Here is a 46,994-nt window from a genome sequence, read left to right as displayed (position 1 = left end):
TAAGAGTATTGATTGCTCAATAGTTTTTGTTACTTTAGAATTAAACGTTGACGCTTGTATTATGTTTAGTTTTCAAAGAACTAATTTGGAGCGGGTGATGAGAATCGAACTCACGACATCAGCTTGGAAGGCTGAGGTTTTACCATTAAACTACACCCGCATATATTAAATTTCGTCTGGTCGGGAAGACAGGATTCGAACCTGCGACCCCTTGGTCCCAAACCAAGTGCTCTACCAAGCTGAGCTACTTCCCGATATGAAATGGCGCGCCCGAAAGGAGTCGAACCCATAGCCTTCTGATCCGTAGTCAGACGCTCTATCCAATTGAGCTACGGGCGCATATTAATCAGTGATTTGAAATCAGCGACTTTTCTATAATAGCATCTTACAAACCTAATTGCAAGTACTTTTTTAAAAAACTTTTTTTGGTGCGGTCGAGAAGACTCGAACTTCCACGGGATCAACTCCCACTAGGCCCTCAACCTAGCGCGTCTGCCATTCCGCCACGACCGCGAATAGATTATACACAGTGCGGGTGAAGGGACTCGAACCCCCACGTCAAAGACACTAGATCCTAAGTCTAGCGCGTCTGCCAATTCCGCCACACCCGCATTTATTGATATAAATGGTGAGCCATGAAGGACTCGAACCTTCGACCCTCTGATTAAAAGTCAGATGCTCTACCAACTGAGCTAATGGCTCATGCAATGTTTTTTAATAATTGCTAGTAATGAAAATGGCTGGGCTAGCAGGATTCGAACCTACGAATGACGGAGTCAAAGTCCGTTGCCTTACCGCTTGGCTATAGCCCATTGAATAGACTTCATGAATTCTCTTCTTCGAATAAACTTCATGAACTTTCACCGCAAGAGGATATTTTGGGTTATTTCAGTAGGAAATAACACGAAATATCGTCGACATTACTAAGTAATAATCGCAACATAAAATGGTGGAGGATGACGGGATCGAACCGCCGACCCCCTGCTTGTAAGGCAGGTGCTCTCCCAGCTGAGCTAATCCTCCATGTTTAAGAGATAGAAATGGGAGGTAAGATTTCATCAATCCTACATCCCATCATTGTATGACCCGTACGGGATTCGAACCCGTGTTACCGCCGTGAAAGGGCGGTGTCTTAACCGCTTGACCAACGGGCCATTTTAAATCTGGCGGAGAAGGAGGGATTTGAACCCTCGCGCCGCTTACGCGACCTACACCCTTAGCAGGGGCGCCTCTTCAGCCACTTGAGTACTTCCCCATTGGCTCCGCAGGTAGGACTCGAACCTACGACCGATCGGTTAACAGCCGATAGCTCTACCACTGAGCTACTGCGGAATAATGTGACGACATTTCTTATTATAAAAACAGACTCCCTTGTTGTCAAGAGTATCTATTTTTTTATTATTCACCGTTTTTGCGGCGACTTTTATAATTTATCACATGATTAAACCTGAGTCAAACTTTTTTTACTTCCATTAATTTCCCTGAGCATTTTCCACAAACGTACCGTTTTGTATCGATCCTTCTTTTCCTTACATATCCTAGCCCACAGCTTGTACATGTATACAAGTATTGCTTTGACATTTTTCTTCTTGTGACAGATTCTAATGGTTTACAGAATCGGGGAGCGTCCACAGCATTTAAGAGATTCCGAAAGTCCCGATCGCGATGCTGATATCCTTTTCCCTCTATATGCAAATGATAATGGCACAGTTCATGCTTAATAATCCCGACTAATTCTTCGATTCCACGTTCTTGATAATATTTTGGATTCAGTTCAATATTGTGAGATTTTAGAAGATACCTGCCACCTGTCGTTTGTAATCGATTGTTAAAAGTGGCTTTGTGAAGAAATGGTTTACCGAACAATTCTAAAGAAACCTCTTCCACTATTTTTTGTAGTTCAAACTGTTCCATGTTTTTTTCTCCTTTCTATCCTTTTCGAACAGGACATACTGTATCTGCATACACTATATATACTCAAACCTATAGTTTGGTAACTTCATCACTATAGTATCATTTTTTTAATTTTTTGGAGGGTAAAAGTTTATTAACGAGGAGGTTTAGCCTATGCCTACTTGGCTTCAAAATCAAATGAAACGCGCCTACTATGAGAAAAATCGATACCAAATTAAATTATTGAATCAATGCTGGTATTTTTATAGAAAAAAACACTGCTCGTGAGCAGTGTTTTTAGATTTATTAGTTTTGTGGCGGCAGCATTGTTAATGCCACTCTTCCTTTTTTAACATCGACGTCATCTATCCAGACCGTTACAACATCTCCGACTGATACTACATCAAGTGGATGTTTTACGAAGTTATTGCTTAGTTTTGAGATATGGACTAAGCCATCCTGCTTAACTCCAATGTCAACAAACGCTCCAAAATCTACAACATTTCGAACGGTTCCTTCAAGCTCCATTCCTTTCGCAATGTCTTCAAGCCTAAGGATGTCTTTTTTAAGTAATGGTTTTGCCAGTTCATCACGTGGATCGCGTTCGGGGCTTACTAACGCTTCCGTAATATCGTGAATGGTGATTTCACCAATTCCCATTTCAGCAGCCACTTCCTCTGCCACGATAGATGAGATGGCTTCTTTTAAATTATCTGTACCAAGGTCATTACTCGTTAAACCATATTTCGCAAGAAGTTTTTTAACTTCCTTATAGTTTTCCGGGTGAATTCCTGTACGGTCTAATGGTTCATTACCATCAACAATACGAAGGAATCCGATACATTGCTCATATGTTTTTGCACCTAGGCGTGGAATGTTCTTTAATTCGCTTCTGTTCGTGAACTTCCCTTGTTCTTCACGTTTTTTGACGATGTTGTTTGCGACAGCTTTGGATAGGCCAGCTACATATTGTAATAAGGATGGGGATGCTGTATTTACATTCACTCCAACCTTGTTAACTACCGTTTCAACGACGAAGGTTAGCTGGTCATTTAATTTTTTCTGTGAAACATCATGCTGGTATTGACCTACTCCCACTGACTTCGGATCAATTTTCACTAGTTCTGCCAATGGATCTTGAAGTCTTCTTGCAATGGAAACCGCACTTCTTTCTTCAACTTGGAAATCAGGAAATTCTTCTCGCGCGATATCGGATGCTGAGTACACACTTGCACCCGCTTCATTCACGATAATATAGAAGATATCTTGATTTACTTCTTTTAAAACATCAGTGACAAACTGCTCTGTTTCTCTTGAGGCTGTACCATTTCCGATTGCCACCATTTCAACCTTAAATTCCTGGAGAATGGATTTGATTTTCTTAACCGCTTCTTCTTTTTTATTCACTGGCGGATGTGGGTAAATGACATCTATTTTTAAAACCTTCCCTGTTTCATCAACAGCAGCTAGTTTACATCCTGTACGATAAGCAGGGTCAACCCCTAGAACAACCTTACCTTTTAGTGGTGGCTGTAAGAGTAGATTACGAAGGTTTTCTGAGAAAATGTGAATGGCTCTGTCTTCTGCCTTCTCCGTCAACTCTTTTCGGATTTCTCTTTCAATTGAAGGCTGAATCAAGCGTTTATAGCTATCTTCAATTGTTTCTACGATATATGGAGTTACCGGTGAATTTTCCTTCTTTACGATTTTCCGATGTAAGAAGGTTACAATTCGGTCAAGAGGTGGTTCAATTGATACACGTAAGATCTCCTCTTTTTCTCCGCGATTCATCGCTAGTACACGGTGTGGAACTACCTTATGAATAGGCTCTTTGTATTCATAGTACATTTCGTAGACATTTTTTTCGTCTTTTTCTTGATCCTTTACCACTGTTTCAATTGTGCCTTGTTTGAAGGTTTCGTTGCGGATCCATTGACGGAAACTCGCGTCATCCGAAATCCACTCAGCGATAATATCTTTAGCCCCCTGGATAGCATCTTCAGCACTGAGTACTTCTTTTTCCTCTGAAATGAACCCGGTAGCATATTGTAAGACATCTACATTCATTGGGAAGGTATATAACCATTCTGCAAGTGGCTCGAGTCCCTTTTCTTTTGCCACGGTCGCTTTTGTACGACGCTTTTGCTTATATGGTCTGTATAAATCCTCAACCTGCTGTAGCTTTGTCGATTTCATGATTTCTGCTTGAAGCTCATCAGTTAGCTTTCCTTGTTCAGAAATAAGTCGAATAACCTCTTCTTTTCGTGTCTCAAGGTTCTGTAAATACGTCCATTTTTCTTGTACATCTTTAATTTGTACCTCATCTAAAGAACCTGTCAGTTCTTTACGATAACGCGCGATAAAAGGTACGGTATTGCCTTCATCTAAGAGGTTAATCACACTATGCACTTGCTTTGTTGTAATTCCAATGTCTTTGGCGATGGTTTTTACCATCATTTCATTTGATTGCAATGTTTGTGTCAAAACTGTTTTCCTCCTACTTTCACTTCTAACCCTTATCTATTCTACCAAAATTAGCTCATCCAAGTACTGCTTCTCGAAGCTTTTTAATGGCATTTCGTTGGATGCGGGACACATGCATTTGTGAAACCCCAACTATTTTTCCTGTCTCTCTTTGACTCTTCTCTTGAATGTATGTGTAGTAAAGAATTTTCTTTTCACGATTAGAAAGCACATGGAGAGCCTTCTTTACATCCAATCTTTTCAATACTTTCTCGTAAGCTCTATCCTTCTTACCTACTGTTTCTATTATCGCTTTGCCTTCAGACTCTTGGTCAATCGGCATTTCAATTGATTTTGAATAATAAGCTTGTCCAAGTTCCATTGCTTCTAGGACTTCCTTTTTATCTACATGAAGATAATTTGCGATTTCATGTACCTCTGGTGTCCTTTGCAAGGCTACTGTAAGTTCTTCTTTTGCCTTTTTTATTTTTATTCCGAGTTCCTTAGCCCCTCTTGGCACATGTACATTCCATGTTTTATCTCGTAAATAATGTTTAATTTCACCAATAATTGTTGGTACAGCAAAGCTATTAAAGCTCTTTCCAACCGTTTGATCGAATCTTCTGATTGCACCTAAAAGTCCAATTCTCCCTACTTGGACAATATCTTCGTGAAACGCTCTGCCTTTAGAGTATTTCCAAGCAATTGAATGAATCAGATTCTCATACTTCTCAACGATTTCCCTTTCTATTGCTTTTGAGCCAGTTTTTCGGAAGTCCTGTACCAGCCTTTCTACTTCGTCTCTTTTCGGATTTGTAGATTGCCTTTTCATTCTTTTCCACCGCTCTCTCTTTATTTTTTTCGAAAGGTATTTAAGGATAATCCCTTAATATGTGCTTCGATAGAAAAGATGTGATATCCTTCACATTTCAGGATTTGTTACATAAGTAAAATGTTTTTGTAATATATTATGTAGCCGGTATTTATAGGATCAAAGACGAAGAATGCCACATCCTGTGGGACTAATAAATAAAATAAAAGAAGTTACCACGGGGTAACTTCTCATAGACGTATCACATATAAATAAATGAATTAAAAATCGATGAGTCCTAAACTAATTTGTAAGGCATCATCCACTCTGTCCATCATCTCTTCATCGAGATGTGTTATCTTATCGGTTAGACGCTGCTTATCGATTGTACGAATTTGTTCTAACAGAATAACTGAATCGCGCTCAAATCCATAACGCTCCGCATCGATCTCAACATGGGTTGGGAGCTTCGCTTTTTGAATTTGTGCAGTTATGGCTGCGACAATGACTGTGGGACTAAACCGATTCCCGATATCGTTTTGGATGACAAGAACAGGACGAACGCCTCCTTGCTCTGAGCCAACAACTGGGGAGAGGTCTGCAAAATAAACGTCGCCACGTTTTACAATCAAATGATTACCCCCCGCTAACTAAGCGTTCTACGGTGTGGTCAGCCTCAGATTCAGCTAAAAAAGCCTCCGATGCAATAGTAAGGTTGATTTTTGCCATTTCCATGTAACCGCGTCTCATAGATTCTGTAATTTGACGCTTCTTTCTCTCACGTAGATACATTTTTGTAGCTTGATAAATCAGTTCATTACGGTTACCGTTTTCTTGTTTCACTAGGCCATCCAACTCACTAATTAGGTTTTGTGGTAATCGTACTAGAATTTCTGTTGTTGCGCTGGATTCAGACACAAACATACACCTCCACCAACTTGCCACCAATATTCTACTCCAATCTTAATAATACCATTATTATGATTAGATGCAAAGCTTAATCCATTAATTCTTAATTATTATCGACATATACAATTGGTTTTTATGCATAGGATTTACAAGGTTTCCAAAACCTGCATTTATTTATGTGCATAAAAAAAGAAAGTGATCCAACGTGTACAACCATTGTACTATTTTCTCTACTAGTAATGTCTTAATAACGGATTTCTCACTTCAATTATTCTCTTATTTCTTAAAAAAATACGTGGAACTCGAAAACTTATCGTACATGTAACCTCGTAGTTGATTGTTTCAAGAGCGCTTGCCACATCGTCTACACTAATAAATTGGTCATTTTGCTCCCCGATTAAAGTGACTTTTGTGCCTACCGGTAGTTTATTTGGAAGTTGAACCATAAATTGGTCCATGCAGACACGGCCAATGATTTGACAGAATTCACCGCCAATTATAACGTTCGTATTTTGTAGTTTCCGAATCCAACCATCGGCGTAGCCGACTGGAACTGTCCCGACCCACATATCTTCATCTGCTGTAAAAGTTGCCCCATAGCTTACTTTTTCGCCTTTTGAGATTCGTTTTACATGGACGAGTTTGCTATGGAAAGAAAAGGCTTGCTCAAGCTCGTAAGGTAGCTGATCTTTTATTTCCGGTGATGGGGTCATTCCATACATCCCAATTCCCAGTCTCACCACATTGAATACTTTATCGGGAAAACGATAGCCAGTTGCACTATTTCCACAATGAATTATCTTCGGTTTGTTTGGAATCCACCCAAGCATTTCCAGGAAGTTCTGATATTGTTGTTCAAAATAAGATGTATCAATTTCGTCTGCTGTTGCAAAATGAGTAAAAACACCATCGAGTTGAAGTTGAGGATTTTGCTCAACTTTCTTAAGAATCGTTTGTAATTCCCCTTTTTCTTTAACTCCAAGGCGTCCCATTCCTGTATCAAGTTTTAAGTGAAGGGTAAGTGGAGTACTGCCTTGATAGTTTTCTAATACCTCATCAAGCCACTCCCCGCTGTAAATGGTGAGCGAAATATTGTGTTCTGCTGCAATAGCTACGTCAGTTGGACGTGATGCTCCAAGTACAAGAATTGGTGCATCTATTCCTCCATGGCGTAGAGAGATCGCTTCATCGATAAAAGCAACTGCAAGATAGGTAGCCCCCGCTTCAAGCGCAGTTTTTGCAACCTCCACGTCTCCGTGTCCATACGCATTTGCCTTAACGACCGCCATTACGTCCACTTGTTCTGGTAAAAACCCTTTCATGTTTTTTACGTTCTCAAAAATGCAATCTAAATCCACTTCAACCCAAGTATCACGATAAAAATGGGTAGAGTCCATGAATAAACACCTTCTTAGATTATTAACTACTATATGAATTCGATTATTAAACTTAGTTGTGTCCATGTCAATGGTAGTTTTTCATCATACCCATCTTAACATATGACGAAAAAAAGAAAATATGTTGAAGAAAAACTAAAATGCAGGCCAAAGACCCCTTTGGGTGGTCAAAGGGGTCTTAAAATATTTTTATTTAAAAATTAACACCTTACCTACTGTGCCATCAGCACTTTGGCCAACAACACGGAATTTTAGGCCATATTCAGGAATGTTACGTCCTGCATCGACTAAGCCTGGGTTACTATAGTCAGCACTATCATCAAATAAAGGTGTGCGTTGTGTGAAGTTGTCCTTCATTGTAAATTGACCTGGGTAATCTAAGAACATTTTCTCCGATTTATCTAAGCTGAATGCCGCATCATGAAGTTGATAACGTGTTGAACCTACAGCTTTGTCACTCCAACTTACGGCGTGCTGATCCGCATCGACTACTCCTAAGAAACCATCACCAGGATGTGCCCCAGTCCAGTTATTATCATAGCTTTCATCAACATACCAAACAACTAAACCTGGGTCATATGACATTAGGCTCGCTCCACGGCGGATATTCTTTAATCCTTTATCGACACCATTATGAGATCTCCATTCTAGTAAATAGTAATGGTTTGTTTCATATTTCCCATCATGTTTTTCAAAACCATCTAGTGTAAACAGAGGTTTTCCTTCTGCTCCATCAAAAAATACTTCATTCCCGTCTGCCGTCACCTTCACATTATCCGCAAAGAAACCATCTAGGTTTGTTGCCCAATCTGTCATTGAGCGGAATTGTAGTTGGATTTCTTCACCAGCATAATCGCTTAAATCAATCGTTTCATGGACCCAACCATTACTAGACCCAGTATAACCTGGTAGGTTTTCACTAATTGCTGAATAACCATTAGGATCAAGAGTTGTTGATGTTCGGTCGCTTGAAAGCGATGTCCAAGTGTCTCCTCCATCAGTTGAAACTTGAACCATAGCATAATCCCAATCTTGTTCGATATTATACCAAGCATCAAAGTCTAGGGTTGCACTTGAAGCCCCTGTCAAGTCAACCTTTGTCACCATTTTATGGTCTACTTCGTCTCCTTTACCACCGTAATACTCATATGATCCATCAGCAGGTGAATTTAGCACATTCAACTTTCCTGGCAAATCAATACGTACGGCATCATAATTGGTACCTTTTGTTACACCCTCATCTAGAAGGACAGTCGTACCATCACCAGTGATATCATTGGCATGAAGTGTTGTCCCACTCAACCAGTTCCCACCATGCCATGCTTGGAGTTTTTCTTTTGCATATGCACTCATACCCGGTGGTTCTGTTCCTGGAATATCTCCAGCCCAGCTTCCACTAGCCATTACTGACCAGTAGGCAACAGCCTCACCAGCTCCACTATATACAGTGTCATATTCATCCGGTAGACCTAGATCATGACCAAATTCATGGATGAACACGCCTGCAGCACCGTCTTCAGGTTCAATTGTGTAATCATAAGCACCTAATAGTCCGCCAAAACGATCACTATTTGAAGTTCCTCCTGGCACAGCACGTAAAGCCCCTAGGTTCCAACGGTGTGACCAAATTGCGTCCCCACCAAGGGAACCACCACCTGCCTCTTCACCTACACCTGCATGGATAACCATAAGATGGTCAATAATTCCATCCGGCTCATTATATACACCGTCTCCATCATAATCATCACGATCCCATACATCATATTCACTTAGGTCCACATTAGGGTCAGCCCCTGCTTTTTTTAGGGCTTCCATCACTAATTCGCGTGGTCGAGCGTCACTACCATCTGGGTCTGGATAATTCCCACCATAATATGCCGCTGGGTGATCTGCAGTATACCAGCCCGCTACAGTTCCATCAACTGTATAACTACCACCTGATTGTTGTTCATAATATTGCTTCATGGATATTAAATCTTCACCGTTTGGTCCTTTATATCCATCCTTACCGAAAATCATATTTTGGAAATGATCATGGGTATAGTCCTCATACCACATGTCTGTTTCTTCTTTTGTTATGGAGCTTTTCTCATAGTCTGGGAAATCAATAGCAAGGACTAGAACCTTATCCTGACGCACCTCGCCGTTATAACCATCTTCCTGTACAGGATCCACTTTATTTTTCTTTGCCTGTCCAAACTTGTTCCCCTTTCCGTTTTTCAAACCATTGTCAATTGATTTTTTTGCAGACTTAAGATTAGCATCAAGCCCCTTTGGTAGCTTGTCCTTTGTTTGACCAGAGTTCGCGGCTTTTGCCTTTAGGAACTTTTTCAATACCTTCTCCGCTTCTGCTGGGGAAGCGTCTTTTGCGATTTTGCCATTTTTCTTGAGCATTTCAATGAGTTTTTCATCGTTTGCGATCCCTAAGTCGATTGGTGAGCCTTGTGAAGCTAGTTTTGAGGATACATCTGATGCGCTAGCGTTTGGTGATATGGCTGGACCTGCTAATAGTCCAACGCTTAATGATAATGCAAGTGCTGTGGAAAAAATCTTTGTTTTCTTCAATTTCATACCCCTCCAAATATCTGTTATGAGTTCCGTACACTTTGTCCTAAGTTTCTTACAATCCCAGCTCCCTTCTATACTTGGACATGTCTCGCTTAAATAATGTAACAGAGTCTTTTAAAAAAATTTGTAGAAATTCAATATATAGAACTTTTTTCGTTCGTTAAATTCTACGTTCTATCAACTTCATCCGACAGCATCCTTCGGTTTCTGAAATAAATTCCAAAGGATGCTGTCGATATTTAGAGACAAAAAAACAGACCCGATTATTCGGGCCTGGGTTCGGAGTTTATTTTACAGCCTTGCCTTGTACTGTACGTGCAACTGAGATTAACTCATCTTGAGTTAGATCGTCTGATGCAATCATAAATTCTGCACCATTGTGTGTCCATGAAATCGCCTTATCTGTAAGAGTCCCCACCGTGAATCCAAGGTCAACAGGCTCACCGCTTAATGAAATTGTTGTAGCAACCTCAGCAACTCGGGCTGTTTCTTGGATTAATGTGAAGGTTTTCTCTCCACCGAAAGTCATAATGACACGTGTTCCATTTTCCGTTTCTATTTTCTTTTCTTCTTTTAATTCAACACCAGCAAGTGCATCCTCTGAAGGATATAGAACTTCAAGTGGTTGCTTATCAACCTCACCCATTACTGGGATTTCACCTATATTGGCAGAAGACATATTCTTCTCAACATCAAATGCTGATTTATCGAAGCTTGCGTCAAATTCAACCTTAGTGAATTCAACTAACAATAATACTTTACGATCAGGGTCCATTACCTTCACAGATACTGGAGCTAAGTCCTTTTTGCTAAATGTAATTTCTTGTTTTGGCAGCATATTATTATTTTTGTAATTTGTTTTTGTTTCAAAAATGTATTGATCCTTTGTAGCTGTAAATTTCGCTTCTGGATCTTCCTGCACATCATGTACTAAAGATTCAAAAAGATAAGCTTGGCTGCTGTTTTCTGGCCAGTCGCTTTGGAATCGGAAGCTTTTGTTAAGAGCAGGTGTCAGAACAAATACCCCTTCTTCATTACGTAAAATCATCTGGCTTTGGTCTTTTTCTGCATTCTTAAGGTTTACACGATAGAATGTCGGCTCCTTATGCCAAATTTCCACTTCATATACTTGTGGATCATTGCCTGTTTGAAGCGTCATCTTCGCATCTGCCTTATAGCCAGTCATTTTTTGGACCTTTGCATCTAATGCACTAACCACATCTTCCTGTGATTTTTCCCCACATGCTGCGAGTACAAGGGCAATGAGTAGCCCTAATAACAACAAAAATACTTTTTTCTTCATTTCCTCTTCAACCCCTTTGCCTCTTATCGCCTATTGGTTGAGACAAAGTGTATTATGTGACGAACAGGTAAGGAATCATTTCCGTGCGTATTAGGACCCCATCATCTTCCTAGTGTTCTTTCCAACTCAACTTTGCAGCTTACTTACTAAAGCATCTAAACTAAGTGAAAATCACACCGTTCATCATATTCATACACCTTGTCTCACCTACCGCACTAAAAATATATGAGGCAAAGTTGTGTAATATGCAGACTAGCTTGACAAGCTTTCAAGAATTACTTGCGCAACGGCATAATCTTTACTGTGTGTAATGGATAAATGGGCCTTTTGATTCATTGGTTTTGTAAGGACTGGCTTACCCTTTTCATCTGATAAAACCTCAATATCCAAAAAACTCAAATTCTCACCAATTCCAGTTCCAACAGCCTTTGAATATGCTTCCTTTACAGCAAACCGACCTGCAAGAAACTCAACCTGACGGGACTCAGAAAGACGAAAAAATTTTTCTTTCTCGGCATTTGTTAATATCCGATCTACGAACTTTTTCTGTCTATGTAAAATTTTTTTGATTCTCTCAAGCTCCACAATATCAATACCTGTTCCAATGATCATTTCAAAATCCTTTCTTCTATATAAAAGCTTTCAATCATAAGATGGTACAAACCGTTAAAGGATGTTCGCCATCCTTTGAAGAATATAGTACGATAAGATGACTACAAAAAGGAGTAATAAGATGTTTATAAGAACTGAAAGCTTTCGTCAATTTTTACGATTATATCCTATTATATCAATATTAATCGGGATTCATATTTTTCTTTGGTTGTTGATTTTTTTATCTCTTCCATTTGGAACAACTCTTATGCAGCACATGATTGGATTTAATTTCTTAATTTCTGAAGGCGAGTATTGGAGATTAGTCACCCCCATTTTTGTCCATAGTGGGTTTGGCCATATGTTGTTTAATTCATTTTCACTTGTCTTATTTGGGCCTGCGTTAGAAAGCATGTTAGGTAAATTCAAATTTATCGTAGCCTATCTCTTAACGGGAGTAGCTGCAAACCTAGCAACCTTTTACATAGAACCACTCGAGTTTGCCCATGTTGGTTCTTCAGGGGCTATCTTTGGATTATTTGGTATTTACTTATATATGGTCTTGTTCCGTAAAGACTTGATTAATCAAATGAATTCGCAGCTCATCATGACGATTTTAATTATTGGTTTGGTCATGACATTTATAAATTCAAATGTCAATATTATCGCCCATATCTTTGGATTCCTTGCTGGCGCTATTATTGCACCACTCGTTTTACCGAGAACCGCAGGTCAGCCACAGGTCATCATGGCAGGAAATTCATCTTACAGACCACGAATGAGGATTCCTAGACAATTTTCTACCAAACATATTATTTGGTTGATTATTATTATCTTAGTGATTCTCGGAATTTTCCTCTAAAAAATTCAAGAGCTAAAGCGGAATGGCTTTAGCTCTTTTTAATCATTCATCGATATATCTTCTGTTATTGTCTTGTTTCGCTTTCTGTACCATTCCCAAATGATCCAGCAATCGGAAATCTGCAGATCCTTTACTTCAAACCCTTTGCCTGCGACAGCTGATTTAATAAAGGTTTTAACTGAACCAATGTCTTTTTTCCTTTGGAAGTGGGATTGTTTCTTGTCCAAGGATTGGATTCGTTTTTTATGATGAAGAACGGTTACCTTGCTAAAAAAGCGAAACTGTAAGGTCAACTGGTCCTCTTCAATCTTCCATCCGGCCACTTTATAGCGGCTATAGCCAAGCATTGCCCCAATTGGTAAAAGAAACAGACCTAGATAGCCCCATGAACTAAAGACATAGGACAACATGACAATTGCGGGGACAAGTGCTAGAAAAGGCAACATCCCTCTAAACATATATCTCCACTTTGCATTGGAAGGTGCGTAATTTTCAATTTCTTGCATCTGATAGTCAGGAACAAAATGCTGTAACAAATGATTGATGGCATTTTTCTTTACTAAAGGAAATAGCACGGTTGAGAAATCTTCTCCTTTATTAATCGAGCCACCAGCACTTTCAATATACACCGTTGCATAGCCTAAAGGCTGCCTTATCAAATTCTCACCAATACGTATCGCCTGTATCCGTGTTAACGGAATGGTTGTCTGCTTTTTTTCAATCAATCCTCTCGTTATAAAAAGCTCATCTTCTCGTTTTACGACTGTAAAATTGGCGTAGCGGAGGGTCATAATTAAAATCCCAACTATCCACGCGATCAATAAGAACAAAGCAATTAGTGCGATAATATAGATTAAAATCGATAGACTGACATATTTTTCAATCGTATTATATAGTTTTTCAAATGGTAAGTATTCTGCAAACTGACTCAGAAATGCAAGTACACCGGAAATAACAATCCCGATTCCCCCTGAGGTGGATGCAAGGACAAGCAGTTCCTTTGGTGTAATTTGATATGTAAATCTTGTTTTCTGTGTTTCGGTTTCTTCTTCCTGTTGCTTTTTCGAACGAGATAAGATTTCACGTAATTGATTGGCTTCTTCTTCTTTAATAGCCGTTAGAACAGCCTCAGCCTGCATGCCCCCACCGGCTGTCTCCACCTGTAGTTTTACCAACCCAAAAATTCGTTGAATAATACCAGCGGATACATCTATCGTTTGAATTCGCTCTATAGGTATATAGCGTTTTTTTCGGATAATCACACCATATTCAATTCGTAACTCTCCATTTTCAATCCGATAGGTATAACGATACCAATGCAAGATTCCATAGATCAACATCAATAAAATAAAAGCAAAAGCACCTAAAAAATAATATTTTTCAAAATCATCCCCCGGTCCTACAAAAAAGAGGAATATTAAAGGGAGTATCATTTCCTTAAGTTGCTTTAAGAAACTTAAAATGCCAGCAACCGGGTGCATTCGGCGTGATTCAAACATCATCTTCATCCACCCTTGCTAAGCTTGAGATTGAGTCACGCAACTGGTCTGCTTCCTCCAAATCAAGTGCTGGTATTTCATGAACTGTTGCCGCTGTTGAAATGGTAACAGTAGCTAAATGATGTTTACGCAACAACGGTCCTTGCTGGGTATCAACGTGTTGGACGCGGTTCATTGGAATAATTGTTCTTTTCACAATGAAAACGCCACGTTGGAGGTCAATTTCATGTTCATGAACCTCATATCTCCAACGCTTCCACTTTAGCTTCGGTAAAATGAAAATCGTTAATATTGATTCAATCATGCAAAGGATGAGTAGGCCTGTTAAAACCCAGTACGTCCAATCAAAAATAATCGTAAGGACTAAGACAGTTATGGCTAAAGTCCAACCAATCATAGACGAAATGAGTGCAGATGTTTTCCATACTGTTAAGGCACGTGTACTAATCCGATTTTTTGGGATGTCCCTCATAATCCAACAAACCCTTCTCAATTGGAATATTATTCTTACCAACCTTTTCAGTATAAATGATTTTGAGAAAATTTGACATAAGAAAAAACAGTGCACAAGCTGTGCACTGTTTGGTTATTAATTATTCTTCGTTTTTACGGAAGTTGCCGCGACGATTGCTACTTGAAGAGTAACGATTTCCGCCTGATCCTTGACGACCACCTGAACCTTGTCGTCCACCATTTCCACGACCGCGGTCACGACTACCTTTATAACGCCCACGGTCACGTCCACCACCGCGGTTATTATCTCGATTGTCTCTCTTAACGCGAAGAGGTGCTTCCTCAGTTAGTTTAATTGGAGTTGCATCTGGCTCTTTAGTCATTAACTTAATTGCAGCTGCAACAACAGAAACTGAATCATGCTCTTCTAAAAGCTCTTCAGCGATACGAGTATAATATGATAAATTATTGGCCTCAATCGTAGATACGATTTTTTCCATCGTGATCTTTTGTTGCCCTTCTAAAGCCTCATCCAATGTAGGTGGCTTCATTTTGTCCATTTTACGTTTTGTTGTATTTTCCACGTTTTTAAGTTGGCCGATTTCTCGAGGTGTTACGAAAGTCATCGCCATACCATGTTTTCCTGCTCTACCTGTACGTCCAATTCGGTGTACATAGCTTTCAGGATCTTGTGGAATATCAAAATTATATACATGTGTAACACCGGAAATATCTAGTCCACGTGCTGCAACATCTGTCGCAACTAGTACTTCGATAGATCCTTCTTTGAATTTGCGCAAAACAGATATACGTTTTGCCTGACTTAGGTCACCATGGATCCCCTCTGCCGCATAACCTCTTAAAGTTAATGCTTCTGAAAGTTCATCAACACGACGCTTCGTACGTCCAAAGATAATCGCTAATTCTGGCGATTGGATATCTAATAAACGAGTTAGGACATCGAACTTTTTCTTTTCCTGAACTTCTAGATAGTATTGTTGAATATTTGGCACTGTTACTTCTTTTGCTTTTACTTTCACAATTTGTGGGTCTTTCATGAAACGTTCAGCAATGCGTTGGATTGGACCTGGCATCGTTGCAGAGAAAAGCAAAGTTTGACGTTCGTCAGGAACTCCTTTTAAGATCGCTTCAATATCCTCGATAAAGCCCATGTTTAACATTTCATCAGCTTCGTCTAGAACGACTGTTTTTACATTTTGAAGCTTAAGGGTTTTACGATTAATATGGTCTATTACACGTCCTGGCGTACCAACAATGATATGAGGGTGTTTCTTAAGTGAACGAATCTGGCGAGAGATATCCTGACCACCATAGATTGGTAAAATTCGAACGCGGTTGAAGTGCCCGATTTTATGAAGTTCTTCTGATACCTGAATCGCAAGTTCACGAGTTGGTGCAATGACAATTCCTTGGATGTTGTCGTCTTTTACATCGACGTTCTCGATAAGAGGAATTCCAAATGCTGCTGTTTTTCCTGTTCCTGTTTGAGCTTGACCAATTACGTCATGCCCTTTTAATGCTAATGGAATCGTTTGTGCTTGAATCGGAGTTGCCTCTTCAAACCCCATTTTACTGATTGATTTCATTAAGTCTTGACTAATCCCTAGTTCGTTAAATACTGCCAATTTTTTCATACTCCTTTTTACTAATCTATTTGTACAATGACAAAATTGACTATTTAGACGGGAAATCTGTATAGACACTGGGCTTTTCGCCTCGAATAATACGATTTTAAGCTGGATACAACAATAGGCTGCATCATGATCGCAAAACCTACACATGAAGATAAGTACGCGGTAGGTAGGCAACTGCCTAGTATTTATAGTAGATCAGAATCTAATTCTGCTTAAAAAAAGGACATTTTCCGTGAAATAACGGAAGTAATGCCCTCAGGGTTCACGTCCAAAAAGTTAATAAAAGGGCGTTTCCAATGAGTTAACAACATATGCCCTTTTTAACACTGTAGATGTAATCTTACCACTACCCCTTTAGAAATGCAATAAAGCTGAATTTTCAATGATTAGTATATACACTCTTTTGTTGTTTCATGTAAGAATGAATCTACCTCTTTAAATAGTGTTTCCTGGTCCCCACCATAACAAACATGATGCTTTGCACATGGTAAAAAAAGGAGTCTTTTTTGCGTAGATGAGATAACTTGATTCAAGTAATGCGCACTTTTAACTGGGACAATCCCGTCACATTCGCCTTGTACAATTAAGGTAGGCACATTGATTTGGTTAAGCAATGGTCTAATCTTTCGTACAAGCTTTCGAAATTCAATTGTTGCGGATAGAGGAGTGTCCACTATTTTCTTTTTATACCGTAAATAGAGTTTGTTTTTATGAAGATTTTTGTTTAGACCATCACGAAGCATGAGTTTTATATCGGATACAAGTTGCTTTGGGTTGATATAGTAAGCAGCAGCACTTAGTAAGACGAGTTTTTGAATTGGAAAACGCGTTGCTAAGTAACCAGCTATGATTCCACCCATCGAAAAACCGATGACAAAAACCTGGTCACAAGTATGAAGGAGTTCAACTAGCTCCTTTTCTGCATATTCAATCCATTCTGAGTAATGGGTTCCCTTTAAATTCAAGCTCTCGCCATGACCGGGCAAGGTTGGTGTTCGGACGACCCAATCTGTTGAATGGCGGATATGCTCTGCAAGTGGCTCAACTTCATAAGGAGCCCCAGTAAAACCGTGTATGAACAAACAGCCAATCACCAAAATTACTCCTCTCTAAAATGTTTTTGAAATAATTGTAATGTTTTTGTAACATTTATCGTTTTCAAACGTACTAATAAGTAAGAAACATATTTGGGAGGGTTTTAAATGGACAAGCTATTCAATGAAAACTCAGATTTTATGAAAGAATTATTATCCTACTCCTTGGGAATCTTACTGACTATTCTAATTATACTACCATTTATAAACTAGAAAAGCTCGGCAGGTGCACGCCGAGCTTTTTCTTATTTTTTGAAGGCAAAAATGACTTCTTCGAGCTTCATCCCTCTTGAACCTTTTACTAAAAGGATATCCTCTTCTGATAATAGGTTTCGCAATGCTTCTATTAGGTTTTCCTTGTCTTGGAATGCTGAAACACGTTCTTCAGGAAAATGTTCTTTTGCCCCATTAGCGATATGCTCGCCTAATGTACCGTATGTGAATACATAATCAACCTTGTCAGGCTGAATGAAGCGCCCCACTTCTTCGTGGTATTCATTTTCTTTATCTCCAAGCTCTAGCATGTCACCCAATACGACTATTTTTTTACCAGAAGTCTTTAAATCATGAACTAGGCTGATTGCAGCTTTCATGGATAGTGGGCTTGCATTGTAAGCATCATTAATTAGTTTTGTCCCGTTGACACCTTCAATTAGCTCGAGCCTCATATTCGTAATCTTTATTTGTTGCAAGCCGCTTTCGATTTGGTCCCAGGATAAACCGAAATGTCGAGCAACTTCAATAGCAGCCATTGCATTATTAACATTATGTTTACCTAAAACGGGCACATAAAACTCCTTATTTTCCTGCTCATTAATGGAAAAATAGGTACCCTCACTTTCTTGTTTAATGCTTAATGGAAACAGATCATTTTTCGTTGACTCACCAAAGGTTGTCGTATGGATATCCATTGCTTTAACCCGCTCTGTTAAAAGTGGTTCGTCCCCATGATAAATAAGCAAGCCATCTTTAGCTAACCCATCAACAATTTCAAGCTTCGCCTTGGCAATTCCTTCACGAGAACCGAGATCCATCATATGGGATTCACCAATATTGGTTATAACTGCCACATTAGGTCGTGCTAATAAAGTAAGGAATTCAATTTCTCCAAAAGCGCTCATTCCCATTTCAAGTACAGCAACTTCCGTATCCTCTTTTAATCGTAAAAGAGTTAAAGGCAAGCCGATATGATTATTGAAGTTTCCTTCTGTTTTTTGAACACGCAGATTCGTTGATAAAACAGCTGTCACCATATCTTTTGTTGTTGTTTTTCCATTGCTTCCTGTAATCCCGACGACTTTTATCGAAAGCTCATCACGATAGTTTTTTGCTAGTGTTTGAAGAGCTTCTAATGTGTCCTTTACAAAAATAACAGGTATTTGCTGTGGTGGATTTGGCTGGTCACTACCCCATAAGACCGCTGCTGCACCATTATCAATCGCCGAGTCCACAAATTGATGACCATTAAAGGTTTCGCCAATGATTGGTATGTACAGATTTCCAGGTGAGATCGTTCTTGTGTCAATGGATACACCTTCTATTACGACATTTTGAAATTGTGGATCAAGCTTTTCACCGTTTGCCATCTGTGCGATTTGTGCCAACGTCTTTTTTATCATGAAAATCTCTCCTTTCATAAAGAAACACTATTCAGAAGGAAGAATAGTGTTTCTGTTGATTTTTAGATGGTGTATTTAATCGTTTGTTTTTCGTTATGGCGCTCGATTGCAAGCTCAACTAATTTTTCAATAAGTTCTGGATAGCTCACACCAGCCTCTTGCCAAAGTAACGGGAACATACTGAATGGTGTAAATCCAGGCATTGTGTTTACTTCATTAATGATGACTTTTCCTTCTTTCGTTAGGAAGAAGTCCGCTCTTACTAATCCAGAGCAATCAAGTGCTTTGAACGCTTTAACTGCCTCTGTTTTGACATTTTCATATTGCTCATCTGTAATAACAGCAGGAATGATGAGAGCTGTATCGCCATCTTCATATTTTGCTTTATAGTCATAAAAATCTTTCTTCGGTACGATTTCTCCAACAACTGAACAGCTAGGATTATCGTTTCCAAGGACACCGATTTCAATTTCACGGCCAATGATTGCCTCTTCAATAATAACTTTACGATCAAACATGAAAGCTTCTTCGAACGCTTTTTCAAGACTTTCACGGTCTGTTGCTTTGCTAATACCAACGCTTGAACCAAGGTTTGCTGGTTTAACAAAGCAAGGATAGCCAAGTTCTTCTTCAACTTTAGCGTACGCTTCTTCTGGATTTTGCTTCCACTCGCTACGAATATATGAAGCATATTTTGCTTGAAGCAGCCCAGCTTGGCCAAAGATGTTTTTCATAATGACTTTATCCATACCTGCTGACGAAGCAAGTACGCCATTGCCAACGTATGGGATGTTCATAAGCTCAAGCAGTCCCTGAACCGTTCCGTCCTCACCATTTGGTCCATGTAACAACGGAAATACGACGTCAATTGATTCATTCTGAATTGATTGCTGCGCAGGAAAAAGTTCTGCGTTTAACGAAACAGGTGAAATTGGTGTTCCAGCCTCTTTTAATACTAATTTCTTTACGTCATCAACTGGACCTGTCAATTGATTCCCACGAATCCATTCGCCTTGTTCTGATATATAAATGGGATGAATATCATATTTTGAGTGATCTAATGCTTTGATTACAGCTAATGCGGTTTGTAAGGAAACCTTATGTTCAGCTGATTTCCCTCCATATAGCAAGCCTAGTTTTACCTTCATTAAGCTTCCTCCTAAAAATTCGTATACCCTTTATTTTAACATTAACGCTTTTATATTATATAACAATTACATAACATTTCTATAATTTATTACATGTGTCTAGAAATGTGTCTGTCTAGGCTTGAACCTAATTTTAAGAATGATGACGTGTGCCTACATAAAAAGCCTTGACGAAAAAATCGTCAAGGCTTTTGCATCTATTCTAATGCACTGGCGCTTTGGCCAATGGTGTAGACATGTTCTTGTTGGATTATTTTTTTGATTTCGAGTGATTTGATATGGTGACCATCCATTTCGATAATTCTAAATTCATAATCCCCAAATGGAATTTTGTCACCAGGGTGGATATCAATTTGCTCTGTTAAGATCCAACCACTAATCGTATCTACATCTGTATCATCAATTTGTAATCCAAACAAATCGTTAACTTCCCCGATTAAGACCTTACCATCTAAGATGGTTGTCGTATCGTTAATTTTTTGAACGGCTGGTTTTTCATCTGTATCGAATTCATCGCGAATTTCCCCAACGATTTCTTCGATTATATCCTCAACCGTAACCAAACCTGAAGTTCCACCATATTCATCTATTAAAATCGCCATGTGTACGCGTTCTCTTTGCATTTTCGCTAATAGTTCCTGAATTGGAATTGATTCGATCACATGGATAATCGGTCTCGTATAATCCTCAATTGTTTTCCCATCTGCACCTGTACCTGTCACAACATCGGTTAGTAGTTCCTTTAGGTTAACTAACCCAATGATATGATCCTTATCCCCGTCAACGACCGGATAACGTGTATACTTTTCACTCGTCATAATCGTTAAAATATCTTGGACCGATTTGTCGTTTTCAAGCGCGATGATTTCGGTACGAGGTACCATGATTTCTTTGGCTACACGATCATCAAATTCAAAGATATTATTTACATATTTATATTCAGATTGGTTAATCTCACCATTTTTATAACTTTCAGACAAAATAAGTCTCAATTCCTCTTCGGTATGGGCAATGTCGTGTTCTGAAATTCGTTTAAAGCCGAATAATCCAGTTAACAAACGAGCAGAGCCGTTTAATACCCAAATAAACGGAAACATCAATTTATAGAAAAAGATTAATGGTCTAGCAAAAAACAAGGTAATTCTTTCTGCTTTTTGTATCGCAATTGTTTTAGGTGCGAGCTCCCCGACAACTACATGTAAAAACGTAATGGTCAAGAAGGCCAATGCGATTGATAAAACAGATGAAAACGAATCCGGTATATTTAAGATACCGAATAATGGATGAAGTAAAGCCTCCACAGTTGATTCTCCAAGAAAACCAAGTCCTAGAGCTGTTACTGTTATACCTAATTGACATGCAGACAGGTATTCATCCAGGTTTGAGATTACAGTCTTAGCAGCAGTTGCGCTTTTCCTCCCTTCTGCTACGAGCTGGTCGATGCGAGTGCTTCTTACTTTTACAATCGCAAACTCCGACGCTACGAAAAAGGCAGTTAACGCAATTAAAATTGCAACCATGACCAAATTAAATATCTCCAAATAGTTTCCTTACACGCGAGAGGCGAGTAAGGATTACACCTCCTAAATAGGTAAGTTTTTAGATTTTTAGTTTCTTTACTATTTTTTTAATTAAATTACAAAGAATGTTGTTTATATAAAGTATTTATGACAATGATTTTTTATTCTCTTAGAATGAATTTTTATTCTGTAAGTTTCATAACTATATGATTCTTTAACTCAAGTAAACAGAACCATAATTAGTTTTGCAAGTGCCATGCTTTGTGAAGACATCTTATTCAATACTGATTTTTGTTGCTCTGCGGATAATCCCTCGAGCATCGGCTTTATTTCTTTAAGTTCAGTTTCTAGGTATTCCATTCGCTTTGATAAATCCTGTGTGTATTTCAAGACTTTCTCTTGCTCTACACGATTTGTTTTAAATAGCTCTACCTTTTCCTTAATTTCAAGTAAAGGGATGTTTAACTCCTTATACTGTGCTACAAGATGAAGGGTTTCCACAGCTTCATCACCATAGAATCGATAGTTAGAGTCTGAGCGTTCAGGCGTTAAAATACCAAGTTGTGTGTAATAATCAATCGTACGCTTTGATACATTTGCTTCTTTTGCTAATTCTCCAATACGGTATAACTTCCCAACGGCTTCACCCCTTCTATCAGTCTTCTACTCTTCTATTATATGTAAAATAAACCGTACAGTCAAACGTGATGGTTTTTCGGTACGGTTTGACTCCAATGTTACTTTTTCCTCTCGCTGGGTGTTGCTTTTGTTTTCAAGCTATAGAGGCCACCTTTGATATGTGCAAGAGGCAGGTCCTTATGTCTTCTTCTTAGGACTTTGGCTGCTTGTTTACTGCGTATACCTGTTTGACAGTATAAAATAATGTCTTTATCGGTTGGAATCTCAACTTTCTTTCGTTTAATTTTATTTAATGGGAGATTAATTGCACCTTTAATATGATTTGTTTGATATTCATAAGGGTTTCTCACATCAATGATTGCAATATCCTTTGACTTTTTCATTTTTTCTTTAAAATCAGCTTCTGATAAATGTTTGAGGTCCTTTACCGGTCTAAAGGTATCGTAAACTAAAATAATGAAGATAATTCCTAAACCTATTTGAATCATTGTAATCGTATCCATTTTCCAACATCCTTTTCATAAGTTAATCCTATTATAAGCGAAAAAGAATAGAAACGAAAAACCTGTGTGACATCGTCCTCTTTTTGCGTTATTGTAGATGAGGTAATAGTTTTAAGGATTGGAGTTTTATTCAATTGGGGCACGCAACGAAACGTTTTTTGGCTGGTACAGTGTTTATCACTTATTCATTATTTCTTCTATATTGGATGTTTTTTGCATTTTCTCGGACAGAAGGAGGAGAATTCAGGTATAATCTCACACCCTTTTCAACCATTAAAAATTACTTTACGTATTATGATCATTTTCCTATTCACATTTGGATCATTAATATTGCCGGAAATATAGGTGTTTTTATACCATTTGGAATCGTGTTGCCGATTCTTTTTCCAAAGCTTTCAAATTTCCTTTTATTTATCTTCGCTTTTGTCATTGGGATCACATCTCTGGAGGTTCTACAGCTTTTTAGTATGCTCGGTAGTTTCGATATAGATGATATTATTTTGAATACAGTTGGGGCTGTGATTGGTTATATTTTATTGCAAATTATGAGAGTTCGTAAAAGAAGACGCAAAAAAAGGAGATGAGGTCAAATACGGTCATTGTATTTGGAACCTCATCTCCTTTTAACGATTAACGGAAGCTGCCATTCTTATATATGTATGACGTTTTCCGCGAATAGCGATTGAATAGGTCATAATGTTTTCTGGGACAGCTATGCCATGATACCCGGCATCTCCAATATGGTAAATATCCGCACCGGCCATTTTACTAGTTAGTGCAATTTGACGTATAGTTGCTTCGTCTGCACCCTCTTGGCTCGTACCGATTGTCAGCATAACCATCGCTCCCTTTGCATGAACAAAACGGACATTTTTCTCGGTTGCTTCAAGAGTAATTCCCGGAACCGTCCCAGGTGCTGGCATTAAGATGACGTCTGCTCCTGCTTCAATAAAACTCTCTAAAGCTGTCTCTGAAATGATTCCGCTTCCTGATTCATTGGCAACGCCTGCACCATGCATTTTGCCAGCGATGATAAGGCCCTCACTTCCAAATACCTCACGAGCCTTCTTTATGGCAACGACAATTTCATTATTTGTAACACCTGTTTTCGGATTACCCGTCAAACAAACAAAATCGAAACCAAGCTTTTTTGCTTCTCTTAAGGATTCTTCTGTCGCCAAACGCCCTTTCGGAAGCTGGCTTATCGTTTCAAGTTGCATCGCATTTGGGTCAACTGGCTCTAAATTCAATCCGATGGGTCTGCCTGTTAACTCCTTTAATTTTTCGACAATTGATTCACCCTCTTGCGCATGAAAACCTTCTACAAATGGAGAAAATACATCAAAATAATTAAAGATTAACAAATCGGCACCAAACGCTGAAGCCATTTCTGCGTTCGTCACTGCCGGATACATTGGTTGGAAGGAACCAATCACTTCGGATAAAATGGTTCTTCCCTCTGAAGCTTTTATGGCTTGCTTTAAGTCCTGGCCGTTCATTTTTTTGAAGTCTGAGGCTGTGCAATCTAATAAACGTTTCATGATGTTACCTCCTAATTTATGTTCGAACCATTTCGACTTTATATTTATATCGGTCAGCTCTATAATAGGATTTTACAAATTCGAGCGGCTGTTGACCTTCTAGGTATGTAATTTGCTGAATGTAAAGAACAGGTGCCCCTACCTTTATGCCTAAAGCAGACGCCTCTCGTTTTTGGGCAGTTGTTGCCTCTAGCTCCTGGACCCCAGAAGTAAGATGTAAACCAATTTCACTCTCTACATACCGATAGATAGAGTGCCCTGCCACTTCCCTTGTTAAGCCAGGTACTAGACCTTCTGACATGTAAAAAACCTCAAACGCAATTGGCTGCTGGTCGGCTAGTCGCAAACGTTCTATTTGGTAAACCTTAGCCCCATCTTCTATCTGTAGTTTAGAGGCAATTAGTGAATCTGCTTCAATTATTATAAAATCTAACACTTGTGTCCCTGGCTCGAGCCCTCTAGAGCGCATATCCTCAGAAAAGCTCGTTAATCCTCGTACATTCTTTTCAAATTTCTTCACTGCCACAAAGGTCCCTTTTCCTCGTTCCCTTTGTAGGTAACCTTCATTCACAAGATTTGTAATGGCTTGTCGTACAGTCATTCGACTAATTTGGTATTTCTCCGCAAATTCTCTTTCAGATGGAATCATTTCACCAGGCTTAAGCTCTTTTTTATCGATTTTTTCACGAATATGTTGCTCAATCTGAAAGTAAATAGGTACGGGTGAATTCTTCTTTATCATGAGCAAAGCCCCTCTTCACTTCATCATCCACTAATGAAAGCGCGTCTTCATCCGCAATAATCGTTACGTCAGGGTGATTCTTTAGAACAGTTGCAGGAATCGTTTCAGTAATTCCTTCATTGATTACCTTTTCAAGGATTTCTGCCTTCGCTTTCCCTGACACGAGTAAAAGGATTTTATTGCTTTTCATTATCGTGGAAATTCCCATTGTAATTGCATGCGTTGGTACTTCATCGATGCTATTGAAGAATCGCAAATTTGCTTGGCGTGTTGATTCTTCAAGCTCAACAACATGTGTTACTGAATTGAATGGTGTTCCTGGTTCATTAAATCCAATATGACCATTAACCCCGATCCCAAGCAATTGAAGATCGACCCCACCTAAATCTGAAATCACCTTCTCATACGCCTTACTTTCTTGTTCATAATCCTTTGCCAAACCGTTAGGAATATGAATATTGTCTTGATTAATATTTATTTGTGAAAAAAGGTTCTCCATCATAAAATGGTGATAACTATTAGGATGATTCTTTTCAATCCCTAAATATTCATCGAGGTTGACAGTATGAATATTCTCATAGGATGTCTTATTTTGCCCATGGTCCTTAATTAACTCTTTATACGTTCCAACTACGGTCCCTCCAGTCGCAAGACCTAATACCGAGTTTGGTTTCTCTTTTACTTGATGTGAAATTATAGCCGCAGCATATTGGCTCATTTCATCAAAATTCTTAACTGCTACAACTTTCATCTATTTTCCCTCCCTATTTGTATACGCAAGTTTACCACGACAAAAAGTCATGATTACCTCTAATTGTTCATTCACGACCACAACATCTGCATCCTTACTAGCCTTAATACTTCCTTTGCGATCAAACACATTAATTTGCTTCGCTGGGTTAACCGCAGTCATTTGTGTAATGTCTTGTAGAGAGCAATCTGCGAAATTCATCATGTTTCGAACTGCATCATTCAATTTTAAGATACTTCCCGCTAAGGTTCCATCTTTTAATACGGCACGTTCGCCATTTACGATTACCTCTTGACCACCTAGGTCATACGTGCCTGCACCAAGGCATTTTGCACGCATAGCGTCGGTTACAAGAATGGAGCCTTCACTCCCTTTCACTTTATAGGCAAACTTCACCATTTTGGGCGCTATATGAATCCCGTCAACGATCATTTCACATTTTACTTCATCATGTAAAAGAACAGCACCTGCTACACCTGGCTCACGGTGATGGATTCCACGCATACCGTTGAATAAATGCGTAGCATGAGAAACTCCAGCTTCTATCGCAGCCTCAACCTCATCGTATACAGCATCAGAATGACCAATGGAAGCAACAACACCTGTGTTTTTCAAATGTGCTGTTAACTCTAGTCCACCTGGTTCTTCTGGAGCCAATGTAACAAGCCTTATATTGTTGCCTGATAAGGTTTGCCATTGTTTGAACAGTTCCACATCGGGGTTAATAATATTATCTGGGTGCTGTGCCCCCGCTCTTTTTGGAGATAAAAATGGTCCCTCTAGATGTGCTCCTAAAATTTCTGCATGACCCGTGTTTTGTTTCGGTATAAAATCAGCAATATTGCCGATTGCATGTTCAATATCTTGCTTCGACTTCGTCATCGTTGTTGCAAGGAAGCTTGTTGTACCTTCCTTAGGTAATGTTGTTACCATTGTTTCTAATGCATCAGGGGTTGCGTCCATAACATCTGCCCCGCTTGCCCCGTGAATATGTAAATCAATCATACCTGGAATTAATGAGTAAGATTCATCAAAGGTGATTACTTCGTCTTTATCACACGCTTGAAAGTCCGCCATTGGCGCTACTCTCTTAATCTTCTCCCCATCGATTTCAATAAACCCTTTTTCGATGATTCCGTCTTCTGCGTATATAGTTAGGTTTGTAATAAACATGTCAAGGACTCCTTTTATGTTTCATCTCATTCATTATATCTCGAGTGAAAGCTAGTTGTCTATACCACTTAATGCTTTGTTATTTTTACCTTACTTTTCCCCTCTTATCATAATATTATTGTGTTTTTCTATAAATAAAAGAGCGGTCCTACTTGGACAGCCCTCTTTATCGTTCTTATTTCTCTTTACGAATCTTATTGACTTCATCTGCAACGAATTGAACGTTTGTTCCGACAATAACTTGAATGCTGTTTTTACCAACAATATTAATTCCAGGAACCCCTGTTGCTTTAATTTTTTGCTGATCGACTTTGTCCATGTCTTTAACTTCTAAACGTAAACGAGTTACGCAGTTATCAACTGATGTTACGTTCTCATCTCCACCTAAACCTTCATAGATTTGAGCGGCCATAGTTGCGAATTTTGTTTTTCCATCCGCTTGAGTAGCTTGACCTTCCTCAACGTCTTCTTCTCTACCAGGAGTTTTGATGTCAAACTTCTTGATTAAGAAGCGGAAGATTAAATAATATAGTACGAAGAACACAAGACCTTGTAACAATAGCATATAAGGCATATTTGCAAGTGGTAATCTAGAACTTAATACAAAGTCAACTAAACCTGCACTGAATCCGAAACCTGCAGTCCACTGGAATGTTGATGCGATAAATAATGAAATACCCGTTAATGCTGCGTGAACAACATATAATGCTGGTGCCACGAACATGAATGCAAATTCAAGTGGCTCTGTTACACCTGTGAAGAATGATGCGAAACCTGCTGCCATCATTAAAGAGGCAACTTGTTTTTTTCGAGCTGTTTTTGCAGTGTGATACATTGCAAGTGCAGCTGCTGGTAAACCAAACATCATCACTGGGAAGTAACCAGCTTGATACATACCAGTAACTCCTTTTTCCCCTTTTCCTGACCAGAAATTACCGATATCATTGATTCCTGCAACATCAAACCAGAATACGGAGTTTAGAGCATGGTGTAATCCAGTTGGGATTAATAATCTGTTAAAGAATCCGTATAGCCCAGCACCAATTGAGCCTAAATCACTGATTCCTTTACCGAATGATACCAATCCTGTATAAACTACTGGCCATACAAAGAAAAGAATAGCCGAAGCAACAATCATTGCTACAGACGTCATAATTGGTACTAGACGTTTACCACTAAAGAATGCTAAAGCATCCGGTAATTGTACCTCGCTGAAACGATTATACATAGCTGCTGCAACAAGACCAGAAATGATACCAATAAATTGGTTACCAATTTTTCCAAATGCCGCGTTTACATCAGCTGGGTCAACCCCCTGAAGCATTGCAACTGTGTTCGTACCAAGTAGTGTAGTAATAACAAGATATGCAACTAGACCACTCAAAGCAGCAGAGCCGTCTTTATCCTTCGACATACCTAATGCAACACCGACAGCAAATAGAATTGACATATTGTCAATAATTGAAGATCCTGCTTTGATTAGAAATGCAGCTACTGCACTGTCAGCTCCCCAACCAGTAGGGTCAATCCAGTAACCGATACCCATCAAGATGGCTGCTGCTGGTAACACTGCAACCGGTAACATCAAAGAACGACCAATTTTTTGTAGATATTTCATCATGATGAATTCCTCCTATTTTTTTGTATTTCCTTCTATTCTCTGGTTTTATCTAGGTCAATATTTCAAGTATAATTTCAAAATCGTTAACGCTTACACGTTAGTGTAACCAAAGGATAGTCAGATTACGTACCGCAACTCATTTTAGCACCTGGCTGTGTAGTTGTCTATACCACTTTTAAAGTTGTTTTACATCAAATATTTCGATTATTCATATGAAAATCGGCATTTTTATCTACTTGAATATAACTAAAGGTGTATAGAAGTTGGAATTTTTATATATTACACTTGGGATAAGCATTAAATTAGGAGGTAGTATTCCATGAAATTGGGTGATAAAGTCGTGTATAAAAACGATTTGTATGAAGTTCTGTACGTTTATGAAAATGGAATGTATGAGATCAAACAAATGGAATTACTATTTAAGGTAGAGCTTGTTAATCGAAATGACCTCATACTTGCTGCTTGTTAAAACTGATTGTTTTCCCTCCATTAAGAGGTTTTAAAAAATCCATTGTTCTTATGACAATGGATTTTTCTTCGTTTCTTATAACTTCTTCAAAACGGCACGAACAGGACTTCCATCAGCGCCCTCGATCGGAAGTGGCAACGCGATTAATTCATAATCCCCAGGGTCAACATTTTCTAAGACAATCCCCTCAAGAATATTGATTCCATGCTTATGTAATTGATGATGGGCCTGTAAATCTTTACTATCCAATTGATCGACAGACGGAGTGTCCACTCCAATTAATTGAATTCCCTTTTCAGCCAAATATAATGCAATATCTGGATTTAAACTCGTAATGGCGGTCGGGAATCGATTCCGATTTTGCCACGAATTTGTACGGATTAAGAGCCGTTTAACACCAGATAAGTCAAACTTTTTTAAATCCTCAATCTCAATTTCCTTTTTTCTTGTTACCTCAATAACTCTTGCTTTTCCTACATATAAGTCAAGGTCTAGTTCATGCACCTTTTTTCCTTCCTTGTCAAAGTGAAAGGGTGCGTCAATATGAGTTCCAATATGAGTACTTGTTGTGATTTGTCCTACATTAACAGATGAAGCTTCCTCTATGGACCATGTGAGAACGTAGTTAAAAGGGGTATCATTTGGCCACTCTTGAGTTGTATGACTTAAAGGCTGAGAAATATCAATGATTTTCATTGCTTTCACCTCATGCGTTTTGTATTTGCTTCTTCCTTTATTTTAACGGAAGTTGATACTTTCGTTAAGGTATACTATGGGTTTTTTGCCTATTCGATTCTCTTTAATTACCACCAATACTTTCGATACCGCAGAAGCAAAATATAAAAGTAAATCGAATTATGCTAAGGAGGAATTTACATTGCAAAGATTTACTAAAACAGGTATCGCGATTCTTGGTTCTGCAATGCTTTTATTGTCCGCATGTAACAATAATAACGACAATGCTGCAGATGACAATAACCGTTCAGCAAACGTTGAAAGTGTGAATAATGGTTATATCCTTAAACAAGACCGCCCCTATCGTACAACAACGTCGAGTGATAAATATCCGCATACAACAAGTGTGCAAAATGCAAAAGGAGAACAACAGTATTATCGATTTATCAACAAAAAAATTGTTGTTCGTACGCCAGACGGTACAAACGCAATTCCAAATGATTTAAATCGTTTTATAGGTGGTAACGGTAATAATGCAGCACCGGCACCAAATAATGTGACTCCTGCACCTAATTATCCAACAGGAGACACAGCGCCAGTTGAACAAAATCGTGAGCCCGCTACACAACAACCTGAACCTGCCCCAGCTCCTGCCGCTGGAATTAGTAATTTTGAAAAACAGGTCATTGACCTTACGAATGCACAACGTAAGAAAAATGGCTTACCTGCCCTAAAGGCAGATACAGCATTGAGCAAAGTAGCAAAGACAAAATCGAATGACATGCAGCAAAAGAATTATTTCTCCCATACTAGCCCAACTTATGGATCTCCATTTGATATGATGAGGGATTTCGGTGTATCCTACAAGACAGCTGGTGAGAACATTGCAAAAGGTCAAGCATCTCCTGAAGCTGTAGTAAATTCATGGATGAACAGTGAAGGACATCGTAAAAATATCTTGAGTCCAAACTTCACTCATATTGGAGTGGGCCACCAAGCAAGCGGCAACTACTGGACACAAATGTTTATTGGAAAATAAAAAGAGAAGCGCCCTGACTTAACTTGGCGCTCTTGAAAAAAACGGGGCTGACAATGGATTGTCGCCCCGTGTTTATTACTTTTTAATTTTTACAAACTTACGTTTTCCAACTTGAACGATCATGTCGTTTGTTACTTCAAGCTCTATATGAATATCTTCAACTTTTTCGCCATTTAGTTTGACGCCACCATTTTGGATCATTTTCCGGGCTTCTCCCTTGGACTTTTGTAAGTCCAATTGAACAAGTAAATCAATAATTGAGATGTTGTTTTCTCCTGACCAAGTTACTTCTGGAATGTCTTCTGGTATGACACCCTTTTGGAAGACTGTTTTAAAATGTTCTTCCGCCTGCTGAGCAGCCTCCTCACCATGATACATTCTCACGATTGTTCTTCCAAGAAGCATTTTTGCATCACGTGGGTGTAACGTGCCGTTTTCGATTTTAACCTTGATTTCATTCTTTTCTTCTAAAGAAAGGTCTGTCACTAAATCAAAGTATTTGGCCATCATTTCATCCTGAATAGACATTGTTTTGCCATACATATCATTAGGTGCCTCATCCACACCAATGTAATTTCCTTTTGACTTAGACATTTTTTCAACGCCATCAAGTCCTTCCAATAGTGGAAGAAGGATCACGACCTGCTTCTCTTTACCAAAATGCTCTTGTAAATGTCTTCCCATTAACACATTGAAATGCTGGTCATTTCCACCTAGTTCTATGTCACTCTCAAGCTCAACTGAGTCATAGCCCTGCATAAGTGGGTAGAAAAATTCATGAAGAGAAATCGGCTTTCCAGTCTCTAAACGCTCAGAGAAATCATTTCTTTCAAGCAAACGAGCAACCGTGATACTAGCCGCTAAGTTGATAATATCCTCAAAATTTAATGTAGATAGCCATTTGGAATTATAATGAAGCTCAACCTTCTCCGTGTCTAATACTTTTCCAAATTGCTCAAAGTATGTTTTCGCATTATGTTTAACTTCTTCATCGGTCAACTGCTTTCGGGCAACCGATTTTCCAGTTGGGTCCCCAATCTTTCCTGTAAAGTCTCCAATTAATAGCTGGACCACATGACCATTTTCCTGAAATTGTTTTAATTTATTTAACACCACTGTGTGTCCTAAGTGAACATCTGGCGCAGATGGATCAAGCCCGAGCTTCACTTTTAATGGTTGGTTGGTCACAATGGACTTTGCAATTTTTTGTTTTAATTCATGTGCCGGGACAACCTCTTGTACCCCATTTGTGTAAATAGCAAATTGTCTTTCCAGTTCTATTTTTTGTTCGTCTGTTAACTGTTCGATAAAGTTTTCCATTTGGTTTGCCTCCTGTTTGTTATAGTAGAAAACACAAAAAACCACGCCCCTAAAAAAGGGACGTGGTTGCACGTGGTACCACCCTTGATTGAAGATATATATCTTCCGCTTCATTCGAATAACGGCTCGTCCGTTCTTTGCTAATTTTCACTAAAAGTGAGTTCACAAAGAAAGCTCAAGGAGGTAATTCACATTTATCTTTGTTCCGGTTTTCACCAACCACCGGCTCTCTGCTACAGGGAGATAAGCTGCTACTGATTCCTATCATCACTTTTCTATTCAATATAAAGGCTATTTTAACGAATTATTCACGATTTAACAAGCAAAAATCCACTTCCTTTTATACGTACATTAAAAGAAGTGGATTGTAAGCGCTTAATTAAATTCTCAGCACTATTACTGCAAAATTAAGTTTCCTGCAAATGCGATATCTTGAATCTTGACAGGAAGGCCTCCCGCTGGTGTACTCAGCAATACTTTGTCGCTTACTTTACACAATAACAATTGTCTTCCAACCGGCGATAAAAATGAGATACATCCGGCATCCGGGTCAGATTGTTTCGGTAAACATATATAATAATCCTCTGTATCGTCTTCCCCATCAAACATAACCGTTACCTTTGTTCCAATAAAAACCTTAGGTATGGGTTCAACTGCACCATTTTCTACATAGCTTTTAAGTTCACTGACATATGAACTAAAGAAAGTCCGATTCCTTTCCCTAAGTGGTGTGGAGGAAGAATAGAGATTGTTTAATTCCTGCAAATGTTGATCGATATACTGGAGCTGATCGTTAAAATAATCCTTATGGCTCATAGTAGATATCCTCCTTGCTAGGATCAAATACTCTGCAAAATTTCATTTCCACCTTCAATTTTATTTCCCCTTCCTTTTTTGCATATAAAAATAGAGGCCTTCCTTAAACACAGAAAGGCCTACCATACATTTCCAATTATATCATATTCATTCCTACAAAACTAGCAACCTAGTAGTTGTTTAGGTGTAACTTATTCCTACTAATAAAAAAGCAGCTACCCGAAGATAGCTACTTTATCCATTGTCACCTATGCCACAACAAGTTTTATTTTATTGTCAGAAGGGTCTTTTGTTATCATGACTCCATCTTCTTCTTGAACATATGCGCCAATTTTCTTTAGGTTTTCAATGGTTGTTTGTAATGCACTTTCAGTTGGTAATACTAGCGTAAACCTCTTAATCCCAGCACTATTTTCAGATGGTGCAGGTGCCCCAACACCATTCCATGTATTGAGACCAATATGGTGATGATATCCGCCTGTTGAGATAAATAATGCCATGCCTCCATAACGAGTTACAACATCAAAACCAAGGCCTTTGGTATAGTATTCCTCTGTTCTTGCTAGTTCAGATACATGCATATGAATATGGCCCATGACCGTTCCTTCTGGTAGTCCAGTCCATTTTTCTCCATTAGCAGCAGCAAGCACACCTTGCCCGTCAAGAGGTTCTGTCACCATTTTCACTTCACCATTTGACCATTCCCATTCTGTGTCGGGACGGTCTGCATAAATTTCAATTCCATTTCCATCTGGATCATCTAAGTAGAGGGCTTCGCTTACTGCGTGATCAGACGCACCAATTGGTATATTATTTTGAACTAAATGATAAAGTACTTTTCCAAGCTCTGCACGGGATGGTAAAAGCAATGCAAAATGGTAAAGTCCTGTACGGCGTGGCTCCTTAGGCGTTATGTTTTCAGGCTGTTCAATTGATAACAATGCTGTTTTACCGTCTGCAGTTAAAAGCGCTTTTCTCTCAGATTGCTCTAATACCTTGAATCCAATTATATTTTGATAAAACGTTAAAGAACGCTGTAAGTCGGTTACCTTTAATTCTACAAGTTCTACAAATGTATATGGTGGGCGTTGATATTTCATATTTTTATGCCTCCTAAGTTTCGTGTTTATTAACTTACTTTATGTAAGTAATTATATTTTCGTAATTAGATTATGTCAAGTAAGTTTATAATTTCTTACAATGCGCTATAATAGAGGTATAGGGGTGAAGGAAATATGGATTCAAATGTAATTTGTCCTAAATTTGAAAAAGCTATGAGTTTACTTGGCCAACGCTGGACAGGACTCGTTATTTATCAACTTCTTTCAGGTCCACAGCGTTTCTGTACAATTGAATCATCGATTGGAATTAGTGGAAGAGTTCTTTCAGAAAGACTCAAAGATCTGGAGAATCAAGGTATTGTAAAAAGGCATGTGTACCCAGAAACCCCTGTACGCATTGAATATTCGTTAACCGAAAAAGGGCTGGCCTTAAAACCTTTGATGGATGAAATTCAAAAATGGTCGCAGGACTGGGTTAAAATAGAATCGTAAATCACCAACGTAGAGCAGATTGTATGAAAGCAATCTGCTTTTTTCTTTTAATACGCCTCAGGTCCTATTTGGAAATATATCGGTGGTGCGTTACTTAATTTTTATTCCTCTTTTATGATAAGGATAGAATAAATGATAAAGGCAGGTTAGAAAAATGAAGAAAATCTTAATTATATTTTTCATTCTTATTGGGGTTTATCTCGTAATGACAAACCTCTACCGAATCCCGGGGCTTCCTTTTGGGAATTCTGGAGACTCAGCTAATGTTACGGAAAGAATTGATGAAATCAAAATCGATATAACATCAATTAGCACGACCGTTATCCCTGAAAATCGTGATGACGTAAAAGCCGAGTTAAAAGGGAAAGGTGAAGTTCATGTTTCAAAAAGCGGTGACTCAATAGAAGTCACATATGAACGTGGGTTCTTCAACTGGAGCGGGTTCCCTTTCTTTGACAATACGAAACTTACCGTCTATATCCCGGAAGATTTCGACAAAGAACTTTCGCTTAGGGTCGGCTCTGGCCATTTAGAATTTGATGGGAAACCTATGAAAATGAATGAACTCTCAGCCGATGTTCATTCTGGAAATTTACGTTTGGAAAACCTTTCTGTTGAACATTTTACACACAATGTAGCTTCGGGAAATTCTAGAATTGAGAAGCTTACTACAAAAAGTGGTGAAATTGATGTTCGTTCTGGGAATGTAACCATTGATGAGTATGAGGGAAAACTTGAAGCTGAAGTGCGCTCTGGACGATTAAAAGCAACCATTTCGAAACTAACTGATTCCATTGAGGCAGATGTTCGCTCTGGCTTACTTGACCTTGACTTACCTAATGATGCTGATTTTACATTATACGGTAAAGCAAATAGCGGATATATTACGAATGATTTTTCCCTTGATGACTCCACAAGAAATAAAGGCAGCATTGAAGGTAAACATGGTGCAGGTACCTATGATGTGAATATTGAAGTGAATAGCGGAAAAGTAGACATCAGATAATAAAATAAAAAGAATCGTAGGTTTCATTTATAATGATGCCTACGATTCTTTTTTTTATTGATAGGCTGGTAGGCCAAGCAATGCTTCGAGGTCCACTATTTCATAGCCCTGCTCTTGTAATTCTTCAATGATACTTGGCAAGACCTCATATGTATCGTACTCATCGGCGTCTGTGTGCATGAGTATGATGTCACCGTTACGAATATTAGAAAGTACATTGGAGGAAATGACATCCGTACTTCGTTGAGCCCAATCAAGTGAATCAATTGACCAAAGAATGATTGAGACATTATTTTCTTTTGCTACCTCTGCCACTAATTCATTAGTTGAGCCGTACGGCGTTCTTAGCAATGCGGGCTCTTGACCAATAATCTCTTCAATCGCAGTTCCTGCCCGCTCCATCTCATTACGAATTTCAGGTTCGGACAACTGATCTAATTGAACATGATGGTAGCTATGGCTTAAAACAAGATGTCCATTTTCATAGGCTTCTTTCACTACCTCTGGATGCTTCTCGGCTTCACTTCCCAAAAAGAAGAAATTCCCTTTAACCCCATATTGATCCAAAACCCCAATCACAGCTGATGTCACCGTACTATCTGGCCCATCATCAAACGTTAAAGCTACTTGTTTTTTATTAGGACCATTGATATACACATTTTCTTGAGTTTTTGAGAATTCAATAATCTCCTCCCGCCATTTTTGCATGGACGTTACGGTCTTTTTTTCTAAGTAAGGAGATTCCCCTTTTATTTCAAGAAAGTATTCATTTTTCCAGGATCGATCAACAGAAAATCTTGCGTTTGGAATCGTTTCTTCTTTCTGTTCAATATTGTGATTCCCGTATGCAACTCCCCCAACTTCCTTCATTTCTTTAGATGAACAAGAAGCTAACAAAAAAGTCGAACATATAATACTAAATAAAATCACCCTTTGAACCATAACAGCGCTCTCCCCCTTTTCTTCATTCTAAACACACGAAACATAGATGGAAAGAATATTTAGCAATTTTAGCTAATTTAATAATGACAAAATTTTCAATCTATTTTATTATTAGATTACTATAACTAAAACCAAGGGGGCTTTAGCATGAGCATTGCGCTCATTTCCGATATACACGGAAATATGACAGCACTTGAAGCTGTCTTGGAACATATAAAAGTTCGTGAAATCAAGACCATCATTTGTCTTGGAGACCTTGTAGGAAAAGGGCCAAATTCAGCCGCCGCGGTTGACCGGATTCAAGAAGTGTGTGAGGTCGTGCTTTTAGGGAATTGGGATGACTTTATTCAAAATGAACATCCTGATGACGGAATCACATGGCACCGAAATCAACTTGGTAAAGAACGCCTTTCATACTTAGGAACCCTTCCCTTCCATTATGATTTTTATATGAGCGGGAAATACATCCGATTGTACCATGCCTCTGCTAAAAGCGTCCACCACCGTGTTGTCCCCATGATTCATTCCGACGAGGAGAAAAGGGCAATGTTTGATCACTCTGAATGGATTACTCCATTAGAGGAAAAGACGCCAGACATTATTGGTTTCGGAGATATTCATGCAGCCTTGATAGAACCAATGAATACAGAGCAAACCCTTTTAAATGTAGGAAGTGTTGGTAACCCGCTTGATACGGTACATGCAACCTTTGCAATACTACACGGGAACTATCAATCAAGGGAAGTCGCACCTTTTTCAATCGAAATTGTTCGTGTTCCATATGACATTGAAAAAGAATTACGTATTGCTACCGAAATGGGGGTGCCGTACTTTGATAAGTATGCAGTAGAGCTTCGAGAAGCAGTTTACCGAGGGTCGCCAAAAAAGAAAGAATAACCAATTCGTCAAACTTGCACAAGACAAAATTTTCAAGGTAAAATAAGATAAAATATTAATTTTACACGTATAGTTTTCATAATTATGGGATATAATGTTTTTATTTTAAAGCCTCTAAATATAAAAACCTGAGAGGGGAATTGCCATGACCACCAATAATGAATCCAAAAAAGAGATCGCGGTTAATTCGACTGTCCAGCTAAAAGGGATAGTAAAAGCAATATTTAATGATTCCATCCATGTACAAATCGGAGGAAAAATCATCACGCTTCCCGCTTCAAACCTATTAAAGCAAAATAAGCCTTTAACATAATACGTAAAAAAACACCGTTCATTATCTGAACGGTGTTTTAGTTTGTTTTCCGGATTTTAATTATCCATTCTGCACCAGTACCAATTGAAAATTTTTCAGCAAAGGACTCCTGATTAAGAGCCACTCCGATTTTGTCTAAAGAATTTATATAGAGTAGTGGATCCCCAAGTTCACTGTCAGCGAAGGAACGCCCATATTTCATCGTACTTTTATATACATTACTTCCTTCACGATTAATGATAACTTCGAAGGTATCACCATACCTATTACCAAGTTGATTAAAAAGGGTTCTGTCAATATTTGTCCAAAGGTTACCGAAGCGGACATCTAGGATATCAATATTCCCAATAATTGCGTCATTATCAACTTTCACTTCCAAAACAGGCAATTCCACTAAGGACTCTACCGGAACTGTTGGCCCGACCTCTTCATAAGTGATAACTCTAGAAGCAAGCCTAGCCCCTGTATAGGCATAAACATCTCTTCCATGAAAGGTGTATGATTCACCTGAAAAAGGTAAACGGTTTTTACTTTCATCAATCATTCTCGCTTCCTTAATTCCAAACACCCGCTTGATATGAGTAATCGTTCCGTTATCAGGCGTCACAATATATTGGTTCGTCTCTGTCTGCACCACGATGCTTAAACGATCAGAACCAACGCCTGGATCCACGACAGAAACAAATACAGTCCCCTCCGGCCAATACTTTATAGTCTGAAAAAGCCGGTAAGAGCCTTCCCAAATATTAAACGGCGAGATGTCATGGGTTAGGTCAAATATCGGAAGCTCTGGATGAACCGATAGTGCAACACCATACATTGCGCTTACAGCCCCATCACTCGTTCCAAAATCGGTCTGCAATACTAAATGATTATTCATACCTATTCCTCCATATTTTATTGTTCTATCCTAGGAGGGCATGTTTTCAAAAAACAAAAAACCACGTCATTATCAAAATACGATAAGGACGTGGTCCCCTCTTACATCGCCGTTCTCTTAGACGAAAAAATTTACTTTCTATATTTCCCCTAATGCTTGTAAAATATCCGCATTTACTCTATCGAAAACATCTGTAAAAACAACGGATATTACTCATTTTTCAGAAATCTTTTTCGTTTGTGATTGAAAACTCAAGCTGCTCTTTTCGATTTCGTAATTTGATCTTTGATACTGTCACGAATAAGAGATACGCCGAAAGCATGGCTAGAATGGCAGCTACGATAATATCGCCTGGATAATGTACCCCCACCCAAATTCGTGAAAAACCTACTAAGCATGCAAGTGCCATCCAAAGATATCTACCCTGTTTCTTAAACAAGAAAAAAGTAAAACTAACCGCAAAAAAGATCATCGTATGGTCACTTGGAAATGAATTATTAACTGCTTTTTCAATCAATTGATGGACATTTGGCAGTTCAGCGAAAGGCTGATTATTGGAATGAAACATTCCAGCCACTCTCCCTAGTAGTACCGCTACCCCTACCGAAATCAAAGCACTGACCGACATGATACGGTTTTGTGAGCCTCTAATTAGGTAATAAATCACTGCTAGAATAAGGAAATACAAGGTGTAACTCGCTATATAAATCATTGGCTGATTTAAAAATGATAACTCTTCGCTTAACCCATTAATTTTGTAAAACACTTCTGTATTCATATCCATTAAACTCAAAGAAACTCCCCCCAAAATAAATCCTACCTTAATTTTAGACAATTTCAAATATAAAAAACCGATGCAGCTTACACTTTTTTCAAGATAAGCCACACCATCGTTTTGTAAACTATAGGATTGGGGACAAAAGTCTTGAGATGGATTCTTTGAACTTTATATTAACGCCTCTTTTTCCATACTCATCAAATGTCAGTAATTTAGAAAGCTTTATGTCTTCTTTGAAAATAGCTGTTAATTCTTTAGAAATATTTTCATCATATAAAAACGCATTTACCTCAAAATTTAGCCTAAAACTTCTTACGTCGATATTCGCTGTACCAACTGAAGAAATTTCTTCGTCAACAACAAGTGTTTTTGAATGAATAAAGCCATTGCTGTAAATATATACATTTGCTCCAACTGGTAGCAGCTCTCCGATATGCGAGATGGTCGCCCAATAAACGAAAGGGTGGTCTGGTTTATCAGGAATCATGATATTCACTTCAACCCCTGAAAGGCACGCCACTCTTAGTGCATCGAGTAAGCTTTTATCTGGAATAAAATAAGGCGTCTGCATATATATCGATTTTTTCGCTGAATAGATCATTTTAATATAGGCATTCTTAATCTGCTCAAACTCCGAATCCGGCCCACTTGTAACAATTTGAATCCCGACATTGCCTAACCGGACATTTTCGATTGGAAATAGTTCAGGATCATACATAATATCATAATCACGGGATGCTTGATTCCAGTCTAAAATGAAGCGAGCCTGCATGGTGTCAACAGCATTTCCCCTTATGCGTAAATGTGTATCTCGCCAATATCCGAACCTAGTGTTCAAACCCAAATACTCGTCACCGACGTTGAATCCGCCTACGTAACCAACCTTCCCGTCAATAATGACCAATTTCCGATGGTTTCGAAAGTTCATCCGCAAATTGATAAACCGTAGTTTCGAAGGGAAAAAGACCTCAACTAGACCTCCTGCTTCACGAAACTCTTTAAAAAAACGTTTCGTCAATGTTCTAGAACCTAGCTCATCATAAAGAACGCGGACCATAACACCTTCTTTAACCTTCTTAGTTAAATGCGCCATTAGTTTTCGACCAAGATTATCATTCTTAATAATATAATATTGCAAATGAATCGATTCCTTTGCTTCCTCAATATCCTGAAATAGGCGTCTGAATTTTTGTTGTCCATCCGTAAAAACTTCCACGGCATTGTTTTTTGTGAACAATGCCTGGTCATTTTTAAGGTTCATATAAATGAGATCTTGATTATCTTTTGTAACATGATTATTAAAGAGGAATTTTTGTGTACGAATCAGTTCTTTTTGTTTTTCTAGAACTTCTTCAATCCCACTCTTCTTTAAATCATCCCATGAAAAGAGATGATCGCGTGTTAAATTTCGACCTAATAGCAAATACAAAATGAAGCCGGCTACTGGTATAAAGAAAAGTACTAATAACCATGCCCAAGTCGAACTGGCATCTCTTCTTTCACGAAAGATAACAACTACGGCGAAAACAATGTTTAAGACCATAACCAACCCTAATAACAACGAAGAGATATTCACCATATTCCCCTCTCTCACCAAATCATTCTACTTTAAAATATACTATATAAAAGATTCTTTATGAAACATTTAACTTACTCCGGGACAGAGGGACAGGTTCCTTGTCCCACCATTTTTTACTTAGGGTTGGGACAGTGGACCTGTCCCCGTGTCCCATTTAAGTGTAAGAAACCTGGCTTTTTAAGACAGCCAGGTTTCCTTTCTAATGAATATTTTCATCTACATATCGGCCATAGTCTGGAATTGCAATTTGGTCAAAATCTCTAACTAATCTTGTTAGGGATTCTTCTAACAGTTCACCGGTCATCGGCAAACCATGTCCGGTAATGGCAACAGTTGGTTTTAACTTAGCTAATGTTTCAACGGATCTCTTTGCTGCCTGCCAATCCGTTGTTAAATATCTTGGCGGACCGCTGATTTCCAGTTCTTGCGTGAACACCTTATACAAGGACTCTTGCTTCACTGTCACAAATGCATCACCCACGATAAGTGCGCGATCCTTTTCCCGGAAAAATGATACATGCCCTGGCGCATGCCCTGGCGTATGAATCCAACGAAATTCCGGCAAATGAGGAACAGTTCCGTCCGATGGCAGCTTTTCCACATGACTTCCCAATTGGATTGGCTCGTTCGGAAATAACGGTGACATTTTCGCCACCATCCCCCCTTCAACCGACGAGTCTGGTTCAGGATAGCTTTCTTGCCCTGTTAAAAATGGCGTTTCCAATTCATGAGCGTAAACAGGTACATTCCAGTGCTCGACTAATTCAATGATTGCACCTACATGATCAAAATGGCCATGTGTTAAAAGAATCGCCTTCGGTCGACTATCCTTGCCAAAGCGTTCCTCACATACGGCAATCATTTCCTCCGCAGAACCTGGCATTCCCGCGTCCACAATCACATAATCCGATGTACCTGGCTCGCCAACCAATATAAAGTTCACGATTTGGATGGTATGCGAATAAATATCCGGTACTACCTGTATTCCGACTCCACTCCCTATAGAGGTTGCCGGGATAAATTTATAATCACTTCCGTATTGCATGTCCTTTTCCATTAAGATCCTCCTTACACATTCACCTAGTGATAGTGTTTCACAGGATTGGTAATTTATTTATCGAAGGACCTTTCCGCTATTCACCTAAGTTTGATAACCATTGCTTTAATTTACTCTTTGGGTAATACACCGTTCCGTTTAATACGATATGAGGAATATCAGGATGTTCCTTTATCAATTGCTTTGCATCTTCCTTTGAGACCCCAATATGATAAGCGATATCCTTTTCTTTAATCAGTTCGTATAAATCATCTTCCTCAAGCTTTTCCATTACACCCTTCGCTTCAGGATTTTTAAAATTTTTTAAGCCATCGCCGATGAAATAACCTGCAGCCGCGATTCCTATGGCCAAAAATAAAAGACCCATTTTCACACCCCACTTTGTGGTATTTTACTTAGGAACGAATCCACTTCCAAATTTCCTTTGGAGTTGCATTTTTACCATACATAAGTATACCTGTTTTGAATATTTTTCCTGCAAGTTTCATAAATAGCCATATACTCACAATTAAAATGACTAAAGATATAACAATTTCAATCCATGGCCATTCTTCTAAAAACGTGAGACGCAATAATAACACTCCCGGAGCTGTAAACGGGATGTAGGTTCCGATTTGTGCAATTAGACCGCTTGGATCTCCAATTACTGGTCCAATAAATACAAAAGGCAAAAATGGTAGCATCATAACCATACCTTGAAAATTACCCGCTGATGACATATCAGCCATCGTTGCACCGACACCTACAAACAGTGCCGCAAATAAGAGATACCCTAAAATTGCTATTAAAACAAATAATAAAATTTCTGGACCCATTAAGTAGTCTAAAATAGGAATATCCAGCTTCCAAAGTGCAATCGGTATTCCAAAGCCAAGAAATACAACTGCTTGAATCATACCTAATATGAAATACCCGATAATCTTTCCTTGCATCAACTCAGCTGCAGTAAGGGACGATAATACAATTTCCGCAACCTTATCTTTCTTCTCTTGAGATGCACTTTGAAAAATGTACATTCCTGAGAAAATAATCGAAAGTAGAATAATTCCTGCAAAAGCGCCTGGTATAATTCGTTCAAGAGGATCCTTTCCCACCAAGTCGGACTCCTCTTCAACAGCTTCCTCTTTCTCATCAACGAATGTTTCCTCAAACGTTAGCTGTTTAGAGAATGCAGCTAATTGTTCCTCTGAGAGCCCAAGTTTTTTCATTTGTATGGTTTTTAATGGAACTTCTAATACTTGAACCTGATTCATAAAATATGGATTTATTTCTTCACTTGTATGAACTGGAATCACACCATTATCAAAACCTGTCTGCTCGAACATGATAAACGCTGTATTTTCCGCCTCTTTCAGTTCTTCTAAGATTTCTTCAAAGCCTTTTTCCGTTGTTTCGAGCTCCCAATTCAGTTCATGTGCAGCGACTGTTTCTTCAATGACTTCAGTAACTCCAAGCTCATCACTAATTAAAACACGTGTTGAAATTTCTTCCTCGGGCTCTGATTCTCCAAAAATACTTCCTAAGAACATAAAAGCTAAGAATAAAACGGGTGTTAGGAATAAGCCAATCAAAAAGGACTTATTTTTCATATTTCTTCTTACTTCCCATTTGGCTACTTTCATGGCATTACGCATCTATAACAACCTCCTCTCGCAGCATGTTCTTATCCGTTGCAATATCAATAAATATCTCATGTAGGGAGATTCGGTCGATGGATAACTCATTGATTTCCAGTTGATCCGGTAAATGCTTTAACCAACTTGCAACTTTAACATCCTTTGTCAGGTACAAGATTGATGTTTCCTCCTGTTGTTCTACCCGTTGAACCTCAGGAAGGCCTTGCAGAACTTCCAAATTGTTTTTACCGCGAATGGTACATTTAAAATTGGCATATTCTTTCTTTACATTATCCATCGATCCATAGATAACCTTTTGTCCACGATGGATCAGAAATAACCGATCACACATTTCCTCAACTAGGTTCATTTGATGAGAGGATAATAGAATTGCAGTGCCGCCTTTAGCCAGATTCCTAATTTCTTCTTTAAATAATTCTTGGCTTACTGGATCGAGTCCTGAAAATGGTTCGTCCAGAATGAGAAACTCAGGTTCGTGTAAGATGGATGCAATAAATTGTACTTTTTGTCCCATACCTTTGGATAGTTCCTCAACAGATGAATTTTCTTTCCCTTCTAGCCCGAATTTTTTCAAGTAGGTAAGAGCACGTTCCTCGGCCTTCTTTACGGGATAATCCTTTAATTCAGCCAAATATAGAAGAATGTCCATTACCTTGACGTTTTTATAAAGTCCACGTTCCTCTGGTAAATATCCGATTTTATTTCGAGGTATTTCCATATGTCCTTGGAAAGTAATAGAGCCTTCATCCGGATACATAATCCCCATGATATTCCTGATCGTGGTTGATTTCCCAGCACCGTTTGGACCAAGAATCGCCATAATTTCTCCTTTATAGACTTCAAAGGAAATACCCTTTAGCACCTCTACATTTTTAAAAGACTTCTTTAAATGATCTACTTTCAAAAAAGCATCCATAATGATCTTCCTCCTCCTTTATCAATTCCCTAGGAGACCGGCAAACAAATTGAAACCAAATCTCTTAATCTAATCCATTATGTATGTACGATATTTCACACAAAAAGTTTCAAATATTTTCCTGCAATAAAAAAAACCGGCTCACCGGTTCTTTTTACGTATGTTTTCTCACTCGACTCGGATAATGAAAAATCATCCGTAGAATCGTATAAAATAACAAAATAAATATAATGGTATTCACAATCCAATGGGTACCAATCAGGATATTGGCAACCGCAAAAATAATTATTGGTTTTGTTAACGCAAACGCACACATCTTCCACAGAAATTGAAATTTCAAATGGCGATGTGTAACCTTACTGACTCCTAAACCCGCTCCCGCTAAAGCAGAAATACCTGCCATTCCTAAAAATAGCATTAAAAATGGGTAAAAAAGGAGGACTTGAATGATATAAATATTTTGAGGAATACCGCTGTCCTTATAGGAGTCATCCAAAAGTAAGTTGATTTCAATTGGAAGTGCGACTATAAACAATAATAGCAGGAGGAAAAGGATTGTATTTCTCATTTCCAACCTATTCAGTCGCTTCATTGCTGCCTTATTCGGTAATCGCAAACTATCCATAAATGTTGACATGAGTTTCACATAAAGCCACTCGCTTCATTTAAGAGTTATTTTAACTTAAAGATACCTTTCCAAATAAGGAAAGGTACCCAAATGATTATTTATAAAATTCACCAGGAATATTGCCGAATTTACGGTTGTGATAAAGAAGTGGTGCTTTACTATAATTTTCAATCTCTACCACTTCACCGATTAGGATTGTATGGTCACCCGCTTCAATCGTCTTATGAGTTTTACAATGTAATACTCCCGCAGTGCCCTTAAGGATTGGAAGATTGTTATCGGACATTTCCCATTCACAATTACCAAATCGATCTGTCCCCTTGCTTGCAAAAAGGGCACAAATATCCCCTTGGTCCCCAGCTAATACATGAACCGCAAATTTATCCGCATTTGTAAAAATATCGTAAGTGGACACTCGCTTATCAATTGACCATAAAATCAATGTTGGATCTAATGAAACAGAGGCAAATGAGTTTACTGTGAGACCAAGTGGTACCCCATTTTCATCAGTCGTCGTTACAACCGTTACACCTGTCGGATAATTCCCCATGACGTCTTTAAAAGTTTGTACTTTATCCATAGTTCACACACCTTTCTATGCACTGACACACTTCATTTTCGTATTTTCAAAATCTATAATTTTAGCTTACTTTAATTTATTAGTTTAACTATATCATGATTACAATGACAATTCTAATTGAATGCATTTCGTTTAGTGCCTATATATATTCTCCTGGCGAATCCATTTGGTTGCAACCCATTTTTCACCTTCAGACACAGGAATACTCGAATGAAGGGACATCCGGTCTACCTCACCCTTACTATTTCCGTACTGAAAATAGACAGCAGACCCTTTCTTCGGAACAATCGAAACGCCTGCTTTAGGAAAAACAGTCTCTCCCCCTGCAGATACATCATTTAAATAGATGAGGAACGTCCCCACCCGCTGACCACCTTTATCGGGGTCTACCTTACTCGACGGAAAATAGTCAAAATGGCTTTTGTATTCCTCACCAATTCCATAATTCAATACCTGGAGCCCTTCTCCATTTTCAATCGGAAACTCCGTTAATTCCGCAATTCTATTTTCTACTTTCTTAATAAACTCATTTTCTCGCAGATAAAAAGACATACCTTTACTGGTTCGACCAGTAGCTGCTTTTTCTTCACCAGTCTTTGGATCAATGACAGTTGAAGGCTTAAGGCGACTTCGTGACATTTCAATCAACTGGTCACACTCCTCATAACTTAGGAAGTTATCCAAATGTAAAATAAATGGCTTTTCTACTTTTGAGAGGACCTTAATTTCACGGTCACTTGTATGTAAAACACTTCCCTTTTTCGCGATTTCGGGCTGTTCATATTCATATGGAGCATGCACACCTGGTGTGTTTATCGGTTTATTTCCAACGATTCGAAACAGAGTGGTATATGATAATTTAGGATCATAGCCTTTTCGAATCATTGCATCCACAATCGCTTCAGGGTTAACGCCACTGTTTAACGTTTTAATAATCCAATCCATGAGTGCACCTGGAATTTTATTCACTTTCTCCATTTCTACATCTCCTTATAGCCCTTAATTGAGCGAAAGAGACAAGGAGTCCTATCCCTTTTGCTCTGTGTAATCCCTTACATTCTATTGTAATATATATAAGTCAAATTGTGGTAGCAATTACTTAATTTCCAAAGTTTTGTCGCAATCAGGACTACATTCCGACTCACCTCTTCTGA

47 protein-coding genes, 11 tRNA genes and 1 other annotated feature are annotated in these 46,994 nt (G+C 38.6%); of the genes, 9 read left to right on the top strand and 49 right to left on the bottom strand.

The features are described 5' to 3' along the window. Positions 1–86: 86 nt before the first annotated feature. The 12 genes from CKJ95_RS22955 to CKJ95_RS22900 form a co-directional block, all read right to left on the bottom strand. Positions 87–160 (bottom strand) — tRNA-Gly (locus CKJ95_RS22955). 17 nt (positions 161–177) lie between these two features. Then, positions 178–254, bottom strand: a tRNA-Pro gene (locus tag CKJ95_RS22950). An 8-nt stretch (positions 255–262) separates the two neighbouring features. Continuing rightward, positions 263–339, bottom strand: a tRNA-Arg gene (locus CKJ95_RS22945). A gap of 87 nt (positions 340–426) precedes the next feature. After that, positions 427–513: transfer RNA gene (locus CKJ95_RS22940), tRNA-Leu, on the bottom strand. A 17-nt stretch (positions 514–530) separates the two neighbouring features. Then, positions 531–611: transfer RNA gene (locus tag CKJ95_RS22935), tRNA-Leu, on the bottom strand. 15 nt (positions 612–626) lie between these two features. Then, a tRNA-Lys gene (locus CKJ95_RS22930) sits at positions 627–702 on the bottom strand. 35 nt (positions 703–737) lie between these two features. Next, positions 738–812: transfer RNA gene (locus CKJ95_RS22925), tRNA-Gln, on the bottom strand. A gap of 135 nt (positions 813–947) precedes the next feature. Next, a tRNA-Val gene (locus tag CKJ95_RS22920) sits at positions 948–1,023 on the bottom strand. Between the two features lie 59 nt (positions 1,024–1,082). Next, positions 1,083–1,154, bottom strand: a tRNA-Glu gene (locus CKJ95_RS22915). A 10-nt stretch (positions 1,155–1,164) separates the two neighbouring features. After that, positions 1,165–1,255: transfer RNA gene (locus CKJ95_RS22910), tRNA-Ser, on the bottom strand. A 2-nt stretch (positions 1,256–1,257) separates the two neighbouring features. Then, positions 1,258–1,332 (bottom strand) — tRNA-Asn (locus CKJ95_RS22905). Positions 1,333–1,452: 120 nt separating this feature from the next. Beyond that, a complete protein-coding gene (locus CKJ95_RS22900) occupies positions 1,453–1,914 on the bottom strand; it encodes a SprT family protein (RefSeq protein ID WP_099355763.1) in 462 nt (153 codons plus the stop codon). A 153-nt stretch (positions 1,915–2,067) separates the two neighbouring features. On the opposite strand from CKJ95_RS22900, the gene cmpA reads away from it, so the two are divergent. Then, positions 2,068–2,181 carry a cortex morphogenetic protein CmpA gene (cmpA, locus tag CKJ95_RS22895; protein ID WP_087947091.1) on the top strand — a complete coding sequence of 38 codons (114 nt, stop codon included), beginning with the start codon at positions 2,068–2,070 and terminating at the stop codon, positions 2,179–2,181. A gap of 18 nt (positions 2,182–2,199) precedes the next feature. Here the strand turns inward: cmpA and CKJ95_RS22890 are convergent, their stop codons facing one another. The 8 genes from CKJ95_RS22890 to acpS form a co-directional block, all read right to left on the bottom strand. Beyond that, positions 2,200–4,377, bottom strand: coding sequence for a Tex family protein (locus CKJ95_RS22890; RefSeq protein WP_373604868.1), 2,178 nt, complete (start codon positions 4,375–4,377; stop codon positions 2,200–2,202). Between the two features lie 55 nt (positions 4,378–4,432). Next, positions 4,433–5,188 carry an RNA polymerase sigma factor SigB gene (sigB, locus tag CKJ95_RS22885; protein ID WP_099355762.1) on the bottom strand — a complete coding sequence of 252 codons (756 nt, stop codon included), beginning with the start codon at positions 5,186–5,188 and terminating at the stop codon, positions 4,433–4,435. Between the two features lie 260 nt (positions 5,189–5,448). Next, the gene (ndoA, locus tag CKJ95_RS22880; RefSeq protein WP_010284636.1) at positions 5,449–5,799 is read right to left on the bottom strand and encodes a type II toxin-antitoxin system endoribonuclease NdoA; all 351 of its coding nucleotides are present in this window, start codon (positions 5,797–5,799) and stop codon (positions 5,449–5,451) included. A gap of 4 nt (positions 5,800–5,803) precedes the next feature. Next, on the bottom strand, positions 5,804–6,085 hold the full coding sequence (locus CKJ95_RS22875; protein WP_010284645.1) for a CopG family ribbon-helix-helix protein: 282 nt from the start codon (positions 6,083–6,085) through the stop codon (positions 5,804–5,806). A 224-nt stretch (positions 6,086–6,309) separates the two neighbouring features. Then, positions 6,310–7,473, bottom strand: a complete 1,164-nt coding sequence (gene alr / locus CKJ95_RS22870; protein ID WP_099355761.1) for an alanine racemase — start codon at positions 7,471–7,473, stop codon at positions 6,310–6,312. Between the two features lie 189 nt (positions 7,474–7,662). Continuing rightward, the gene (locus tag CKJ95_RS22865) at positions 7,663–10,038 is read right to left on the bottom strand and encodes an immune inhibitor A domain-containing protein (protein WP_445079852.1); all 2,376 of its coding nucleotides are present in this window, start codon (positions 10,036–10,038) and stop codon (positions 7,663–7,665) included. 289 nt (positions 10,039–10,327) lie between these two features. Beyond that, on the bottom strand, positions 10,328–11,344 hold the full coding sequence (locus CKJ95_RS22860; protein ID WP_099355759.1) for a LolA family protein: 1,017 nt from the start codon (positions 11,342–11,344) through the stop codon (positions 10,328–10,330). 252 nt (positions 11,345–11,596) lie between these two features. Continuing rightward, positions 11,597–11,956: a holo-ACP synthase gene (gene acpS / locus CKJ95_RS22855; protein WP_099355758.1), complete on the bottom strand. Its 360-nt coding sequence runs from the start codon at positions 11,954–11,956 to the stop codon at positions 11,597–11,599. A gap of 121 nt (positions 11,957–12,077) precedes the next feature. Here acpS and CKJ95_RS22850 point away from each other — a divergent pair, with 121 nt between their 5' ends. After that, positions 12,078–12,797, top strand: coding sequence for a rhomboid family intramembrane serine protease (locus CKJ95_RS22850; protein ID WP_099355757.1), 720 nt, complete (start codon positions 12,078–12,080; stop codon positions 12,795–12,797). Positions 12,798–12,835: 38 nt separating this feature from the next. Here CKJ95_RS22850 and CKJ95_RS22845 read toward each other — a convergent pair whose 3' ends face one another. The 9 genes from CKJ95_RS22845 to CKJ95_RS22805 form a co-directional block, all read right to left on the bottom strand. Continuing rightward, positions 12,836–14,299 carry a PH domain-containing protein gene (locus tag CKJ95_RS22845; protein WP_257215906.1) on the bottom strand — a complete coding sequence of 488 codons (1,464 nt, stop codon included), beginning with the start codon at positions 14,297–14,299 and terminating at the stop codon, positions 12,836–12,838. Further along, on the bottom strand, positions 14,289–14,768 hold the full coding sequence (locus tag CKJ95_RS22840) for a PH domain-containing protein (RefSeq protein WP_099355756.1): 480 nt from the start codon (positions 14,766–14,768) through the stop codon (positions 14,289–14,291). Before CKJ95_RS22840 ends, CKJ95_RS22845 begins: the two co-directional genes overlap by 11 nt. A gap of 121 nt (positions 14,769–14,889) precedes the next feature. Next, entirely contained in the window at positions 14,890–16,404 is a 1,515-nt protein-coding gene (locus CKJ95_RS22835; RefSeq protein WP_388041506.1) for a DEAD/DEAH box helicase, read from the bottom strand. 386 nt (positions 16,405–16,790) lie between these two features. Beyond that, entirely contained in the window at positions 16,791–17,498 is a 708-nt protein-coding gene (locus CKJ95_RS22830) for an alpha/beta hydrolase (RefSeq protein WP_099355754.1), read from the bottom strand. Positions 17,499–17,743: 245 nt separating this feature from the next. After that, complete coding sequence (locus CKJ95_RS22825; protein WP_099355753.1) at positions 17,744–19,117, bottom strand: UDP-N-acetylmuramoyl-tripeptide--D-alanyl-D-alanine ligase; 1,374 nt, start codon at positions 19,115–19,117, stop codon at positions 17,744–17,746. A 62-nt stretch (positions 19,118–19,179) separates the two neighbouring features. Next, positions 19,180–20,265, bottom strand: coding sequence for a D-alanine--D-alanine ligase (locus CKJ95_RS22820; protein ID WP_099355752.1), 1,086 nt, complete (start codon positions 20,263–20,265; stop codon positions 19,180–19,182). Between the two features lie 197 nt (positions 20,266–20,462). Beyond that, complete coding sequence (locus tag CKJ95_RS22815) at positions 20,463–21,785, bottom strand: hemolysin family protein (RefSeq protein ID WP_257215909.1); 1,323 nt, start codon at positions 21,783–21,785, stop codon at positions 20,463–20,465. A gap of 219 nt (positions 21,786–22,004) precedes the next feature. Then, entirely contained in the window at positions 22,005–22,406 is a 402-nt protein-coding gene (locus CKJ95_RS22810; protein WP_099355750.1) for a MerR family transcriptional regulator, read from the bottom strand. Positions 22,407–22,522: 116 nt separating this feature from the next. Further along, positions 22,523–22,927, bottom strand: coding sequence for a rhodanese-like domain-containing protein (locus CKJ95_RS22805; protein WP_099355749.1), 405 nt, complete (start codon positions 22,925–22,927; stop codon positions 22,523–22,525). A 134-nt stretch (positions 22,928–23,061) separates the two neighbouring features. On the opposite strand from CKJ95_RS22805, the gene CKJ95_RS22800 reads away from it, so the two are divergent. Then, complete coding sequence (locus tag CKJ95_RS22800) at positions 23,062–23,511, top strand: VanZ family protein (RefSeq protein ID WP_257215905.1); 450 nt, start codon at positions 23,062–23,064, stop codon at positions 23,509–23,511. Between the two features lie 39 nt (positions 23,512–23,550). On the opposite strand, the gene CKJ95_RS22795 is transcribed toward CKJ95_RS22800, so the two are convergent. The 5 genes from CKJ95_RS22795 to nagE all read right to left on the bottom strand — a co-directional run bounded on the left by CKJ95_RS22795 (position 23,551) and on the right by nagE (position 28,755). Then, complete coding sequence (locus CKJ95_RS22795; protein ID WP_099355748.1) at positions 23,551–24,468, bottom strand: DUF7916 family protein; 918 nt, start codon at positions 24,466–24,468, stop codon at positions 23,551–23,553. Positions 24,469–24,484: 16 nt separating this feature from the next. Further along, entirely contained in the window at positions 24,485–25,210 is a 726-nt protein-coding gene (locus CKJ95_RS22790; protein ID WP_099355747.1) for a GntR family transcriptional regulator, read from the bottom strand. Continuing rightward, positions 25,167–25,961, bottom strand: a complete 795-nt coding sequence (nagB, locus tag CKJ95_RS22785; protein ID WP_099355746.1) for a glucosamine-6-phosphate deaminase — start codon at positions 25,959–25,961, stop codon at positions 25,167–25,169. Before nagB ends, CKJ95_RS22790 begins: the two co-directional genes overlap by 44 nt. Further along, positions 25,962–27,134, bottom strand: a complete 1,173-nt coding sequence (gene nagA, locus CKJ95_RS22780; RefSeq protein ID WP_099355745.1) for an N-acetylglucosamine-6-phosphate deacetylase — start codon at positions 27,132–27,134, stop codon at positions 25,962–25,964. Between the two features lie 175 nt (positions 27,135–27,309). Then, positions 27,310–28,755, bottom strand: coding sequence for an N-acetylglucosamine-specific PTS transporter subunit IIBC (nagE, locus tag CKJ95_RS22775; RefSeq protein WP_099355744.1), 1,446 nt, complete (start codon positions 28,753–28,755; stop codon positions 27,310–27,312). A 319-nt stretch (positions 28,756–29,074) separates the two neighbouring features. Here nagE and CKJ95_RS23635 point away from each other — a divergent pair, with 319 nt between their 5' ends. Continuing rightward, positions 29,075–29,224: a hypothetical protein gene (locus CKJ95_RS23635; protein WP_180271669.1), complete on the top strand. Its 150-nt coding sequence runs from the start codon at positions 29,075–29,077 to the stop codon at positions 29,222–29,224. 75 nt (positions 29,225–29,299) lie between these two features. On the opposite strand, the gene kynB is transcribed toward CKJ95_RS23635, so the two are convergent. Further along, positions 29,300–29,929: an arylformamidase gene (kynB, locus tag CKJ95_RS22770; protein WP_142353972.1), complete on the bottom strand. Its 630-nt coding sequence runs from the start codon at positions 29,927–29,929 to the stop codon at positions 29,300–29,302. 172 nt (positions 29,930–30,101) lie between these two features. On the opposite strand from kynB, the gene CKJ95_RS22765 reads away from it, so the two are divergent. After that, positions 30,102–30,938, top strand: a complete 837-nt coding sequence (locus CKJ95_RS22765) for a CAP domain-containing protein (RefSeq protein ID WP_099355742.1) — start codon at positions 30,102–30,104, stop codon at positions 30,936–30,938. Positions 30,939–31,013: 75 nt separating this feature from the next. On the opposite strand, the gene tyrS is transcribed toward CKJ95_RS22765, so the two are convergent. The 3 genes from tyrS to CKJ95_RS22750 form a co-directional block, all read right to left on the bottom strand. Then, on the bottom strand, positions 31,014–32,258 hold the full coding sequence (gene tyrS, locus CKJ95_RS22760; RefSeq protein WP_099355741.1) for a tyrosine--tRNA ligase: 1,245 nt from the start codon (positions 32,256–32,258) through the stop codon (positions 31,014–31,016). Positions 32,259–32,311: 53 nt separating this feature from the next. Continuing rightward, positions 32,312–32,535 (bottom strand) — a binding site (T-box leader). A 119-nt stretch (positions 32,536–32,654) separates the two neighbouring features. Further along, positions 32,655–33,074 carry a GreA/GreB family elongation factor gene (locus CKJ95_RS22755; protein ID WP_099355740.1) on the bottom strand — a complete coding sequence of 140 codons (420 nt, stop codon included), beginning with the start codon at positions 33,072–33,074 and terminating at the stop codon, positions 32,655–32,657. A gap of 248 nt (positions 33,075–33,322) precedes the next feature. Next, positions 33,323–34,174: a VOC family protein gene (locus CKJ95_RS22750; protein WP_099355739.1), complete on the bottom strand. Its 852-nt coding sequence runs from the start codon at positions 34,172–34,174 to the stop codon at positions 33,323–33,325. 135 nt (positions 34,175–34,309) lie between these two features. On the opposite strand from CKJ95_RS22750, the gene CKJ95_RS22745 reads away from it, so the two are divergent. Both CKJ95_RS22745 and liaG read left to right on the top strand, forming a co-directional pair. Then, complete coding sequence (locus tag CKJ95_RS22745; RefSeq protein WP_099355738.1) at positions 34,310–34,627, top strand: winged helix-turn-helix transcriptional regulator; 318 nt, start codon at positions 34,310–34,312, stop codon at positions 34,625–34,627. Between the two features lie 154 nt (positions 34,628–34,781). Continuing rightward, on the top strand, positions 34,782–35,633 hold the full coding sequence (gene liaG / locus CKJ95_RS22740; RefSeq protein WP_099355737.1) for a LiaG family protein: 852 nt from the start codon (positions 34,782–34,784) through the stop codon (positions 35,631–35,633). Positions 35,634–35,687: 54 nt separating this feature from the next. Here the strand turns inward: liaG and CKJ95_RS22735 are convergent, their stop codons facing one another. Beyond that, the gene (locus tag CKJ95_RS22735; protein ID WP_099355736.1) at positions 35,688–36,575 is read right to left on the bottom strand and encodes a polysaccharide deacetylase family protein; all 888 of its coding nucleotides are present in this window, start codon (positions 36,573–36,575) and stop codon (positions 35,688–35,690) included. 147 nt (positions 36,576–36,722) lie between these two features. Here CKJ95_RS22735 and CKJ95_RS22730 point away from each other — a divergent pair, with 147 nt between their 5' ends. Beyond that, on the top strand, positions 36,723–37,472 hold the full coding sequence (locus CKJ95_RS22730) for a metallophosphoesterase family protein (RefSeq protein WP_099355735.1): 750 nt from the start codon (positions 36,723–36,725) through the stop codon (positions 37,470–37,472). Between the two features lie 145 nt (positions 37,473–37,617). After that, positions 37,618–37,785, top strand: a complete 168-nt coding sequence (locus CKJ95_RS23630) for a hypothetical protein (protein WP_165918242.1) — start codon at positions 37,618–37,620, stop codon at positions 37,783–37,785. A 37-nt stretch (positions 37,786–37,822) separates the two neighbouring features. On the opposite strand, the gene CKJ95_RS22725 is transcribed toward CKJ95_RS23630, so the two are convergent. The 10 genes from CKJ95_RS22725 to CKJ95_RS22680 all read right to left on the bottom strand — a co-directional run bounded on the left by CKJ95_RS22725 (position 37,823) and on the right by CKJ95_RS22680 (position 46,818). Then, entirely contained in the window at positions 37,823–38,665 is an 843-nt protein-coding gene (locus tag CKJ95_RS22725; RefSeq protein WP_099355734.1) for an SAM hydrolase/SAM-dependent halogenase family protein, read from the bottom strand. Positions 38,666–38,885: 220 nt separating this feature from the next. Then, positions 38,886–39,449: an undecaprenyl-diphosphatase gene (locus CKJ95_RS22720; protein ID WP_257215908.1), complete on the bottom strand. Its 564-nt coding sequence runs from the start codon at positions 39,447–39,449 to the stop codon at positions 38,886–38,888. A 118-nt stretch (positions 39,450–39,567) separates the two neighbouring features. Continuing rightward, entirely contained in the window at positions 39,568–41,019 is a 1,452-nt protein-coding gene (cls, locus tag CKJ95_RS22715) for a cardiolipin synthase (RefSeq protein ID WP_099355732.1), read from the bottom strand. A 202-nt stretch (positions 41,020–41,221) separates the two neighbouring features. After that, positions 41,222–42,079 (bottom strand): MBL fold metallo-hydrolase, encoded by an 858-nt coding sequence (locus CKJ95_RS22710; RefSeq protein ID WP_099355731.1) that lies wholly within the window; start codon positions 42,077–42,079, stop codon positions 41,222–41,224. Positions 42,080–42,155: 76 nt separating this feature from the next. After that, complete coding sequence (locus tag CKJ95_RS22705) at positions 42,156–42,446, bottom strand: DNA-binding protein (protein WP_099355730.1); 291 nt, start codon at positions 42,444–42,446, stop codon at positions 42,156–42,158. Between the two features lie 28 nt (positions 42,447–42,474). Continuing rightward, on the bottom strand, positions 42,475–43,713 hold the full coding sequence (locus CKJ95_RS22700) for an ABC transporter permease (protein ID WP_099355729.1): 1,239 nt from the start codon (positions 43,711–43,713) through the stop codon (positions 42,475–42,477). Further along, positions 43,706–44,632: an ABC transporter ATP-binding protein gene (locus tag CKJ95_RS22695; protein WP_099355728.1), complete on the bottom strand. Its 927-nt coding sequence runs from the start codon at positions 44,630–44,632 to the stop codon at positions 43,706–43,708. The genes CKJ95_RS22700 and CKJ95_RS22695 overlap by 8 nt, the downstream gene beginning before the upstream one ends. 154 nt (positions 44,633–44,786) lie before the next feature. Beyond that, a complete protein-coding gene (locus CKJ95_RS22690; protein ID WP_257215907.1) occupies positions 44,787–45,269 on the bottom strand; it encodes a DUF1189 domain-containing protein in 483 nt (160 codons plus the stop codon). A gap of 85 nt (positions 45,270–45,354) precedes the next feature. After that, on the bottom strand, positions 45,355–45,840 hold the full coding sequence (locus tag CKJ95_RS22685) for a flavin reductase family protein (RefSeq protein ID WP_099355726.1): 486 nt from the start codon (positions 45,838–45,840) through the stop codon (positions 45,355–45,357). 132 nt (positions 45,841–45,972) lie between these two features. Further along, positions 45,973–46,818: a 2OG-Fe(II) oxygenase gene (locus tag CKJ95_RS22680; RefSeq protein ID WP_099355725.1), complete on the bottom strand. Its 846-nt coding sequence runs from the start codon at positions 46,816–46,818 to the stop codon at positions 45,973–45,975. Positions 46,819–46,994 lie beyond the last annotated feature (176 nt).

It is taken from the genome of Fredinandcohnia onubensis (assembly GCF_002734285.1).
In the GTDB taxonomy this organism is placed as follows: Bacteria; Bacillota; Bacilli; order Bacillales; family Bacillaceae_L; genus Ferdinandcohnia; species Ferdinandcohnia onubensis_A.
The sequence above is the reverse complement of the archived record's forward strand: the minus strand, read 5'-3'. Positions and strand labels throughout refer to the sequence as shown.

Bases quoted from the DNA above. Each gene is read 5' to 3' on its own strand.
- CKJ95_RS22900 (WP_099355763.1), bottom strand. From the start codon at position 1,914: ATGGAACAGTTTGAACTACAAAAAATAGTGGAAGAGGTTTCTTTAGAA.
- cmpA (WP_087947091.1), top strand. From the start codon at position 2,068: ATGCCTACTTGGCTTCAAAATCAAATGAAACGCGCCTACTATGAGAAA.
- sigB (WP_099355762.1), bottom strand. From the start codon at position 5,188: ATGAAAAGGCAATCTACAAATCCGAAAAGAGACGAAGTAGAAAGGCTG.
- alr (WP_099355761.1), bottom strand. From the start codon at position 7,473: ATGGACTCTACCCATTTTTATCGTGATACTTGGGTTGAAGTGGATTTA.
- CKJ95_RS22860 (WP_099355759.1), bottom strand. From the start codon at position 11,344: ATGAAGAAAAAAGTATTTTTGTTGTTATTAGGGCTACTCATTGCCCTT.
- acpS (WP_099355758.1), bottom strand. From the start codon at position 11,956: ATGATCATTGGAACAGGTATTGATATTGTGGAGCTTGAGAGAATCAAA.
- CKJ95_RS22850 (WP_099355757.1), top strand. From the start codon at position 12,078: ATGTTTATAAGAACTGAAAGCTTTCGTCAATTTTTACGATTATATCCT.
- CKJ95_RS22845 (WP_257215906.1), bottom strand. From the start codon at position 14,299: ATGATGTTTGAATCACGCCGAATGCACCCGGTTGCTGGCATTTTAAGT.
- CKJ95_RS22840 (WP_099355756.1), bottom strand. From the start codon at position 14,768: ATGAGGGACATCCCAAAAAATCGGATTAGTACACGTGCCTTAACAGTA.
- CKJ95_RS22835 (WP_388041506.1), bottom strand. From the start codon at position 16,404: ATGAAAAAATTGGCAGTATTTAACGAACTAGGGATTAGTCAAGACTTA.
- CKJ95_RS22825 (WP_099355753.1), bottom strand. From the start codon at position 19,117: ATGATAAAAAAGACGTTGGCACAAATCGCACAGATGGCAAACGGTGAA.
- CKJ95_RS22820 (WP_099355752.1), bottom strand. From the start codon at position 20,265: ATGAAGGTAAAACTAGGCTTGCTATATGGAGGGAAATCAGCTGAACAT.
- CKJ95_RS22815 (WP_257215909.1), bottom strand. From the start codon at position 21,785: ATGGTTGCAATTTTAATTGCGTTAACTGCCTTTTTCGTAGCGTCGGAG.
- CKJ95_RS22805 (WP_099355749.1), bottom strand. From the start codon at position 22,927: ATGGATACGATTACAATGATTCAAATAGGTTTAGGAATTATCTTCATT.
- CKJ95_RS22795 (WP_099355748.1), bottom strand. From the start codon at position 24,468: ATGAAACGTTTATTAGATTGCACAGCCTCAGACTTCAAAAAAATGAAC.
- CKJ95_RS22790 (WP_099355747.1), bottom strand. From the start codon at position 25,210: ATGATAAAGAAGAATTCACCCGTACCTATTTACTTTCAGATTGAGCAA.
- nagB (WP_099355746.1), bottom strand. From the start codon at position 25,961: ATGAAAGTTGTAGCAGTTAAGAATTTTGATGAAATGAGCCAATATGCT.
- nagA (WP_099355745.1), bottom strand. From the start codon at position 27,134: ATGTTTATTACAAACCTAACTATATACGCAGAAGACGGAATCATCGAA.
- nagE (WP_099355744.1), bottom strand. From the start codon at position 28,755: ATGATGAAATATCTACAAAAAATTGGTCGTTCTTTGATGTTACCGGTT.
- CKJ95_RS23635 (WP_180271669.1), top strand. From the start codon at position 29,075: ATGAAATTGGGTGATAAAGTCGTGTATAAAAACGATTTGTATGAAGTT.
- tyrS (WP_099355741.1), bottom strand. From the start codon at position 32,258: ATGGAAAACTTTATCGAACAGTTAACAGACGAACAAAAAATAGAACTG.
- CKJ95_RS22755 (WP_099355740.1), bottom strand. From the start codon at position 33,074: ATGAGCCATAAGGATTATTTTAACGATCAGCTCCAGTATATCGATCAA.
- CKJ95_RS22750 (WP_099355739.1), bottom strand. From the start codon at position 34,174: ATGAAATATCAACGCCCACCATATACATTTGTAGAACTTGTAGAATTA.
- CKJ95_RS22745 (WP_099355738.1), top strand. From the start codon at position 34,310: ATGGATTCAAATGTAATTTGTCCTAAATTTGAAAAAGCTATGAGTTTA.
- liaG (WP_099355737.1), top strand. From the start codon at position 34,782: ATGAAGAAAATCTTAATTATATTTTTCATTCTTATTGGGGTTTATCTC.
- CKJ95_RS22735 (WP_099355736.1), bottom strand. From the start codon at position 36,575: ATGGTTCAAAGGGTGATTTTATTTAGTATTATATGTTCGACTTTTTTG.
- CKJ95_RS22730 (WP_099355735.1), top strand. From the start codon at position 36,723: ATGAGCATTGCGCTCATTTCCGATATACACGGAAATATGACAGCACTT.
- CKJ95_RS23630 (WP_165918242.1), top strand. From the start codon at position 37,618: ATGACCACCAATAATGAATCCAAAAAAGAGATCGCGGTTAATTCGACT.
- CKJ95_RS22725 (WP_099355734.1), bottom strand. From the start codon at position 38,665: ATGAATAATCATTTAGTATTGCAGACCGATTTTGGAACGAGTGATGGG.
- CKJ95_RS22720 (WP_257215908.1), bottom strand. From the start codon at position 39,449: ATGGATATGAATACAGAAGTGTTTTACAAAATTAATGGGTTAAGCGAA.
- CKJ95_RS22710 (WP_099355731.1), bottom strand. From the start codon at position 42,079: ATGGAAAAGGACATGCAATACGGAAGTGATTATAAATTTATCCCGGCA.
- CKJ95_RS22705 (WP_099355730.1), bottom strand. From the start codon at position 42,446: ATGGGTCTTTTATTTTTGGCCATAGGAATCGCGGCTGCAGGTTATTTC.
- CKJ95_RS22700 (WP_099355729.1), bottom strand. From the start codon at position 43,713: ATGCGTAATGCCATGAAAGTAGCCAAATGGGAAGTAAGAAGAAATATG.
- CKJ95_RS22695 (WP_099355728.1), bottom strand. From the start codon at position 44,632: ATGGATGCTTTTTTGAAAGTAGATCATTTAAAGAAGTCTTTTAAAAAT.
- CKJ95_RS22690 (WP_257215907.1), bottom strand. From the start codon at position 45,269: ATGTCAACATTTATGGATAGTTTGCGATTACCGAATAAGGCAGCAATG.
- CKJ95_RS22685 (WP_099355726.1), bottom strand. From the start codon at position 45,840: ATGGATAAAGTACAAACTTTTAAAGACGTCATGGGGAATTATCCGACA.
- CKJ95_RS22680 (WP_099355725.1), bottom strand. From the start codon at position 46,818: ATGGAGAAAGTGAATAAAATTCCAGGTGCACTCATGGATTGGATTATT.